General features: G+C 64.1%; 50 protein-coding genes (1 of these 50 running past the window's edge). 31 read left to right on the top strand and 19 right to left on the bottom strand.

Going from position 1 to position 57,671, the window contains the following annotated elements:
• Both ACLL97_RS17410 and ACLL97_RS17405 read left to right on the top strand, forming a co-directional pair.
• Positions 1 to 400: the end of an AAA family ATPase gene (locus ACLL97_RS17410; RefSeq protein WP_411281748.1), read on the top strand. Its footprint begins 2,081 nt before the window's first position; the window shows 400 of its 2,481 coding nt (coding positions 2,082–2,481); its start codon lies off the left edge, out of view; the stop codon is at positions 398 to 400.
• Entirely contained in the window at positions 397 to 1,374 is a 978-nt protein-coding gene (locus ACLL97_RS17405) for a GNAT family N-acetyltransferase (protein WP_411281747.1), read from the top strand. The genes ACLL97_RS17410 and ACLL97_RS17405 overlap by 4 nt, the downstream gene beginning before the upstream one ends.
• Before the next feature lie 10 nt (positions 1,375 to 1,384).
• Here the strand turns inward: ACLL97_RS17405 and ACLL97_RS17400 are convergent, their stop codons facing one another.
• Entirely contained in the window at positions 1,385 to 1,555 is a 171-nt protein-coding gene (locus tag ACLL97_RS17400) for a hypothetical protein (protein ID WP_411281746.1), read from the bottom strand.
• Positions 1,556 to 1,932: 377 nt separating this feature from the next.
• Between ACLL97_RS17400 and ACLL97_RS17395 the strand changes: the two genes are divergently transcribed.
• The 5 genes from ACLL97_RS17395 (at position 1,933) to ACLL97_RS17375 (ending at position 6,819) form a co-directional block, all read left to right on the top strand.
• Entirely contained in the window at positions 1,933 to 2,346 is a 414-nt protein-coding gene (locus tag ACLL97_RS17395; RefSeq protein WP_411281745.1) for a 6-carboxytetrahydropterin synthase, read from the top strand.
• Positions 2,347 to 2,407: 61 nt separating this feature from the next.
• The gene (gene folE / locus ACLL97_RS17390) at positions 2,408 to 2,995 is read left to right on the top strand and encodes a GTP cyclohydrolase I FolE (RefSeq protein ID WP_411281778.1); all 588 of its coding nucleotides are present in this window, start codon (positions 2,408 to 2,410) and stop codon (positions 2,993 to 2,995) included.
• A gap of 10 nt (positions 2,996 to 3,005) precedes the next feature.
• Positions 3,006 to 3,746: an SDR family oxidoreductase gene (locus ACLL97_RS17385; protein ID WP_411281744.1), complete on the top strand. Its 741-nt coding sequence runs from the start codon at positions 3,006 to 3,008 to the stop codon at positions 3,744 to 3,746.
• A 98-nt stretch (positions 3,747 to 3,844) separates the two neighbouring features.
• Positions 3,845 to 6,139, top strand: a complete 2,295-nt coding sequence (locus ACLL97_RS17380; protein WP_411281743.1) for a prolyl oligopeptidase family serine peptidase — start codon at positions 3,845 to 3,847, stop codon at positions 6,137 to 6,139.
• Positions 6,140 to 6,159: 20 nt separating this feature from the next.
• Complete coding sequence (locus ACLL97_RS17375; protein ID WP_411281742.1) at positions 6,160 to 6,819, top strand: hypothetical protein; 660 nt, start codon at positions 6,160 to 6,162, stop codon at positions 6,817 to 6,819.
• A gap of 3 nt (positions 6,820 to 6,822) precedes the next feature.
• Here the strand turns inward: ACLL97_RS17375 and ACLL97_RS17370 are convergent, their stop codons facing one another.
• The 4 genes from ACLL97_RS17370 to ACLL97_RS17355 all read right to left on the bottom strand — a co-directional run bounded on the left by ACLL97_RS17370 (position 6,823) and on the right by ACLL97_RS17355 (position 10,932).
• Positions 6,823 to 8,703 (bottom strand): AMP-dependent synthetase/ligase, encoded by a 1,881-nt coding sequence (locus tag ACLL97_RS17370; protein ID WP_411281741.1) that lies wholly within the window; start codon positions 8,701 to 8,703, stop codon positions 6,823 to 6,825.
• 114 nt (positions 8,704 to 8,817) lie between these two features.
• Complete coding sequence (locus ACLL97_RS17365; protein WP_411281740.1) at positions 8,818 to 9,663, bottom strand: hypothetical protein; 846 nt, start codon at positions 9,661 to 9,663, stop codon at positions 8,818 to 8,820.
• The gene (locus tag ACLL97_RS17360; RefSeq protein WP_411281739.1) at positions 9,660 to 10,427 is read right to left on the bottom strand and encodes a ParA family protein; all 768 of its coding nucleotides are present in this window, start codon (positions 10,425 to 10,427) and stop codon (positions 9,660 to 9,662) included. Before ACLL97_RS17360 ends, ACLL97_RS17365 begins: the two co-directional genes overlap by 4 nt.
• A gap of 1 nt (position 10,428) precedes the next feature.
• Positions 10,429 to 10,932 carry a tetratricopeptide repeat protein gene (locus ACLL97_RS17355; RefSeq protein ID WP_411281738.1) on the bottom strand — a complete coding sequence of 168 codons (504 nt, stop codon included), beginning with the start codon at positions 10,930 to 10,932 and terminating at the stop codon, positions 10,429 to 10,431.
• A 178-nt stretch (positions 10,933 to 11,110) separates the two neighbouring features.
• Here ACLL97_RS17355 and ACLL97_RS17350 point away from each other — a divergent pair, with 178 nt between their 5' ends.
• On the top strand, positions 11,111 to 11,644 hold the full coding sequence (locus tag ACLL97_RS17350; RefSeq protein WP_411281737.1) for a phosphoribosyltransferase: 534 nt from the start codon (positions 11,111 to 11,113) through the stop codon (positions 11,642 to 11,644).
• A gap of 12 nt (positions 11,645 to 11,656) precedes the next feature.
• On the opposite strand, the gene ACLL97_RS17345 is transcribed toward ACLL97_RS17350, so the two are convergent.
• Both ACLL97_RS17345 and ligA read right to left on the bottom strand, forming a co-directional pair.
• Positions 11,657 to 12,202, bottom strand: coding sequence for a hypothetical protein (locus ACLL97_RS17345; protein WP_411281736.1), 546 nt, complete (start codon positions 12,200 to 12,202; stop codon positions 11,657 to 11,659).
• A gap of 77 nt (positions 12,203 to 12,279) precedes the next feature.
• Positions 12,280 to 14,304 (bottom strand): NAD-dependent DNA ligase LigA, encoded by a 2,025-nt coding sequence (ligA, locus tag ACLL97_RS17340; RefSeq protein ID WP_411281735.1) that lies wholly within the window; start codon positions 14,302 to 14,304, stop codon positions 12,280 to 12,282.
• A 114-nt stretch (positions 14,305 to 14,418) separates the two neighbouring features.
• Here ligA and ACLL97_RS17335 point away from each other — a divergent pair, with 114 nt between their 5' ends.
• A complete protein-coding gene (locus tag ACLL97_RS17335) occupies positions 14,419 to 14,727 on the top strand; it encodes a YtxH domain-containing protein (RefSeq protein WP_411281734.1) in 309 nt (102 codons plus the stop codon).
• Between the two features lie 13 nt (positions 14,728 to 14,740).
• On the opposite strand, the gene ACLL97_RS17330 is transcribed toward ACLL97_RS17335, so the two are convergent.
• On the bottom strand, positions 14,741 to 15,565 hold the full coding sequence (locus tag ACLL97_RS17330; protein WP_411281733.1) for a hypothetical protein: 825 nt from the start codon (positions 15,563 to 15,565) through the stop codon (positions 14,741 to 14,743).
• 9 nt (positions 15,566 to 15,574) lie between these two features.
• On the opposite strand from ACLL97_RS17330, the gene ACLL97_RS17325 reads away from it, so the two are divergent.
• The 6 genes from ACLL97_RS17325 to ACLL97_RS17300 all read left to right on the top strand — a co-directional run bounded on the left by ACLL97_RS17325 (position 15,575) and on the right by ACLL97_RS17300 (position 25,077).
• Positions 15,575 to 16,903: a thymidine phosphorylase gene (locus ACLL97_RS17325; RefSeq protein WP_411281732.1), complete on the top strand. Its 1,329-nt coding sequence runs from the start codon at positions 15,575 to 15,577 to the stop codon at positions 16,901 to 16,903.
• A 106-nt stretch (positions 16,904 to 17,009) separates the two neighbouring features.
• On the top strand, positions 17,010 to 17,255 hold the full coding sequence (locus ACLL97_RS17320; protein ID WP_411281731.1) for a hypothetical protein: 246 nt from the start codon (positions 17,010 to 17,012) through the stop codon (positions 17,253 to 17,255).
• Positions 17,256 to 17,571: 316 nt separating this feature from the next.
• Positions 17,572 to 20,550, top strand: coding sequence for a TonB-dependent receptor domain-containing protein (locus ACLL97_RS17315; protein ID WP_411281730.1), 2,979 nt, complete (start codon positions 17,572 to 17,574; stop codon positions 20,548 to 20,550).
• 11 nt (positions 20,551 to 20,561) lie between these two features.
• A complete protein-coding gene (locus ACLL97_RS17310) occupies positions 20,562 to 21,866 on the top strand; it encodes a RagB/SusD family nutrient uptake outer membrane protein (RefSeq protein WP_411281729.1) in 1,305 nt (434 codons plus the stop codon).
• The gene (locus ACLL97_RS17305; protein WP_411281728.1) at positions 21,863 to 23,140 is read left to right on the top strand and encodes an amidohydrolase family protein; all 1,278 of its coding nucleotides are present in this window, start codon (positions 21,863 to 21,865) and stop codon (positions 23,138 to 23,140) included. Before ACLL97_RS17310 ends, ACLL97_RS17305 begins: the two co-directional genes overlap by 4 nt.
• Positions 23,137 to 25,077 (top strand): pyrroloquinoline quinone-dependent dehydrogenase, encoded by a 1,941-nt coding sequence (locus tag ACLL97_RS17300; protein ID WP_411281727.1) that lies wholly within the window; start codon positions 23,137 to 23,139, stop codon positions 25,075 to 25,077. Before ACLL97_RS17305 ends, ACLL97_RS17300 begins: the two co-directional genes overlap by 4 nt.
• Positions 25,078 to 25,105: 28 nt before the next feature.
• Here the strand turns inward: ACLL97_RS17300 and ACLL97_RS17295 are convergent, their stop codons facing one another.
• Both ACLL97_RS17295 and ACLL97_RS17290 read right to left on the bottom strand, forming a co-directional pair.
• The gene (locus tag ACLL97_RS17295; RefSeq protein ID WP_411281726.1) at positions 25,106 to 26,731 is read right to left on the bottom strand and encodes a GMC oxidoreductase; all 1,626 of its coding nucleotides are present in this window, start codon (positions 26,729 to 26,731) and stop codon (positions 25,106 to 25,108) included.
• A complete protein-coding gene (locus tag ACLL97_RS17290) occupies positions 26,728 to 27,321 on the bottom strand; it encodes a hypothetical protein (RefSeq protein WP_411281725.1) in 594 nt (197 codons plus the stop codon). Before ACLL97_RS17290 ends, ACLL97_RS17295 begins: the two co-directional genes overlap by 4 nt.
• Before the next feature lie 288 nt (positions 27,322 to 27,609).
• Between ACLL97_RS17290 and ACLL97_RS17285 the strand changes: the two genes are divergently transcribed.
• A complete protein-coding gene (locus ACLL97_RS17285; RefSeq protein WP_411281724.1) occupies positions 27,610 to 29,070 on the top strand; it encodes a cytochrome c peroxidase in 1,461 nt (486 codons plus the stop codon).
• Between the two features lie 87 nt (positions 29,071 to 29,157).
• Here ACLL97_RS17285 and ACLL97_RS17280 read toward each other — a convergent pair whose 3' ends face one another.
• The 5 genes from ACLL97_RS17280 to ACLL97_RS17260 all read right to left on the bottom strand — a co-directional run bounded on the left by ACLL97_RS17280 (position 29,158) and on the right by ACLL97_RS17260 (position 35,102).
• Complete coding sequence (locus ACLL97_RS17280) at positions 29,158 to 29,628, bottom strand: hypothetical protein (protein WP_411281723.1); 471 nt, start codon at positions 29,626 to 29,628, stop codon at positions 29,158 to 29,160.
• Between the two features lie 1,093 nt (positions 29,629 to 30,721).
• Positions 30,722 to 32,686, bottom strand: a complete 1,965-nt coding sequence (gyrB, locus tag ACLL97_RS17275) for a DNA topoisomerase (ATP-hydrolyzing) subunit B (RefSeq protein ID WP_411281722.1) — start codon at positions 32,684 to 32,686, stop codon at positions 30,722 to 30,724.
• A gap of 151 nt (positions 32,687 to 32,837) precedes the next feature.
• Positions 32,838 to 33,152: a DUF721 domain-containing protein gene (locus tag ACLL97_RS17270; protein WP_411281721.1), complete on the bottom strand. Its 315-nt coding sequence runs from the start codon at positions 33,150 to 33,152 to the stop codon at positions 32,838 to 32,840.
• A complete protein-coding gene (recF, locus tag ACLL97_RS17265; protein ID WP_411281720.1) occupies positions 33,149 to 34,309 on the bottom strand; it encodes a DNA replication/repair protein RecF in 1,161 nt (386 codons plus the stop codon). The genes ACLL97_RS17270 and recF overlap by 4 nt, the downstream gene beginning before the upstream one ends.
• A 13-nt stretch (positions 34,310 to 34,322) precedes the next feature.
• Positions 34,323 to 35,102, bottom strand: a complete 780-nt coding sequence (locus tag ACLL97_RS17260) for an enoyl-CoA hydratase/isomerase family protein (protein ID WP_411281719.1) — start codon at positions 35,100 to 35,102, stop codon at positions 34,323 to 34,325.
• A gap of 91 nt (positions 35,103 to 35,193) precedes the next feature.
• Here ACLL97_RS17260 and mtnA point away from each other — a divergent pair, with 91 nt between their 5' ends.
• The 7 genes from mtnA (at position 35,194) to ACLL97_RS17225 (ending at position 44,813) form a co-directional block, all read left to right on the top strand.
• Entirely contained in the window at positions 35,194 to 36,204 is a 1,011-nt protein-coding gene (gene mtnA, locus ACLL97_RS17255; protein WP_411281718.1) for an S-methyl-5-thioribose-1-phosphate isomerase, read from the top strand.
• The gene (gene glpK / locus ACLL97_RS17250; protein ID WP_411281717.1) at positions 36,201 to 37,682 is read left to right on the top strand and encodes a glycerol kinase GlpK; all 1,482 of its coding nucleotides are present in this window, start codon (positions 36,201 to 36,203) and stop codon (positions 37,680 to 37,682) included. Before mtnA ends, glpK begins: the two co-directional genes overlap by 4 nt.
• Positions 37,683 to 37,791: 109 nt before the next feature.
• Positions 37,792 to 38,247 (top strand): cytochrome c maturation protein CcmE, encoded by a 456-nt coding sequence (locus ACLL97_RS17245; RefSeq protein WP_411281716.1) that lies wholly within the window; start codon positions 37,792 to 37,794, stop codon positions 38,245 to 38,247.
• A 33-nt stretch (positions 38,248 to 38,280) separates the two neighbouring features.
• Complete coding sequence (locus ACLL97_RS17240) at positions 38,281 to 40,317, top strand: heme lyase CcmF/NrfE family subunit (RefSeq protein WP_411281715.1); 2,037 nt, start codon at positions 38,281 to 38,283, stop codon at positions 40,315 to 40,317.
• A complete protein-coding gene (locus ACLL97_RS17235; RefSeq protein WP_411281777.1) occupies positions 40,317 to 40,979 on the top strand; it encodes a cytochrome c-type biogenesis protein CcmH in 663 nt (220 codons plus the stop codon). Before ACLL97_RS17240 ends, ACLL97_RS17235 begins: the two co-directional genes overlap by 1 nt.
• Positions 40,979 to 41,602, top strand: a complete 624-nt coding sequence (locus ACLL97_RS17230; protein ID WP_411281714.1) for a zinc ribbon domain-containing protein — start codon at positions 40,979 to 40,981, stop codon at positions 41,600 to 41,602. Before ACLL97_RS17235 ends, ACLL97_RS17230 begins: the two co-directional genes overlap by 1 nt.
• Positions 41,603 to 41,852: 250 nt before the next feature.
• A complete protein-coding gene (locus ACLL97_RS17225) occupies positions 41,853 to 44,813 on the top strand; it encodes a DNA/RNA non-specific endonuclease (protein WP_411281713.1) in 2,961 nt (986 codons plus the stop codon).
• Here ACLL97_RS17225 and ACLL97_RS17220 read toward each other — a convergent pair.
• From ACLL97_RS17220 to ACLL97_RS17210, 3 genes are all read right to left on the bottom strand, one after another.
• Positions 44,779 to 45,603 carry an A/G-specific adenine glycosylase gene (locus tag ACLL97_RS17220; RefSeq protein WP_411281712.1) on the bottom strand — a complete coding sequence of 275 codons (825 nt, stop codon included), beginning with the start codon at positions 45,601 to 45,603 and terminating at the stop codon, positions 44,779 to 44,781. The two genes, ACLL97_RS17225 and ACLL97_RS17220, sit on opposite strands and share 35 nt — an antisense overlap.
• Positions 45,604 to 45,858: 255 nt before the next feature.
• Positions 45,859 to 47,589 (bottom strand): putative ABC transporter permease subunit, encoded by a 1,731-nt coding sequence (locus ACLL97_RS17215; RefSeq protein ID WP_411281711.1) that lies wholly within the window; start codon positions 47,587 to 47,589, stop codon positions 45,859 to 45,861.
• Positions 47,582 to 48,337: an ABC transporter ATP-binding protein gene (locus tag ACLL97_RS17210; protein ID WP_411281710.1), complete on the bottom strand. Its 756-nt coding sequence runs from the start codon at positions 48,335 to 48,337 to the stop codon at positions 47,582 to 47,584. The genes ACLL97_RS17215 and ACLL97_RS17210 overlap by 8 nt, the downstream gene beginning before the upstream one ends.
• A 144-nt stretch (positions 48,338 to 48,481) precedes the next feature.
• Between ACLL97_RS17210 and uvrA the strand changes: the two genes are divergently transcribed.
• The 8 genes from uvrA (at position 48,482) to ACLL97_RS17170 (ending at position 57,457) form a co-directional block, all read left to right on the top strand.
• Positions 48,482 to 51,388 carry an excinuclease ABC subunit UvrA gene (gene uvrA / locus ACLL97_RS17205; RefSeq protein ID WP_411281709.1) on the top strand — a complete coding sequence of 969 codons (2,907 nt, stop codon included), beginning with the start codon at positions 48,482 to 48,484 and terminating at the stop codon, positions 51,386 to 51,388.
• A gap of 25 nt (positions 51,389 to 51,413) precedes the next feature.
• Entirely contained in the window at positions 51,414 to 52,082 is a 669-nt protein-coding gene (gene sdaAB / locus ACLL97_RS17200; RefSeq protein WP_411281708.1) for an L-serine ammonia-lyase, iron-sulfur-dependent subunit beta, read from the top strand.
• Positions 52,082 to 52,966 (top strand): L-serine ammonia-lyase, iron-sulfur-dependent, subunit alpha, encoded by an 885-nt coding sequence (sdaAA, locus tag ACLL97_RS17195; protein ID WP_411281707.1) that lies wholly within the window; start codon positions 52,082 to 52,084, stop codon positions 52,964 to 52,966. Before sdaAB ends, sdaAA begins: the two co-directional genes overlap by 1 nt.
• A 10-nt stretch (positions 52,967 to 52,976) precedes the next feature.
• Positions 52,977 to 53,924: a hypothetical protein gene (locus ACLL97_RS17190; RefSeq protein ID WP_411281706.1), complete on the top strand. Its 948-nt coding sequence runs from the start codon at positions 52,977 to 52,979 to the stop codon at positions 53,922 to 53,924.
• 130 nt (positions 53,925 to 54,054) lie between these two features.
• On the top strand, positions 54,055 to 54,459 hold the full coding sequence (locus ACLL97_RS17185) for a YbjN domain-containing protein (RefSeq protein WP_411281705.1): 405 nt from the start codon (positions 54,055 to 54,057) through the stop codon (positions 54,457 to 54,459).
• Positions 54,460 to 54,462: 3 nt separating this feature from the next.
• Positions 54,463 to 55,374 carry a PspA/IM30 family protein gene (locus ACLL97_RS17180; RefSeq protein WP_411281704.1) on the top strand — a complete coding sequence of 304 codons (912 nt, stop codon included), beginning with the start codon at positions 54,463 to 54,465 and terminating at the stop codon, positions 55,372 to 55,374.
• Positions 55,375 to 55,462: 88 nt separating this feature from the next.
• Complete coding sequence (locus ACLL97_RS17175; RefSeq protein ID WP_411281703.1) at positions 55,463 to 56,539, top strand: DUF1611 domain-containing protein; 1,077 nt, start codon at positions 55,463 to 55,465, stop codon at positions 56,537 to 56,539.
• A gap of 102 nt (positions 56,540 to 56,641) precedes the next feature.
• Positions 56,642 to 57,457 carry a hypothetical protein gene (locus ACLL97_RS17170; RefSeq protein ID WP_411281702.1) on the top strand — a complete coding sequence of 272 codons (816 nt, stop codon included), beginning with the start codon at positions 56,642 to 56,644 and terminating at the stop codon, positions 57,455 to 57,457.
• On the opposite strand, the gene ACLL97_RS17165 is transcribed toward ACLL97_RS17170, so the two are convergent.
• On the bottom strand, positions 57,354 to 57,671 hold a 318-nt coding region (locus ACLL97_RS17165; RefSeq protein WP_411281701.1), incomplete at its 5' end, for a hypothetical protein. The genes ACLL97_RS17170 and ACLL97_RS17165 overlap by 104 nt on opposite strands.

Below are 57,671 nucleotides of genomic sequence, written 5' to 3'. Positions count from 1 at the left end.
GGAAGACGAGATTCCGAAACCCGTGATATCCGGCGGCGAGGAGGACTTGTGCAACCTTGTTCTGAGACTGGCGATTTCCCAGATGATCGCCGAACGGGCAGGACAGGCATTCTCCTTGCTGATTCTTGACGAAGTCTTCGGGTCACTCGACGAAGGTCGTCGAGCGAACGTGGTCGATCTTCTTCGCAACCTTCATGGCCGATTCGAGCAGGTCATCGTGATCACGCACATTGAGCAAGTTCAGGAGGGTTTGGATCGCGTGCTCATGGTCGAGTACGACGATGCACGAGGGTGCAGCGTGGTCCGCGCCAGCTCGCGTGCGATCAATGCCGACCCGTCGGAACAGGACGCGTTCTCACGGGCCGACACCAGTGACGCGCGTTCGCTGGCGCCGTCATGACCGCATCGCCGCGCAGCTGGCGTAACTCCCGTCCGCTGGAAGGGCCCATCGTCGCCACCGTCGACGACATTTCGCAGTTGAACGAGGTATTCGCCGAGGCCTTCACCGAGCGCTATCGAAAGGATGGCATGGCGGGCGTGCGTGTACCGCCACTCAATCCGTCGATCTGGCGCTACGCCATCGAGGACGCCGGCGACGGGGCGCTGTGCTGGCGCGATGAACGCGGGCGTATCGCGGCGTTCAACATGGTGCATCACTCCGGCACCGAAGGCTGGATGGGGCCGCTTTGTGTTCGCCCCGACAGCCAAGGCGCGGGACTTGGAAAGATCATCGTGCAGAGCGGGATGCGCTGGTTGCGCCAACAGTCCGTGAAAGTGATCGGACTCGAAACGATGCCGCGCACGATGGACAATATCGGGTTCTACTCGAATCTCGGCTTCGTGCCCGGCCATCTCACCGTCACGCTCACGCTCGACGCGGCACTGGGCGAGCAGGCGCCGCAGTTGCTGTCACGGTTGTCGTCCCACGAGCAGGAAGCCGCGATCAGCGCGTGTCGGGCGCTCACGATGCGGGTGCTGCCCGGGTACGACTTCACTCGCGAACTCGAGCTCACCGACCGCCTTACGCTGGGAGACACCATTCTGCTGGGGCCGCTGGACGCCCCCACCGGTTTCGCTGTCTGTCATACCGCGCCACTGGTGGAGGGGCGGACGCGGGACGAACTGCGCGTCCTCAAGCTCGTGCTGGCCCGCCGGAGCAGCTTGCCGCAGATGCTGGGCAGCCTCGCCGATTTGGCGCGCCGCACGGGCACCCGGCGCGTCGCGATTCGCCTGCAGGGCGACTATCCAGATGCGTATCGTACGCTGGTCGCGCTCGGCGCACGGGTGCGCTGGACGGACCTGCGGATGAGCGCCTACGGCTGGAACGAAGTGCCGCCCCTCGAGGGCATGGTGCTCTCGAACTGGGAGATCTAAGCCGGCGCGGTTAGCGCTTCTGGTTCGGTCCCGAGGGCGTATCGCGCACGACCAGGCGCCAGATAATGAGAAAAACGCCTCCAGTGAGCATCAGGTGGATCCATCCGGGGGCATCGGTCGTATACGTAACACCGCCCCACGCGACGAGCATCACGATTCCGGCAAGCATGTAGAAGTCCATGTCGTAATCTCGCATTGCGCGCGCCGTGGCGCACCATGTACACTATCGGCGTGAAGTTCGACCCCTCCGGTGTCGATACTCGACCAGTGTGCGGGGCGGAGAGAATTACCTCTTGAGCCGATAAGTCCTAAGGAAAGGTCCGACAGACTGCGTTCACGTCACGCCCCAGTGCGGGGAAGGCGACCGCGTGGTGAGGACCTTATCAGTATTCTTTGGGCTTCAAGATCTCCTCTTCGTTCCGTATCTTTTGCGAAAGCCCCGCCACTCGGCGGGGCTTTCGTGTTTTCGGCGAGGACCCCGCCCTTGCCTTGCCGGCGTGCACCGACGGTACGAGTTTGCGGAGGGAACCGCTCCCCCTTTCGGACTGTTCGTCCCATATGTCTATCGTTACCGCAACGCGGCTGCTGCGTTTCAACGCCGCCCACCGCGTTCACAATCCCGAGCTCTCCGACGAGGAGAATTCCCGCCTGTTCGGTAAGTGCAACAACCCGAACTGGCACGGCCACAACTACACGCTCGAAGTCTCGGTGAAGGGACCGATCGACGAGCGCACCGGTTATGTGATCGACCTCGGGATGCTGCGCGACACGGTGGAACGGCACGTGGTGAGCGTCACCGATCACCGCAATTTCAATATCGACGTGCCGTACATGCAGGGGGTGAACCCGACCACCGAGAATGTCGTCGTGGGCATGTGGCGCGTGCTGGAGCCGGTCGTGGCGCCGGGAAAGCTGGTGCGGCTACGGCTCTGGGAAACCGAAAATAACTATGTCGACTACGAGGGGGAGTAAACACGTGATCCGACCGACGATGGCGGCGCGCGCGAGCATGGCGACGGTCGATCCCGACGACATGGAGACAGACAGCGCGACGCAGGTGGAATTCGAGGGACTCATCCGGCGTCAGCTCGAGATGCTGGGCGAAGACCCCGATCGTGATGGGCTGCTGAAAACGCCAAGCCGCGTCGCGAAGTCGATGGCGTGGCTCACTCGCGGCTACGATCTCGATGCGCGACAGGTCATCGGCGATGCGATGTTCGCAGAGAATCACGAGAACATGGTGATGGTGCGCGACATCGAGATGTATTCGATGTGCGAACACCACATGCTCCCGTTCTTCGGAAAGGTGCACGTGGCGTACATTCCGAATGGCAAGATCGTCGGCCTGTCCAAGCTCCCTCGCGTAGTCGAAGTGTTCGCGCGCCGGCTGCAAGTGCAGGAGCGACTCGGCGAGCAGATCGCCAATGCGCTCGATGAAGTCCTGCAGCCCAAGGGGGTCGGTGTCGTGATCGAAGCCGTGCACCTGTGCATGATGATGCGTGGCGTCGAGAAGCAGAGTTCACGCACCATCACGTCGTCCCTTCGTGGCCTGTTTCGCGATGACTCCAAAACGCGCAGTGAGTTCCTGCGTCTGGCACACGGCCCCTCGGCGTCGTACTGAGCGTGTTGCGGTGACCGCGAGCGCGTCGGCCACGCTTCCGGTGCTCCACGGCGTGTCGGTCGTGGTCACCGGCGCGTCGCGCGGCATCGGCCGCGCGGTCGCCGTCGCCCTCGCGGCGGCGGGTGCGCAACCGTTTCTGATTTCCCGTTCGGCCAGTGATCTCGCGCGTGTGGCGACTGAGATCGGCGGTGGCGCGGTTGCGGTGCCGTGCGACGTCACGAACACCGACGACGTGGCGCAGGCCGTGCAGACCATTTGCGAGCACCGCGCTGATGGACCGTCGATTCTCGTGAATAACGCTGGGGTCTTTCCACTCGGCCCCATCGAGCGCACCGACCCAGCGCGCTTCGAGCAGACTCTTCAGGCGAACCTGCTGGCGCCGTTTCGCTTCCTGCATGCGTTCGTCCCGCTGATGCGGGCGGCCGGCCATGGCCACGTGATTACGATCGGGTCGGTCGCCGATCGCAGCATTTTCAGTGGAAACGGCGCCTATTCTGCCAGCAAGTTCGGCGCACGGGCGCTCCACGAAGTGTTGCGCGAAGAACTCCGTGGGAGCGGAGTCCGCGCGACGCTCATCGCGCCGTCGGCGACCGATACGCCCATCTGGGATCCCATCGATCCCGACAACACGCCCGGATTCCCGCCGAGGGCCGCGATGTTGCGTCCTGAAGACGTGGCCGACGCCGTGCTTTGGGCCGTTACCCGCCGTGCCCACGTGAACGTCGACGAGCTGCGGATCAGTCGGGCGTAGCGTTCGTAGCCTCGCCGGACGCCCGATTGGCGTGCAGCTTTGAGACAGCCGACGGCCGCGAGGGCCCTTGGCGCCTACCGCGCCCATCCGGACCGACCATGCGCCGCCCCTTCTATCGCCCGCCGCCTGCCGCGGTGCTGGCACTGAGCCTCGCCGCCAGTACGTTTTTGGCCCCACCCGCCGAGGCGCAGTCCGGGTCGGCGAACACGTTGCCCGCTCCTGCCGGGTCGCTGACGCCCAACGACCTGCTCGACGTTCGAACCGTTTCAGCGGGCGACTACTCTCCTGACGGAACGTGGCTCGTGGTGCGGATTGCGACGCGTCGGGACGGCCTTGGATTCGTCGCCGCCCGCGATGGAGATCCCAGCTATACCCGGCCAGCGCCTGCACGATTGCTCCTCCTCAACACCGAAACGGGCGACACCACGCCGATCGTGAGCGCACCGCGGACCATCGGTGCACTCGCTTGGTCGCGGTCCGGCGATCGGCTCGCCATCGCGACTCGTGACACCCTGCCGCAGCTGTTGATCTGGGACGTCGCCTCTCGAAAGCTGCGCGCCCAATCGCTCGCGGGCGCTCGGTTGGCGGACAACACCGATCTCTCGTGGACGGAAGACGGCCGGCTCCTACTGGCGATCCGAGAGCGGCAGTGGATCGGGGAAGTGCGTGCACGCTTCGACTCGCTCGTGAACGGGCCGGTCTCGGTTCAGGTGGGCACCGAGCCGTTTCTGGCGTGGGATGCGCTGCGCCGTCTCGGAAACCGGGCGATCGTGGTCGCGCTGACGCCGACGTCGGCGAAACTCGACACGGTCATACCGGCCACACAGCTCTCCGCCTGGGTGGTGTCGCCAAGCGGGCAGTTGGTCAGCTGGCGCGAAGATCGTAATGCGAAGACCAACTATGAGGGCGGCCCTGCAAGCGAGTCTCGATGGCTCGCGCGGCGCGGCCGCGACAGCGCGCGTGTGATCATCGCCTCGTTGCGTGGGGTGACGCTCTCGAACGCCGCCGATGGCGATCATTACGCGTATGCGCGCGATGGAGCCGTGTACGTCGCGAGCATCACCGACACGACCTCGCGACGATTGATCGGTGCGCCACCGCGCGCCAAGGGTGATACGGTGCGTGGTCCGCGCGACTCAGGGCGCGACTCCGTTGCCCGCGCCGCCGAAGAGCGGTTCACGCTCGTGAACATCTCGCCGACGGGAGATGCAGTGCTCGTGTCCTCGCGCACCGGCTGGCATCTGGTACGTGTTTCCGACGCGACCCGCCGCACGATCGTGGCGATTGCCGACACCATTCGCGGTCCGCGCGTGCTCCTCGCTGACTGGAGTGCTGATGGTCGAACCGTGTTGCTCGGCATGGCGTCGCGCACGGATTGGAACCGCGCCCTGCTGCGCGTGGACGTCGCTACCGGCGCCGTCGACACGCTGGTGCGCGATGGCCGGTTGTACGGCCAGCCACGCGTGAGCCCGAACGGCGCCAGGCTCGCCGTCACAATCGGCGCGAACGGAAGACCGGCGGATCTCTGGATCGCCGACGCCGCGTTCACGGCACCGCGGCTGGTCGTGGCGTCCAATCCGCAGCTCGCGTCGCGCGCGTTGCCCACCACCAAGCTGGTGCCGTACCTCGACGCCGACGGCCGGTCTCAGTTTGGTGTGCTGACGCTGCCCTCGGCTGCGACGGGCCACTTGCCGACCGTCTTCAGCGTCTACGAAGACTTCTTCGACGACAGCTTCGACGCTACCACGATGTATCTCGCCAGCCGTGGATACGCGGTCATGAAACCGTCCGTCACCTTCGAGACGGGATACCCGGGGGAAGCCTGGCTCAAGGGCGTCACCGCGTCGGCGAACAAGCTGATCGAGATGGGGATCGCCGACAGCAGTAAGCTTGGCGTGCACGGAACCAGCTACGGCGGATACGCGACGAACTTGCTGATCACGCAGACGAACCGCTTCAAGGCCGCCATCAATATTTCCGGCAAGGTCGATCTCGTGTCGTTCTACACCGACTCGCCCCGACTCGGTGTGCGCAATGTGAACGCCGCCGAAAAGACGCAAGATCGCATCGGCGCGACGATGTGGGAGCAGCCGCAGAAGTACGTGCAGCACAGTGCGGTGATGTTTGCCGATCGGATCAAGACGCCACTGTTGCTGGTTACCGGCGGCGAAGATCACAACGTGCCGGCGATCAACACCCGCGAGATGTATTTCGCCTTACGCCGCCTGGGAAGAACGGTGGAGTGGGTGAACTACACCAACGGCGGACACGGTATTCCGATGACGAATGCCGGCGAGTTCGTGGATTGGCACAATCGGCTAACCGGCTGGTATGATCGCTACCTGAAACCGGCGTCCGCGAGACCGGCCTCGCAACAGGAGCTGCTGAAGTAACGAGCGGCTATCATTCAGCCATGCAACGTGACCTGCTTGACGCGCTCCGCTGTCCCGGCACCCACGACGAGAGCTGGCTGGTGGCCGTGGTACTGCAGGCCCGCGGCTCTCGCCTGCTCGTGGCCGAACTCGCCTGTCCCGTGTGCGGCGCCGAGTTTCGCATCGACAACGGGATCGCGTACTTCGACGGGATCGCGCCGGTCACGCCGCGCCCACCGGCGATGCCATTGACGCCGTTCACGCGCGACAGGGTGCTTCGTGTGGCAGCGTTGATGGGTGTGGCCGAGAGTCAGCTGCCGATCGCGCTCGTGGGTCGCTACGCGGCCGCCAGCGACGTGCTCGCGTCGTTCGTGTCAGCGCCGCAGCTGTTGGTCAACAGTGATGCGGTGCTGGTGTCCGCCCCCGGCGCGTCATGCATCGTGGTTGCTGATCGCCTGCCACTCGGCGTGGAAACGCTGGCCGCCATCGCGGTGGATGAGGCGCACGCCAATCCCGCGTTGCTGGAGAGTGCCGCCCGGGCCCTGCGGCTCGGGGGGCGCCTGGTCGCGCCGGTTCACGCGCCGATCCCCTCCGGCATGCGCGAGCTCGCGCGTGATGCCACGGAATGGGTGGCCGAAACGACAGCGCGCGCCAGCGGGCTGGTTGAACTCCGCCGCCGCGCGCCTGAATCGGTACCGTAACAACTACTCCTCGTACAAGCTGTCGATGAGTGGCTTGTAGGTCTGGTCGATCACGCGACGCTTGACCTTCAGCGTCGGCGTGAGTTCGCCGCGTTCGACACTGAAGTCATGCTCGAGCAACGCGATCTTCTTCGGCGACTCGTAACTCGCCAGTCCGGCCAGCTGCGTCTTCACTTCCTTCTCCATCTTGGCGTTGATCGTCGGCATTGCCACCAACTCGGCGCGGCTCGTCCAGACGATGTTCTGCGAGGCGGCCCACTTCTCGAGCTGATCCCAGTTCGGCACCACGAGCACCACGGGGAACTTGCGCTTGTCTCCCAGCATCACCGCCTGCGACACGTACTTGTTGGTCCGCAACATGTTCTCGATTGGCTGCGGGGCAATGTTCTTGCCGCCTGCCGTCACAATGATGTCCTTCTTGCGATCGGTGATACGCAGGTAGCCGTCGACCAATTCACCGATGTCCCCGGTATGAAACCATCCCTCTTCGTCGATGGCGTCCTTCGTGGCGTCGGGCTGATTGTAGTAGCCCCGCATGATGTGTGGTCCGCGTGACAGAATCTCGCCATCGGCCGCGATCATCACTTCCACCCCGGGAATCGGTCGGCCCACGCTGCCCAGCCGGTAATGTTCGAACGTATTCGTCGAAATGACCGGAGACGTTTCGGTGAGGCCGTAGCCTTCGAGGATGATCAGTCCCGCGGAGTAGAAGAACTTCGCGATGTCGGGCGAAAGCGGTGCGCCACCCGACACGAAGAAACGCAGGTTCCCGCCCGTGCGCTCCCGGAGCTTCGAGAACACCAGCTTCTGTGCGAGCGCGTATTGCAACGCGAGAAAACCGGCCGGTTCGCGCCCAGCGAGCTTTTCGTCGGCCCACTTCTCGCCGACGTTCTTCGCCCAGAAAAAGATGCGCTGCTTGATCGCACCACCGGCCACGGCGTTCTCCACCACACGCGCGTAGATCTTTTCGTACAGGCGCGGCACCGACATCATCATCGTCGGCTTCACTTCGCTCATATTCACCGGTACCGTGTCGATAGACTCGGCGTATGCGATGCGCACGCCGTTCGCGAACAGGAAGTAATCGCCGGTGCGTTCGAAAATGTGGCTGAGCGGAAGAAAGCTGAGCGCGAGATCGCTGGTGCTTACCTGCAGTGTGCTCTTCGTGGCGATGACGTTCGAGTACAGGTTGTCCTGCGTCAGCATCACGCCCTTCGGATTCCCCGTCGTGCCCGACGTGTAGATCAGCGTGACCAATTGATCGGGGGTGACGGCTAGCGCATCACGCTTGAAAGTGGTGGCGCGCTCGATGTTGTCTACGGCGGCGCCCTTCGCTTCGATCTCGGCGAGGGTGAGGTCGCAGCCGTCGACTTTCGTGGCCGCGAAGCCGATGATCCACTGAAGCCCAGGCACCTCATGGCGGATCGACGCGACCTTTTTCGCCTGATCGGCGTTCGACACGAAGATGGCGCGCGCGCCCGAGTTGTTGAGCAGATACGGCAGTTGATCGGCGGGAAGCGTGGGATAGATCGGCACATCGGTGATCGCGCTGCAGATGCAGGCGAAGTCCGCGATCAGCCACTCCGGACGGTTCTCCGAGAGAATGGATACGCGATCCTGCGCGACGATGCCCAGTTCGGCGAGGCCGAGTGCGGTGTGTCGCACCCGCGTCATGATGGTGCGGTGCGACATCGGCTCCCATACGCCGCGCACCTTCGTGCTGAGCGCATCGGTGCGGTCGAATCGCTCGACGGCATCGAAGAACAGCGCGTTGATCGTGCCGTGCGGGGGACGCGGTCCACCGGAGGCATAGCGTGACGAGGCCGGAAGACCGTTCATCGTCACGTTCAGGGCAGGATTGGAATCAGCCGCGACCGAAGTCATCGCCATCTCCGACTGGAGCGAAAGGCAGGGCAGAGGCGCATCGGCATAACGAACCGGAGCGACCGCCAGGTGGGATCAGTGAAATTGCCTCTCGGCGCCGTCTGGCGGGAGTCCTCAGGACGATCCGGACCCACGTCGAACGGGGGCGGTGAGCCGAACCGGTGAGCCCTTCAGGGGTTGGCCCTTGTATGTCACGGTGGCGCGCACCACCACCGACTCCACGGCCGCACCGACCGGAAACCGCAGCGCGCGCACGCGCACTCGCCGTCCTGCGACACCATTGTCGTCGGTGGTGTCGACGGTGCTGGCACGACCTTGGTCATCGATCAGATAGGCGTCGGCCATCGTGTCGTTGGTCGGATTGGCCGGTGACAGCAGCTGAAAGCGTACGGGCCACGAGCGAACCCCCGTGACCACGCTGGCTTGGAGATGCCGCACCGTGACGGTGAGCGCCTTGGTCGAGTTGCTGTCGAGTCCCCGACGACCGGTGTCGGGCAAGCTCGTGCCCAATATGTCGGTGAGGCTGGCGCCGTCAACTGAGTCCGGGCGGGTCACGATGCGAATGCCGCGCAACACCTGCAGCGAGCCGCCGATGCGTGCGGCAATCCGCTTGTCGCCTGCGACAAGCTTCTTCGCAACCACGATGCCGGTGGCGGAGTCGATGGCCAGCGCCGAGTCGATGTTGAAGTCGGCGTACAGGTAGCGCGGCGTCGCATCGTCGATGACATCACCACGCACGTTGAACACACGGGCACGTACCGGCGTCACGATACCATCGATGTTGCGCAGCGTATCACCGAAAACCACCGACGGCGACGGGAACGGATCGAGCTCGATCGCCGCGGCGTCGTTCGGACCGAGCCCCACTTCCGAACAGGCCGTGCCGATGCCGGTGGCGCCGATCACCGCCGATACCAGCAGCGCTCCGGCGCGACGACGCGCGCGTACCGACGGTGTCACGCGAAGCGCTCGGCGAGCCGCGTCGCGATGTTCACGTACGCCTGGCTGGCGGGATCGGCCGGATTCCGCAGCACCACCGGCTGACCGGCGGCAAATGCATCAGCGGTGGCAGGCGTGCGCGGAATTGGCGTGTCGAACACGAGATGCTGCGGCAGATGTTCACGTACGTAGTGCACGACCCGCTCCGACGCCGGATTTCCCTGTTCGAACATCGTGAGCAGAATGCCTTCGAGCGTGAGCTCGTCGTTGATGCTGATCACGTCCTGAATGGCGCGCAGAATTTGCGGTGTGGTTTGCAACGCGAGCGGCTCGCACTGCAGCGGCACGACCACGTGCTGACTCGCCGCCAGCACCCGACGGGTGATCGCACCGAGCCCCGGTGGCGTATCGACCACCACCACGTGACAGCGTTCGCGCGCCATGGCCAGCAGATCGGCCAGCACGGTGCTCTCGCCGACGCGATGTTGGAAATCCGAATGATCGGCGGACTCGCTGACGCTGCCGGCCAGGATTACGCGGAGCCACGGAAGCGCGGTGGGCAGAATTACTTCGCGCAGCGCTTTTTCGCCACGCAAATAGTCATCGAACCCGACCGTGGGGTGGCCGCGGCGCAGGCCGACACCGTAGCGGACCGCGCCCTGCGGGTCGGCGTCGATCAGCAACGTTTTCAGTCCGCGACGCGCGAAGGCGACCGCCAGGTTCACGGCGGTGGTCGTTTTGCCGACGCCACCCTTTTGGCTCACGATGGAGAGCACGCGTCCCACGTCAGCCCTCATCCATGTAGGCCGATCCGTTGTCATCGCCCGACGGCGACGACGGATCCTGATCCTGGCCAGCCGCATCGTCCGGTGCACCCTGCAACTGCGCCAGTGTGCGCTCGGCGTGCGCACGGAATCGGGCGGACGTCGGATCCTGCTCCGTACTGAATTGAAGGAACGACTCGAGATGCATGGCGGCGTGCGCCGAATCACCCCGCTTGAGCAGCAGAAACGCGAGGCCGTAATGAGCTCCCGGCGATTCGGCATCGAGCTGCAGGGCGCGACGATACGTCCGAATGGCCTCTTCGGGCTGCCCGGTCTTGGAGAACGCAATGGCGATATTCTGCAACACGCCGAGGTCATCGGGTCGCTCGCGCAAGGCGAGTCGATACGACGTCAGGGCGTTTGCATAATCGCCGCGCGACTCGAGATCGAGCGCTTCAGCCAGGAAGTCCGTGTGGCGCGGATCGCGCCCGGACGAGCCGCCCACGAGGCGGCGCCACCAAGTCATGCGCGCGCAGTAGATCAGAGAAAGAAAAAAGGAGAGCGGCGATTGATGCGCAAAGCTATCGGGAGAGCGCGTGGCCAACAAGTTGCCACAGCTGTTGCGAGGGGAATCCACGTTGCCGCACGGCACGCTGAGGGCTACACTCGGGTTACACTGCGGGATCCCCAACCGGAGTACCACGATGACCGCACCTCAGCCGTACGCGCCTGACCCGTCCAAGGGCGTGATGATCGTGGATTGGCCGCTCTTCGGAGAGCTGGCTCGTGCGCTCGCCGTGCGCGTCGCGCGCGAGTGGAGTCCGGAGCTCGTCGTCGGCATTGCCACGGCCGGCGTCGTGCCGGGGGCTGCGGTGGCGGCGATTCTCGACTTGCCGTTCCACTCGATTCTGATCTCGCGACGCTACAGCGCTTCCCCAGTGCGCGACACTCCGGCGGTGTTTGGGGCCGCGCCGAATGAGGTGCGCGGCAAGCGCGTGCTCGTCGTCGACGAAACCTGCGATTCGGGTCAGACTATGCGGCTGGCGATCGCGGCCGTCGGGAACGCCGGCGCCGCGGAGGTGCGCACCGCCGTGAGCTTCAGAACCGGCAGCTTCGCCCCGGACTACTTCGCGCTAGCCACCCAGAGTACGATCGTGTTGCCGTGGGACCGCGACATTCTGATCGACGGTGAACTCCGGCCAAACCCCAAGTACGCCGGGTTGATCTCCGAGGTCTGATGGGGAAAGCGATTAGGCGCTGGTGGCGGCCCGCTCGTAGGGGATGCCGCGTTCCATCGCTTCCCAGACGTAGTTGAGCACGTCGACCGAACCCAGCAGAAAACGGCATCGGCCATCGCGGGCTGACTCTGGAGTCACTTCGAGCACGGAAATTGGCGCATCGGCCAGCCGTCCGAAGAAGCCCGCGAACAGTCCCGTCGACACCGGGCAGCCGCTCGCGTCATCGGCCGCCTCGCCCCAGTTACTGCCGTCGAGCACCATGACCGCTTCGCTGAGGGACGAGAGCTGGACGAGCCCCCAGCCGATCTCGAAGAAGTATTCCCGAAGCAGGATTGGGAAACGGCTGTCGAGCAGGTCATCGGGACCGTGTTCGCTGCGATCCGCCAGCCACGCCGAGAAGTGGTCGAACAGGGCCTGTCCGGCGGCATAGCCCGCGTCACGGACGGCATCGACCGGGACGGCCGGAGACGCCTGTTGCGTAGACCGGCGGAGCCCGTCGAAGAATTCGACGGGGACCGTCACGGTACGGGTGGTCAGGAAAGGAAGCGAAGTGCTCATGTTCCCGTGACGCTCGCCCACTGACGCGGTCACGTCAAGCGGGGAGGGCGTGATGGACGATGCCCGGAGTGTGTCGGTCATCGTCCGGTTCGCCGGATCAGCTCGGTTTCGTCGATAACTTCGATACCCAGCTCGAGCGCCTTGTCCAGCTTGCTGCCTGCCTCCTCGCCGGCCACCACGAACGTGGTCTTCTTGGAGACGCTGCTCGTGACCCGTGCGCCGGACGCCTCGACCAGCGCAGCCGCGTCGCTCCGGGAAAGCGTGGGCAGGGATCCGGTGAGCACCACAGTTGCCCCGGTGAGGGGGCCGTCCGCTTGCACCGCGTTCGGCTCGTCGAAGCGGATGCGATGCTCGCGCAGCCGCTCCACGAGTGCGCGCGAGCTGGGGTCGGCGAAATACGACGACACCGACGTTGCGATGATGTCGCCGATACCGCGCACGGCGCCTAATTGCACCGGCGTGGCGGCGATGATCGCGTCAATCCTGCCGAACCGCTTCGCCAGCAACTGCGCCGCCTGCGCGCCGACATGACGGATGCCTAGCCCGAAGAGCAATCGCGACAGCGGTTGCTGCTTCGCGGCCGCGATAGCGGCCACCAAATTCTCGGCGCTCTTGGTGCCGAAGCGTTCGAGCGATACCAGTTGCTCAAGGGTAAGGGCGAACAGATCCGAGAAGTCGGCGATGAAGCCGGCTTCGATCAGCTGCTCAATGCGCGCGTACGAGAGTCCGTCGATGTCGAGGGCGTCTTTACTCGCGAAGTGCACGAGCCCTTCGAGCTGACGTCCCGGGCAGGCGACATTCGGACAGTACGTCGCCACATCATCGCCATACCGATGGGTGGGAGAATGACAGCGCGGGCAGTGCGACGGCACTGCCCACACCTGCTCGCTGCCGTCGCGACGCTCGGGCAGCGGCCCAAGCACGTACGGAATCACATCGCCGGCGCGCACGACCTGCACCCAGTCCCCGTTGCGAAGATCCTTCTTCGCGATCTGATCAGCGTTGTGCAGCGAGGCATAGGTAACCGTCGCCCCACCGACATCGACCGGCTCGAGCACCGCGAATGGCGTGAGCACGCCGGTACGTCCTACGCTGACCTCGATGCGGATCAACTTCGTCACCGCCATGTCGGGTGCGAACTTGCGGGCAATGGCCCAGCGCGGCGTGCGGTCGTTCCGCACACCGAGCTCGTCCTGCAACGACATGTCGTTCACCTTCACCACTCCACCATCGATCGCGAAGCCGAGGCTCGCCCGCGTCTCGTGTTCGACGGTGTGCGCCCACGCCGAGACGTCGGCCATTGTGCGGCATCGCTCGCGGTGTGGCGCCACGGGTATTCCCCACGCGCTCAATTGTTCGAGCAGGTCCCACTGACTGCGGGCTGGCGCATTGCCGTCGGGAAGCACGGCGGCGTAGCCGAAAAAGCGTAACGGACGCTGCGCCGTGATCGATGGATCGAGCTGGCGCAGCGCACCGGCGGCCGCATTCCGCGGATTCACGAACACCGGTTCGCCGGCGGCCACACGTGCTTCGTTCATGGCCTCGAACCCTGCGAACGGCATGTACACCTCGCCGCGAATTTCCACTAGGGCCGGATGACCATCGCCGAGCAGCCTCAGCGGCACGCCGCGGATGGTGCGGATGTTCACCGTGACATCCTCGCCGTCGGTGCCATCCCCACGGGTCGTCCCCGTTGCCAGCACGCCGTCGCGATAGGTGAGCGCGATCGCCGCTCCGTCAATCTTGAGCTCGACTGTATACCCACTCGTGTGCACCGATGCACCAACGACGCGCTCGATCGACTGCTCGAAGGCCAGCAGCTCGCCGTCGTCGAACGCATTGTCCAGCGACAGCATCCGCACCAGATGCCGATGGGTCTGGAACGCGCTTTGCACTGGCGCACCCACGCGGAGCGTGGGAGAATCTTCAGAACGCAGTGTGGGGTACTCGTACTCGATGGCCTGCAGCTCGCGGAACAGCCGGTCATACTCGGCATCCGAGCGAGCGGGACGGTCGAGCACGTAGTAGTCATGTTGCGCGCGGGCCAGCAGTTCGCGCAATTCCGCAGCGCGCTGCACGGTGGGGGATGGAACGACGCTCATGTGCGGAATGTATCTCTGAGGGAGAGATGCGTCATCCGCCGAACCGGCCGCGGTGGTGTATCGGTCGGAACGGATACCACTGAATCATTCACGCGCTCTGGCGCGGGAGGTTGCATGTTCGACAGCAATAAGCGGGATCGTGATGCTCGCATGGACGGCCGTGCACTCGGGCTTGGACTTCTCATCGGCGCCGCGATCGGTGCCGGCGCTGCATTGTTGATGGCGCCGGCTACTGGTGAACAGACCCGTCGACAGCTGCGTCGCAATGCACGCCGAATGGCGGAGCAGGGCGGGGACACCCTCTCGACGTGGTGGGACGATGCCGACGAGTCGGCGCGTCGTATGGCGCGGCGTGGGATGAAGCAGGGGCGCAAGGCGGCCGTGCGTGTCCGCGAGCGGGCCCGCGAAGTTGCGCCTTGGTAAGCGCGCCGGGCGCCTACCGGAGCGTTCTGAGCTCCTCGTTGGCACTCTTTCGATACTGATCGTCGTTCGCGTCCTGGAACGGAGTGCGTAGGGCAGCCTGATAGGCGGCACGTGCTTCGTTCCGACGCCCGGCGTCTCGATAGACCCGCGCCAGATCCAAGTGGTGCACCAATCGATTCGGCTCGGCGGCGACGGCGAGCTCCATATAGCGAATTGCCTCCGCCCAGCTGGCGCTGCCCAGCACCTGTCCGCCGAGAAATGCTTTCGCGACCGCTCTCGAGAAACCGCTCAGTCGCATCACTTCGGCGTTCCAGACACCAAGCACGTGCAGCGCACCCGCATGGTTGGGGTGAAGCTGTAACGCCTTGAATGCTTCATCTCGCACTTCGAGGGCATACTTCACGCGCTCGCGGGGACTTGCCGCCAGCGCGGTGCGACCGACCGCCCGCGCCAGCTGAAAATGCCCTTCAGCGTCTCTGCTGTTCGCCGCAACGGCCCGTCGCGCGTAGTCCGTGGCCCGCTCGTATAACGCGGTGCGGGTCTCGGCGTTCTTCTCGAATTCACCAAGATCCACCGCTTCTCGCGCGGCCTTCCACAACGCCACGTATGATGTAGGCTCCGCTTTCACCGCGCGTTCGAAGTTGCCGAGCGCGGCGGACGACCGACGCGCGGTACTCTCGCGATCTCCCGCAGTGAGCAGGTCACTCACGCTTTGCGCGGCGAGAGCGCAAGGTGCCAGTGGCAGCCCCGGCAGCACAACCGCTGCCGCCCCGACGGTGAAACTGATTGCCCATCGACGTGCGATGCGGACGGCGAGGATGTAGGTTGGCTGCATCATGAGGACTCAATGTTGGCACGCGCGCTGATCGAGCGAAAGCGCGACGGCGGTCGAATTACTCCCGCCGAGTGGCGCACGCTCATGTCGCAGTACGCGACAGACGAAGTTCCGGACTACCAGATGGCTGCGCTGGCGATGGCCATCTACTTCAACGGGCTCGATCGCGACGAGATCGGCGCGCTCACCGACGCCATGTTGCACAGCGGCGCCGTGCTCGACCTCGACCATCTTACGATGGCGCGCGTCGACAAGCATTCCACCGGCGGCGTCGGCGACAAAGTGTCGCTGGTGCTGGCACCACTCGTGGCATGCCTTGGTGTCGCCGTTCCCATGATGTCCGGTCGCGGACTCGGGCACACGGGCGGTACCCTCGACAAGCTCGAATCGATCCCCGGTTTTCGTACCGATCTTTCGCTGGCGCGCGCCACGGCGCAGCTGGAGCGCATCGGCTGCGCGTTGATCGGACAGACGAACGAGATCGCGCCCGCCGACCGCCGGTTGTATGCCCTGCGCGACGCGACCGCGACGGTGGAGAGCATTCCGCTGATTTCGGCGAGCATTATGTCGAAGAAGCTGGCCGAAAGCCTCACGGGGCTTGTACTTGATGTGAAGCGCGGCTCCGGCGCCTTTCTCCCGGAACTCGATCGTGGACTGGCCCTGGCCCGCACGATGATCGAGCTCGGCGCCGACCATGGCTGCCCCGTGGTGGCGCTTCTCACTGCCATGGACCGGCCGCTTGGACGCGCCTGTGGCAATGCGCTCGAAGTCGAGGAGTCGATCATGGCCCTTCGTGGCGAGGGCCCGCCCGACCTCATGAAGGTGACCTACGCCCTCGGCGCGGAGATGTTGGTGCTGGCTGGTGTGGCCACCGACCGCGACGACGCCCTCCGTCGCATGGCGGTCGCCATCTCCAGCGGCCGGGCGGCGGCCAAGTTCCAAGAGATCATCGCGGCCCAAGGGGGTGACCCACGGGTGGTCGACGATCCGTCGATCCTGCCGCAGGCGGCCGAATGCGAGCTGTACCTGGCCCCTCGTGACGGCGTGATCGCGCAGGTGGAGCCGAAGGCTATCGGCCGTGGCATCACCGCGCTGGGGGGCCAGCGGACCAAGGTGGAAGACGGCGTGGATCCCAGTGTGGGCTTCGTGATCACCGCCCGATCGGGTGACATCGTGCGGGCCGGTGAGCCGTTGGCAACGGTGTTTGCCAGAGACCGGAACGGGGTGCAGGCCGGACTCGCGGCCCTGCGCACGGCAATTACGATTGGCGACGATGCTGATCCCCCGCTGCCGCTGATCTCACATCGCGTCACCGAGGCGGGGGTGGAAGTCTATGATTAGGTCGGGAGGGGCACTCCCTGTTCTCCGTCGCTGTAAATAGTTTCCATCGTGGCCGTGAACCGACGGCCGGTTGATCACCGACGCCCAGCGTCCCCGTCGCCATCCCATGATCGCTCCGAAGACGAACAGACTGCTCAGTCTCGTGGCCGCCGCCGTCGTGCTGCCCCTGCTCGGACTCTACGGGCTGCTGATGTATATCGCGACCCCGAGTCCAACTGGTGGCATGGAGCCAACAGTCACCACGATCTGCTACATCGCGTTCACGTTCATTTTCACGGCGCTGATCGTCGTCGCGCTGAACTTCTCGACGCAGCTTTCGCGTGAAGCGAAGGGTGTGTACCTCACGCCGTAATTCAGGCGCGGCTCGATAGTGCGAACAGCGCGGGATCGTCATGATCCCGCGCTTTTTATTAGTATGCAGCGCAGTAGAACGCAGTCGGAGTACGCGAACCGCGATTGCGGTCGCCTTGGTCTCTTGTCGGCGCCTCGCTCAAAACCATGCGAGCGGCAGCACTTTTTCACGGCTGGGCCCAGTTCAGGGTATCGGGGCTACACGTCAACTCCGAACAGCGTGCGGAAACCTTGTGTATGTCTGTTGGGGCATGTAGCATGGCGATTCGCATTCCCGAATCCGGGATCCCATCTACGTTTTGCCGGAGATTTGCCCGATGCTGACTCGTCGCTTCGTGGCGGCGCTCTGCCTGGCAGTTAGCCCAACCGCCATGCACGCGCTCCCCGCCCCAGGAAGTGGTCCGCCGACTGAGTACGTCGACCGCGAGCGTCTCCGTAGCACCGTCGTCACGAGCCCGTCGCAACAGAGCGGCGCGGTGCGTGGGCACGTCGTGGTTGTGGGCACCGGCACACCCGTTGGGAGCGTACAGATCCAACTGGGCACACGGGGCGCGCAGACGAACGATGTCGGTGCGTTCGCGTTTCCCAACGTGGATGCGGGGACCTACACTCTTCAAGTGCGCATGATCGGCTTTGAGCGTGTGACCCGATCGGTCACGGTGACACGCGGGCAGACGGTTGAGGTCACCATTGAGCTGAAACGCATGGCGCTCAGCCTCGATCAGGTGGTGGTCACGGGTACCGTTGGCTCGGCGCGGCGTCGTGAAATCGGCAATTCCATTTCCCAAATCGACGTCACGTCGCTGCCGGAAGTTCCGACCTCCGTCGACAATTTGCTGCAAGGCAAGGCGACCGGGTTGACGGTCACAGCGAACAGCGGCGGCGTGGGTGGTGGCGCCTCGATTCGCCTGCGCGGCAACGTGTCCGCCACGCAAAACAACCAGCCGCTGATCTACATCGACGGCGTGCGCGTGAAGAACGATGGCTTTCCCAAGAACACCTTCCCCACCGGCTACTCCGGGAACAGCGATAACACGGTGTACAGCCCGCTGAACGATATCGATCCCGGCGACATTGAGCGTGTCGAGGTGATCAAGGGCCCGGCGGCCACCACCTTGTACGGCACCGAAGCGGCGTCCGGCGTCATCCAGATTTTTACCAAGCGCGGACAGACACGCGGTCGGCGCTGGACGCTGCAGACCGACCAGTCGGCGAGCACGACGCCAAAGTATGGCCCGACGCAGGGATTTGAGGGCAACCCGCTCGTCATTCCGGCTTCGGAAATCAATCCGTTCGGCACGGTCGACTTACTCTATCTTGATCCGTGGCTGCGCACCGGCTACAAGAACAAGTACTCGCTCGCTCTCGATGGCGGCCGCGATGACGTCAAGTACTTCATCTCGGCAAGCTCGTCCCGTGAAACTGGCGTGCTGCCGCTGGACAAGGCCGATCAGACGACCATTCGTGGAAACCTTACGGTAACGCCGCGCAAGGACGTCACGCTGGAGTGGAACTCTTCGTTCAGCACCAACTCCATGACGAAGACGCCGGCCGGCGGCACCGCGGCTGGCCTCACCCTCAACGCCTCGCGTCGGAACCGCAACTACTTCGGCTCGGCAGATCCGGCGCAGATCGGTCGCGTGCTCGATTTCCAACTCGATAGTCGTGTTGATCATTTCATCACGGGCGGCCAGGTGCAGTACCAGCCGAACGAGAACTTCACGACACGACTGATTCTCGGGTACGACCTCGCCACGCAGGAAACACGCAACTATATGCCGTTCGGCTTCGCCACGGTGCCGAAGGGGCAGATCAGCAACGGTGTCTATACAAGCCGGACGGGCACGTTCGACTATGCCGCGACCTATTCGCACAATCTGTTCGGAAAGCTGCGGACGAGTCTCTCGGCGGGGGCACAGGCCGTGTCCGCAGATCAGGTGAACGTGGTGGCCGGGTCCAGGGACTTCCCGGGACCTGGAGAGCAGACCGTCTCCAATGGTGCCGTATTCTTGGGCATCGAAGACCGCATTCGCGTGACCAACGGTGGGCTTTTCGTCCAGAACGTGTTCGACTTGAAGAATCGCTACTTCCTCACGCTGGGCGTGCGCTTTGATGGCAACAGCGCGTTTGGTAAGTCGTTGGGTCTGCAGAGCTATCCGAAAGTGAGCGGTTCGTACGTGCTCTCCGATGAATCGTTCTGGCCGGAACGCTTTGGCACAATGAAGTTGCGGGCGGCCTACGGTCAGAGCGGTCGCGCCCCAGGCGCCTTCGACGCCCTGCGGACATGGACGTCGTACAGCTGGGGCGGTACGTCGGCGTTCGTTCCGCGCAACTTGGGCAATCCGAACCTGGGCCCCGAGCGCACCACCGAAATCGAGGGTGGGTTTGAAAGCGCCACGTTCGACGGCCGACTCACCGTCGACGTGACGACCTATCGTCGTCAGACCCGAGACGCACTCTTTGCCGTGAGTCAGTCGCCGTCAGAAGGCGGGTGGAACAGCCAGCTCGAGAACGTCGGCCGCCTGCAGAGCAATGGCGTGGAGATTGGTGTCAATGCCACGCTGCTGCAAGGCAAGCGTTTGGGCTGGGATGCAGGCTTCACGTATTCTACCAATTACAGCAAGGTCTTGAGTCTTGGCGGCGCCGCGCCGTTCACGCTCGGCAACTTTGGCTGGATTCAGGAAGGAAAGCCTGTGCCGAACATCCAAGGATTCTGCGTAAGCAATCCGAACGAGTTCGCGGCACCCGTGCGTAAGGCCAACTGCGACATTGGCCCCAATACCCCGACCCATACCATTGGTGGGAATACGAGCTTTACGCTGCCGTGGGCGCTTACGCTGTCGGCGCGCGGTGAGTATCAGGGTGGCCACTTCGCCTACAGCCTGCTGGATGGTGAGGCCATCGTGCGCGGCATCCGCTGGCCGTCGTGTTTCAACGCCTATGCGCAGCTGGATGCCGGCAATCTCGCGGCGGTACCGGCGGGCATTCGCGGCCGATGCATTTCGTCGCTGGCCATTCGGGACTACGCCATTTTCCCGCTCGATTTCTTCCGGTTGCGCGACATCACGCTGCGTCGCTCATTCGCGCTGCACGTTGGTGGGGTGACCAGTGCGCTGGTGTCGCTGTCCGGCCAGAACGTGCTGTGGTGGAAGAAGGCGAAGAACTCCGCCATCGATGCCGAGACGTCGGGAGGTTTCACCACCGGAAACACCGGCATGACGCAGCAGGTTCGCAGCGTCGGCGGAAGCATTCCGATTCCGCGCACGTTCCTGATGTCCGTCCGCCTGACGTTTTAACTGGAGATCCCATGACCACGACCTATACAGTACGAACGGCCGGACGTGTGGCTCAACGCGGCCTTGCACTCGTCGCCGTCCTCGGCGGCCTCTCCGCCTGCGATCTCAGCGTCAGTAATCCTGGGCCAACGCAGGATGCCTTTCTCGCGGACTCGCTGTCGTTGACGGCACAGGTGGCCGGTGTTGGCTACACGCTCGGCGATGGCATGAACTATGTCGTGCTCCACAGTGCCGTCGCAACGCGCGAACTCTTTCCGACCGGCCAGAGCGGCCAGTTCGGCGTCGAGCCGCGCAACTGGGTGGGCCAACTCGTGACCGAGGAGCAGGGCACCCCGTGGAATCTCGTGTCGCGTGCGCGCTGGCTCGGCGACCAGGCGGTGGCGCGGCTGCAGACGGTGCTGGGCCCGACGGCCTTCGCCAAGCACCCGCAAGCGGCGCAGGCGCTCATTTGGCGCGGCTTCACCTATCGTGTGCTTGGCGAGGCGATGTGCGTGAGCATCATCAATGGCGGCCCGGCCACGCCGGCTCGTGACAATCTTGTCCGCGCGGAGTCGACCTTCACGGCCGCGATCACGGTGGCCACGGCGGCGAACAACACCACGTTGATCAACGCCGCCTACGCCGGACGCGCGCAGGTTCGCGTCGCACTTGCCGACTGGGCTGGTGCGGTGTCCGACGCGGGACGCGTGCCCACCAGCTTCTCGTACAAGATGCCGTACTACGCCAACGTCGACGAGTTCGGCTACAACCGCACCATGTGGTCATCAACCGCGCAGTCGTTCTACAAGGCGACGTCGGCGTGGAACACGTGGTATGCACAGTATTTCGATGAGACGAGAGATCCCCGCGTGCCCTACACGCTGACCGCGCTCAAGGGCTCCGGCGCCTTCCCACCGGTGGGCGCGGTGAACTGGTGGCCACAGGCGAAGTACGTCACGAATACCGCCGGCGTGAATCTCACCTCGGGGCGCGAAGCGCGGCTGATCGAGGCCGAGGCGGCGCTCCGCAGTGGGAACGTCGTCGGCGCGATGACCCTCATCGATGCGAATCGCGCGAGTGCTGGTGCATCGGTGGCAGCACGTCCGGCGACACTCGCCGACGCGTGGACGCTGCTCAAGCGCGAGCGCGGCATTGAACTGTGGCTCGAGGGGCGACGCCTCGCCGACCTGCGCCGATGGGCCGCTACCAGCACCCCGGGCTCGCTGGATCCGAAGGAAGTCCCCGGCGCGGCGTCGTACCTTGAGGCGCAGAGCTCGTGCTTTCCCGTTTCGCGGCAAGAAATCGATACCAACAAAAACAACGTAGGTACTCCATGAACCGTCGCCAGCTTTGTTGGCGCCGAGTGGGTATGGGTAGCGTACTGGCGTTGCTAGCCAGTGCGCTGCCGGTGCTCGCGCAGGCGCCCGATGCCAGCGTGCTGGTCGTGCGTGCGGCTGCCATCATCGATGGCACCGGTGCCGTCCGTACAAACACGGACGTCGTCGTTCGTGGTGGGCGGATCATCGAACTACGTACGGCCCGCGGTCGGGCGGATATCGATCTTGGCACACGCGTCCTGGCGCCAGGATTGATCGACACCCACGTGCACATGGGTTGGTACATCAACGAGAAGAAGCGACTGCATCGCGCGGACGACGGCGATAGTGAGCCGACGGCCACGCTCAATGTCATGGGCAATGCACAGCGCATGTTGCAGGCGGGCTTCACGACGGTGCAGAGCGTGGGTGGCATGGAGGACAAAGCCGTTCGCGATGCCATCAATCGTGGGGTGATTGCGGGTCCGCGCGTGCTCACCTCGCTCGGTTCGCTCAACGAGAACGCTGGGTCGCCAGATTCCGTCCGCGCCACGGTGCGCCGGTTTCACGACCGCGGTGCCGACGTGATCAAGATTTTCGCCTCGAAGAGCATTCGGGACGGCGGCGTGCAGACCATGACACAGGAGCAGCTCGACGCGGCCTGTGGAGAGGCCAAACGTTTGGGCTTGCGCTCGATTGTGCACGCGCACGCGGCATCCGCCGCGAAGGCAGCGGTTCGGGCGGGATGCACGCAGGTAGACCATGGCGTGCTGGTGGACGAGGAAGCACTGCAGATGATGGCGAAGGCGGGGACGTTCTTCGAGCCGCAGTGCGAGCTGGTCTCGCGCAACTATCTCGACCATAAGGAATGGTTCCGTGGTATCGGCAACTACAACGACGAAGGATTTGAAGCGACCGAGCGCTCGCTGGCGTTGCGCAGGGATCTCGTCAAAAAGTACCTCGCCGTCCCGGGATTGAAGGTCGTCTATGGCACCGACGCAGTCGCTGGCGCCCACGGAGACAACGCTCGCGACATGAGCTGCCGCGTGACGCAGAACCGTGAGAAGGCGGTCAATGTCATCACCTCCGCCACCTCGATGTCGGCAGCATCGCTCGGGCTGGGAAGCACCATCGGAAAGATCGCGGTTGGATACGAGGCGGACCTCGTGGCGTTTGATGGCGATCCGCGCACCGATACCTCCGCCTTCGAGCGCGTGTCATTCGTGATGAAGCATGGCGTCGTCTATCGTTATCCGCCGGCAATCGCCGGGCCGTCGCGCAGGTATCCACAATGATCGGTCGTGTTGCCTCCCTGACGATTTTGTCGTTGGCGTGCGTCATGCGCGCCGGCGCACAACGGGTGGATTGGCCAACCACCAGCGGCGACGCGGGCGCGATGCGCTACTCGGCGCTCGCCGACATCAATCGCGAGAACGTCAGCCGACTGAAGGTCGCGTGGCGCTGGAATACGGGCGAACGCAGTATTCCCGCCTCGGCCGGTCAGAAGCCTGCGCGCCCCGGTTTGTTCCAGGCATCTCCGGTCGTCATCGGCGACACCTTGTACGTCTCGACTGGATACGCCGCGGTGGCTGCGCTCAACGCCAAGACCGGCGTCCAACTGTGGAAGTTCGATCCGGAGATCTGGCGCGCCGGACAGCCGTCGAACGGGACGGGCTTGGTGCACCGGGGTGTCGCTACGTGGTCATCGCGCCGCGAGCGACGCATTTTCATCAATGCGCGCTGGAAGCTGATTGCGATTGATGCGAAGACCGGAAAGCCGATTCCGTCGTTCGGCAACAACGGAGAGGTGGACCTCACGGCAACGCTCCGTCGCCCGGTGAACAAGCTGCAGTACACGAACACCTCGCCGCCGATGGTGTGGGGCAACCTGGTGGTCGTTGGGAACGGCGTGGGCGATCGGATCCGGTATCGCAACGATCCGCCGGGGGATGTGCAGGCGTTCGACGTCAGGACCGGCAAGCGGGTGTGGAGCTTTCACACCATTCCCGATTCGGCCGAGTTTGGCTGGAAGACGTGGGAAGATGGCTCGTATAAGTACATGGGCCACACCAACGTGTGGTCACCGATGAGCCTCGATGTCGCACGTGGGCTGCTTTTTCTTCCGGTGTCGACGCCTACCAACGACTGGTATGGTGGCGACCGCAAAGGCGACAATCTGTTTGCCGAGTCGGTAGTCGCGTTGGATATGCGCACGGGGAAGCGGGTGTGGCACTATCAGCTCGTGCATCACGGACTGTGGGACTACGATCTACCCGCGCCGCCGGTACTGGCCACGATTACCTGGAATGGACGTCCGCGTGATGTCGTCGCGGTTCCGTCAAAGACGGCCTGGATCTACGTGTTCGATCGGGTTACCGGCAAGCCGATCTGGCCGATCGTGGAGCGACCGGTGCCGGCGAGTGATGTGCCGGGCGAACGCGCGTCCCCGACGCAACCGATGCCCACGAACCCGGCCCCGTTCACAAGGCAAACGGTGACCGAGAACGACCTCATCGACTTTACGCCGGAACTGAAGCGCCGCGCACTCGAGGTGTTCAGGAAGTACCGCAGTGGTCCCATCTTCACACCACCGTCTGAACAGGGTACGATCACGATGCCGGGCTCGATCGGCGGTGCCGGCTGGGGGAGCACGGCGTACGATCCGGTCACGCATACTCTATTTGTGAAGGGTACGAATAATCCGGTGCTCTACCGAATCCAAAAAGGTGTTCCCAACGACACCATCGGGTATGACTACACCGTGGATCTGACGGGAAGCGGGTTGGGTGTGACCGCCGATCCGGACTCCGGCATGGCAGATCACACGCCGCCGCAGCAGTTGCCGCTGATCAAGCCGCCCTATGGCAACATGACGGCGATCAACTTGGATAGCGGCAAGCAACTGTGGCAGGTGCCGCTGGGCGACACGCCGGCCATCCGCGATCATCCGTTGCTCAAGGGTGTCGCACTCCCCCCGCTCGGTGTGGCCGGCGCCGTAGGCGGCACGGTCACGCGAGGTGGGCTCATTTTCGCCACGGGTGGCGGCGCAGTGCTGTACGCGCTTGATACTCGCGATGGAACGGTGCGCTGGCAATACGATCTGCCGGCGGGGCGCGGCTACTCGAATCCTGTTTCGTATCGTGGCGCCAACGGCGTGCAATACATCGTCATGGCAACTGGCGGCGGCGACAACTCCGAGCTGGTGGCCTTTTCTCTCGACGGCGCACACTGAGGTGCGTCGCGTCGGAGGAGATAGCGCGTTAGCGCGCCATCTCCTCCGCGGAGCGGAGCGCCAGCGCACAGAAGGTCAGCGTGGCATTCGCGCAGGATGCGCTCACACACGTCGGTGCCCCCACCACGAACAGGTTGTCGTGATCGTGTGTTCGACCCCACGAATCCACCACCGACGTGGTCGGGTCGGTGCCCATGCGACAGCCGCCTGCGGGATGATCCTGCCACGCGCTGCCTTCGCCTGACGCTCCAGTCAATACGGTACCGCCCCCAGCGCGGGCCATTTTCGCGAAGAGAGTACGCAGCGTCTCATTCGAGTAGCCGCGGAGCGCGGCCGACTCAGGGGCATCGCGGAATGCCAACTTCGGCAGCGGGTCTCCCCACGCATTTTTTCGCGTCGCATCGAGCGTGAGCTCGCTGGACCGGTCGGGAATCACGTCGTAATACGAGCGCACGCGCGCGACACCAGTTTTCGTGCGCTCTCGCCAATCTTTCATGATGGCGTCGCCGAGCAGCGGCCTGCCGGCGTCGTCACGAAGCCTTGGCTCGCGGCCGACTGACGACTCCCACACCCGCAGGTCGTGGCGCAGGTACTTCTCGCCCTCTGGGGCGCGCATGAACTGCTTACTCAAGAGCGAATGGTGCGCGCTCATGCCTGGATACAGCCGCATGGGCAGCGCAAGGTAGGCCTGCTGGCTCCGGTGTCCGGCGAGATACTTGCCGACCGTGCCGGATCGGTTGGCCAATCCATCCGGTGCGCGACTGCTGCGGGAGAGCAACAGCAGATGCGCGCTCCACGCGTATCCTGCGGCAACCACGAACTGTTTCGCGCGGAACTCGACTGCCGTGCCGGCGCCGCTGCCGCTGCCCGTGCCCGCACCGCGCTGCATTGCCTCCGCCGCGACGATGCGCGACGATTGCTCCGCGAGCACAAGGCGCCGTACGATGGTGCGGGGATACAGGGTAATGCGGTTGGCTTTGCGCAGACGATCCCACGTAACGTCCGGCGAGTACTTCGCGCCGGTGGGGCAAATGGGTGAGCAGGTATCGTTTCGGCAGCACTCGCTGCGCCCATCGTACGGGCGTGAATTCTTGGCGGCTGGCTGACTCCACATCACGATACCAGCCTGTGTGGTCCACTCTTTGAGCAAACCGAGGTTGTAGGTCAGCGGAAGTGCGGGCATCGGGAACGGCTTGCCGCGCGGGTCCATCGCCGGCGGCCCTTGCTCCCCCGCAACACCGATGATCTCTTCCGCTTCCTGATAGTACGGATCGAGCTCGTCGTAGGAGATTGGCCAATCCGTGCCCACGCCAAAAAGTGACCGGGACCGAAAATCCTCCGGTGACCAGCGTGGTGTCACCCCACCCCAGTGCATCGCGAGTCCGCCAACCTGCATCGACCGCGACTGCAGCGGACCCTCGATTTCGTAGCCATCGAGGTGATCATTGGGCCACGGGCTCTCGCCGTACGCCTTGAATCTCTCGCGCAGCGCGTACCGTTTGGCCAGCGGTGGCGCTTCATCGCCCGCCTCGACCACGACAATCTTGCCTCTTGTGCGGCGCGCCAGCTTCTGCGCGACCATGGCGGCACTGATCCCTGAGCCGATGATGCACACGTCGCATTCGATCACCAGACGCTTCGTCGCGCTTCTCATGTGCGGCTGCTCCTTGCGAGCGGCAATGGCTTTCGGGACGACATCGCCAGCGGACGACAATTCTCGCGCAGGATCTGTGCGTCGTAGCACAGGTCGGTCGCGGCGTCGCTGCCGTAGAAGTGCGCCAGAAGTGCGAGTGCCACGTGGGGGCACCGGCCGATGGGAGGGATGCGGTCCTCCTTGAAGGCCTCGAGTTCCACCCGTATGAGCGCCTGGCGTTGCGCAATGGTCAGCGAGGCGAACGGCCGTGAGTGCATGCGCGCTCCGGACCGATCCAGTGCGTCCAGCTGAGTGGCCCACCGCGTGGCCGGCGTGGGGCCGGTCGATGATAGTTTGGACGTCCCGTATCCGTGCACCAGCTCCACGCCCTCGCGATACCCGGCAATCCATCGCTGAAATCCGTCAACGCTCGCCGCCATGCGCGCGCGGCCGAGCTCCGCCGGAAGCACCGCCTCGCCCAGTGCAAGCAACGTCTGTGGACGTCCCACGAGATCATCCACCGCGGCGGCATGCGCGAGCTGAACGAACGACGCCGTCGGCAGCGCGCTGGCGAGTGCGGCGAGAAACGTTCGTCTGGAAACACCGCGCATGGTTGTCACTCCGAGAGACCGAAGGGTCGAACGACCGCCGAATGGGCAATGTGCAGGTGCGAGTGAGCAACGGCAAGCGTTCCAAGAACCAGCGGGCTCCCACGTCTCGGGTCCCTCACGCCCTGAGTCAGGCGCGGTCGATGGAGCGAACAGCGAGGGATCGTCATGATCCCGCGCTATTGCGAAGGGTGCCAGGCGCTCACACGTAGGGTCACGACGTGCGATCCGTGTTCAGGATCACAACAGTCGATTACGTGTACACGATTTTCACGCTCGAGGATGCTCTCCATGCGCGATGCCATGCGCGATGCCATGCGTCACATCACATTGTTCACGCTCGCCACCGTCGCGCTTGCGCTGAGCGCGTGCACTGGAGATGCGCCGACCAGTCCGGCCGCAAGTGACAGCCCCACGGTCACGCCGACCACAGACGCCGTGACGGTCGTGTCGGCGAACGGCACTCAGGCGGCGATGGTCGGGGTGCCGTTCACGTACGATGCCACCAAGGCCGGTACGGTGTTCAGCGATCCGCGGAAATCGGGGCTCACGTACAGTGTGTCGTTCACACCCGCCGTGACGGGAATGACGGCGGCCAACGGCTACATCACCGGGACGGCCAGCACTCCCGGTGTCTACACGGTGACGATCACGGCGCGCGACAACAGCGGCAGCAGCGCATCGCACAGCTTCGCCATCGTGGTGTTCGCCGGTGATCTCACCGCGCCCACGTTGGCGGCCACCGCACTCCTCTATTCCGATGCCAGCAGCCCGTTGCCACGTCATTTCGCGCAGGCTGCCCCGAACGCGGGCAGTCCGATCGGTGCCGACAATACGCCGGCGTCCAACATCACCACCAACGCCGGTGCCACGCTGGGCCGCGTGTTGTTCTACGACCGCCGACTGTCGGTGAACGACCGGGTGTCGTGCAGCTCGTGCCACCAACAGCAGTTCGCATTCTCCGATACCGCTCGCTTGAGCCGCGGGTTCGCCGGCGGCGCGACCAATCGTCACAGCATGGGCCTCGCCAACGCACGCTTCTACGCGAACGCCCGGTTCTTCTGGGATGAGCGTGCGGCGTCGCTCGAAGCGCAGGTGCTGCAGCCCATTCAGGACGGTACCGAGATGGGGATGACGTTGCCGAACATGTTGTCCAAGCTGTCCGCCACGACATACTACCCGGCGTTGTTCAGCGCCGCCTTCGGATCGGCCGAGATCACGAGCGACCGCGTCGGTCTCGCTCTTTCGCAGTTCGTGCGTTCGCTGGTGTCGGTGAACTCGAAGTTTGATCGTTCGTTCGGCGCGAATGGTGCGCCGAATTTCGCGGCCACCTTCACGGCGCAGGAGCTCGCCGGACAGGATCTCTTCAACGGTCGCGCTGGGTGCGCGCGCTGTCACGGCACGAACGCGCACATCAGCGACAACACGCACAACACTGGTCTCGACGCCACGATCACCGATGTCGGCGCCGGCAACGGCCGCTTCAAAGCGCCATCGCTGCGCAACATCGCCGTGCGGCCGCCGTACATGCATGACGGTCGCTTTCAGACGCTCGAGCAGGTGATCGCGTTCTACGACTCCGGTGTGCAGAACAATCCGGGGCTCGACCCCCGCCTGCGCACACCGGGCGGACCGCCGCTTCGCCTCGTTCTCTCGGCGGCCGAACGGACGTCACTCGTAACCTTCCTCAGAACGTTGACCGACAGCACGTTTCTGACGGATGTCAGGTTTTCGAATCCGTTTGGTCGGTAAAACAACAGGGAGTCGCGAGTGATGGGTAAACGTTCGGAGTCCTGAGTGTTTACTCACAACTCGAAACTTCCACTCACGATCTGCGACTTAGTACCAGTAAGTCGGTCCGCACTTCGACGCGGGCGTTGATCGACTGAACGTCTTGTCTCCAATCCTCCGAAGCGTCGTCAATCGCGCACCACTCGAGTCCACTTGGACAGCGAACAGGCGTTGCGCGTCCAACGAAAGCGTCACGAATTGTCCATCCGCTCGGGTACGCTCCTCAACAACGCCTGTCCCGATATGCCTGTCCAGCACAAGCGAGCCGTCCACGAAGCCGGCAAACCACACGTCGTCCGTCGTGACGAGCAAGGGCTTTCGCGAGCGAATGATGGGATCTGGAGTCAGTTTGTCCAGCGCGCTGACCAGTGCCTCACGCGCTGAGGCGTTGCCCAATTCGTCAGCCGCAGACTCCATGAGCAGTCGACGGGCACCACTGGTGAGAGTGTCGACGGGCGAGGAGAAGCGTCGCGATGAACTCGACGACTTCGTCATCAAGGTGAGCAGGGAGTCCAGCATGACGACCGAGTCGCCGCACACTGCAAACGCTCTGGGGAATGGGGTCGACGGGATGCCGACTTGCTGAGTCGACTGCGGCGTGACCGCAACGCGTATGCGCTTCAATCCATCGACACGTTGGATGGGCTCCGGTTGCCGATCAAGCGGTCCGCTCAGGATCGTCAACACCTCACGCGAGATGTCTACACCGTTTTCACTATCGTCCTTGTTCGTTGAGCTGACGGCAACGAACATTCCATTCTGGAGTCGACCGATAAGTCGTAACATGCCGACGCTTGGCCACGCCGAGAGAGCCGTCGCAGCAACTACGCGGAGGTTTTCGTCAAAGATGGTGAGCCTTCTGACCTGCGGATCCCAGACGGCGATTGAGTCGCCGCCGAGTGGAAAGAGCGCCGACACCGACAGAAACTCGCCTGGTCCGCGTCCTGCGCCGCCCGCTTGCGCAACAACCCGACCGACGCTGTCACGGGTACGCAGCTGAAGGGAACTCGCATCGAGAGCAACGGTTCGTCCTCGGCCGATGGAAACTCCTTGGAGCGGACTATCCTCGGTGCCATCGGCAGAACGTTCAAGCGGTGATTCCATGATCAGCTGATCGGCACTTGGCGGTACTTCAGCGCGCGTTGTGTCGGGCTTTCCACACGCCGCCGACATCGCTAACGCGATGACGGCGGCGGAAGCAGTAAATCTTCGAGCTTTCAGACGCAATGTTCGACCGTGAAATACGACGTACTTGTCGTCGTGGACCCGTCGGGGCGTATGCAGACGGTGGCTACGCTGAATCGCGTCCTTGCGCCTGTCGCCTGAAGAACGGGCGGGCCGGGATCGATCGTGTTAATGAAGTATGTCGTCGAACTCGACGACGATCCCGTGCATATCGTCCCGTCGTCCTCACAAGGATCGCCACACGGTAGGATTTGTGCAGCAATCGATGCGGGCAACAGAGCGGTTGCAACAGCTGCGGCGATAAAACGATTCTTCATAGAAGCGCCCTTAGCTCAAGCATTCGGCGCACCTCAACCCAAAACCCGACACTCGCGTGAGTGTCGGGTTTTGCGTCCAAGTCCCGAGTCAACGGTTTCGTATCGCCAGCCTAGACGTCGAGATTCGTCACGAATCTCGCATTCGCTTCGATGAACAACCGGCGCGGTTCGACTTCGTCGCCCATGAGCGTTTGGAACGTCTGGTCGGCCAGCACGGCGTCTTCCATGGTCACGCGAAACATCGTGCGCGTTTCCGGATCCATCGTCGTCTTCCACAGCTGGTCGGGGTTCATTTCGCCGAGACCCTTGTAGCGCTGGATGTTCACGTTGCCGCGCCCTTCCGGACCACCGAGCCGCTCCACGTAACCGTCGCGCTCCTTCTCGGTGTAGGCGTAGTACTCTTCCTTGCCCTTGGCCACGCGATACAGGGGCGGTTGGGCGATGTACATGTACCCGGCGTCGATCAGCTCCGGCATCTGACGGAAGAAGAACGTGAGCAGCAGCGTGCGAATATGCGCGCCGTCCACGTCGGCGTCGGTCATGATGATGATCTTGTGGTAGCGCGTCTTCGCGAGGTCGAACTCTTCCTTGATACCCGTGCCGCTCGCCGTGATGATCGTCCGGATTTCCTCGTTGTTCAGCACCTTGTCGAAGCGCGCCTTTTCCACGTTGATGATTTTACCGCGCAGTGGCAAAATCGCCTGGAAGTCGCGCTTGCGTCCCTGCTTGGCCGACCCGCCGGCCGAGTCACCTTCCACGAGATAAATCTCGCAGAGGGCAGGGTCGGAGAGTGAGCAGTCGGCCAGCTTGCCCGGCAGGTTGGCCACGTCGAGCGCCGACTTCTTGCGCGTGAGGTCGCGCGCCTTGCGTGCCGCCTCACGCGCCCGCGCCGCCGACATCGCCTTGTCGATAATGATGTTGGCCGACTTCGGATGCTCGTCGAGGTACTGCGTAAGGAGTTCGTTCATCACGCTGCGCACCGCGCCTTCCACTTCCGAATTGCCCAGCTTGGTCTTGGTCTGGCCTTCGAACTGTGGCTCCAGCACCTTCACCGACAGCACCGCCGTGAGGCCTTCACGCACGTCGTCGCCGGACAAGCGCGTTTCCTTGTCTTTCTTGTTGAGCGTCGACTTTTCCTGGATGTACTTGTTGATGACCAACGTCAACGCGCTCTTGAAGCCGGTCAGGTGCGTACCGCCTTCGTGCGTGTTGATGTTGTTCACGAACGAGAACACGTTTTCGGCGTAGCTGTCGTTGTACTGCAGCGCCATCTCGATGCCGATGTCGTCGCGCATCGTGTCGATGTAGACCACGTCCTGATGCAACGGCTTCTTGTTGCCGATCAGATACGTCACGAACTCCTTCAGGCCGCCGCGCGCGAAAAATACTTCCTCTCGCGCCAAACCATCCTTCATCTCGTCCGGGCGCTCGTCGCGCAGCGTGATCTGAATGCCCTTGTTCAGATACGCGAGCTCGCGGAGACGACTGGCGAGTGTGACCCACTCGTAGCGCAGCGTTTCCTGAAAGATCTCCGCATCGGGCTGGAACCAGACGCGTGTGCCCGTTTCCTTCGCCGCCACGCTGCGCATTACCTTGAGCTTCGTCTGCGTGATACCACGCGCGAAGTCCATGTAATGCTCCTTGCCGTCGCGCTTGATCCACACCTTGAGCTGCTTCGACAAGGCATTGACCACCGACACGCCGACACCGTGAAGGCCACCCGACACTTTGTAGGTGTCCTTGTCGAACTTGCCGCCCGCATGCAGCACGGTCATGGCAAGCTCAACGCCCGGCATCTTCTCGATGGGGTGCATATCCACGGGAATACCACGACCGTTGTCTTCGACGGTGATGGAGTCGTCGGCGTGAATCGTGACGAACACACGGTCGGCATGGCCGGCCAACGCTTCGTCGATCGAGTTGTCCACCACTTCGTACACGAGGTGGTGCAGGCCGCGCGCCGACGTAGACCCGATATACATGCCGGGGCGCTTGCGGACCGCTTCGAGCCCCTTGAGAACGGTGATGCTGTTCGCGCCGTACCCGTTCTCGGGCTGTTCGCTGCTATTCGCCATGAGGTGGGGATATCCCGAAGAAATGAACTGCGGCGGCCTTTCCACTGGCCTGCAAACACAACCCCTCAATATACCTGATCCCGCCTCGGCAAGCAACTTGGCGAAGATATCGCAAGTCGTTATGAATGAACGGCTTGCGATGGAAGCGGACTCATCGGTGCAGCATCCACCGCAGTCGGGTTACCGGCGGTCGTGACGGGTCCCGGTTCAGCGACCGCAACAGTTCGGGCTCCAGGAACGTCAACTCCTGCATCCACGCGTGCGTCTTCACCATCACCACCAACGTTCCGTCCTGCTGCAGCAGCAGCGGCTCGGTTACCGTCGCGATCTGCGTACCCACCAGCGACGACCACTCCGGAATCACCGCCGCCTGCGCCACCCGATCGGTCAGCCCCGCATGCTGCAACACCGACGCGAGGACATCGCCGAGCTTGGTAGGCACGCGCTTCTTCGGATCGGAGCTCATGCGTGCCTCGCGGCGTGCCGCACCAACGGCTGCAGCAGGCCGTCGCACATCGACCGCTGCTCAAGGCGGGTGAACGCCGCCGGAATGTCTTCCACACGTGGCACCGCCAACAACACCTGCGAGGCACCGGCGTCTTCAAGCAGCGCCAGCACACGCCCCGCGCGCCCGAGGTCGAGTTCGGCGAACGGATCATCCAGCAGCAACAGCGGCGGATAGCCCACCGCATCGCGCAGCGTGGCCAGCTCCAGTAGGCGCAGCGCGATCGCCGCACTTCGCTGTTGCCCCGCCGATCCGAAGGTGCGCAGCTCGCGGCCACCCAACAGCAGCTGCAGATCATCACGATGCGGCCCCACCAGCGTGATGCCACGACGCAGCTCCTGCGCGCGCTGCTGCGCATACGCCCGCCGGTAGGCATCGGCCTGCGCCTCGGCATTGGTCAGCTGTTCGTCCGATGTTTCGCCGCCGGTCGCCGCGTACTTCATCACCACGGTCTGACGCTCGCCGATCGCGGCCGACAGCTGCGTGAATCGCTCCGTATGATCGCGGACGAAGGCATGCCGTGTGGCGGCCACGAACCCCCCGTGCTCCGCCATGGCCGGCTCCCACACACTCACCCGCGCCTCGTGCTCGCCACGACGTGCCCCGTCACGCTGGGCCGTACGAAGGGCGGCGTTACGTCGCATCAGACCACCGCGGTACAACTGCAGGGCCTGCAAATAGGCCCGCGACGAGAGCGCGAGCATCACATCGAGGTAGTGGCGACGCTCACTCGGCCCACCAGCCACCAATGCCACATCGGCCGGTGAGAATTCCACCGATGGTACCGCGCCGAGCGCACTGGTGAGTCGCGGTTGCTCCACACCGTCGAGCGTGGCGCGTTTGCGTCTCGTCGTGCGCTCGAAGCCGACCGTCACCACATTGAAGGCCGACGGCGACGTCAGATGAGCGCGCACGTGAAACGCCGGCGCGCCGAAGCGCACCACATCGGCATCCCGCGCCCCACGAAAGGAGCGCAGCAGGGCGAGATACGCGACCGCTTCAAGCAGGTTGGTTTTGCCGTGCCCGTTCTCGCCAATCACCACCAGCCCGGTCGAGGGAATCTCGAGGTCGAGCTGCGTGAAGTTGCGGTAATCCTTGGCGATCAGTCGGGCGAGCACGTCGGCGGCGCGATCAACGCCCGGTGAATTGAGGAGGGCGCTTCTCGAGGAATGCGCGCATCCCTTCCTTCATGTCGACGGTGCTCGACAGTAATCCGAAGAAGTCGGACTCGATGGTGCATCCCTCTTCGAGCGGCAGATCCTGGCCACGGTTTACCGCTTCGATGCATCCGGCGATCGCCAGTGGCGCGTTGGCCAGCATCGTGGTGAGCATCGCACGCACCGTGGTGATCAGCTCGTCGGTCGTCGTGACCTGATCCACCAGACCGAGCCGGTGCGCCTCGGCGGCATCGATCATGTCACCGGTGAGCAGCAGGCGGAGCGCCGCCCCACGGCCAATCAGACGGGGCAGTCGCTGGGTGCCGCCGTATCCGGGCACGATGCCAAGCTTCGCTTCGGGTTGCCCCAGCTTGGCTTTGTCGCTCGCGACGCGCATATGACATGCCATAGCCAGCTCGCAACCGCCACCGAGTGCAAAGCCGTTGACCGCCGCGATGGTGGGCTTTGGGCTCGTCTCGAAGCGACGGAAGATGACCTGGCCCGCCCGGGCGCGACGTTGGGCTTCCAACGGCGATTGGCTTTCTAGCTCCGAAATATCCGCGCCCGCCACGAACGCCCGGCCGGCGCCGGTGAGCAACACCGCGCCCACGTCGTCGCGCGCGTTGGCTTCATCGATAGCGAGGCCGAGTTCAGCGATCGTGGCATCGTTGAGGGCATTCAGCTTGTCCGGACGGTTGACCGTGATCGTAGCGATCCGATCGGAGACGTCGAAGGTCAGGAACTGATAGGACATGGCGTACGGGGGCGCGACGGGGGGGAAGGCGGCGAACGCGAAATCTACACGGGACGCTGCCGTCGACGCTCCGGTCTGCTACGTTTGGCCCGTGCTTCCCCTTCTCGTCGTCGGATGGTCTCCTGACCATCGCGCCCTCCGCATTCTCGATCAACGGCACCTCCCTGGCGCCGAAGTGATTCGGGACCTCGTCACGCTGGACGAGGTGATCGATGCGATCCGCACCCTGGCGGTGCGCGGCGCACCCGCGATCGGTGTGGCGGCGGCAATCGGTCTGGTGGTGGCCCTCGAACACGAGAGCAACGGCGGTGCTCTTCGCGCGCGGGAGCTCTTGGCGCGCTACGCCGAACGACTCATCGCGGCGCGCCCTACCGCCGTGAATCTCTCGTGGGCCGTGCGGCGCGTACTGGCCGCCGCGGCGGCCGAGGGCGATGACACGCTGCTGGCCGTATTGCGGGCCGAGGCCGAAGCGATCCGCGCCGAGGACGTCGCCATGTGCGACGCGATCGGTCGATTCGGTCTGGCGATTCTTCCCGACGGGGCGCGGGTGCTCACCCACTGCAACGCCGGCTCGCTGGCCACCGCCGGCATCGGAACCGCCTTGGCGCCGGTATACCTGGCGCATCGTGAGGGGCGCCGGGTGCACGTGTACGCCAATGAAACGCGCCCGCTTCGTCAGGGTGCCCGACTGACGGCGTGGGAACTGCAACGCGCCGGTATTCCGGTCACCGTGCTTCCCGATGGGGCGGCGGCTTCGTTGCTGCGGAGCGGCGCTGTCGACCTGGTCATCGTCGGCGCCGACCGGATCACGGCCAACGGCGATGTCGCCAATAAGGTCGGTACCTACGGTGTGGCGCTCGCCGCGCGAGCCCATGGCATTCCGTTTTACGTGGCCGCACCGTGGAGTACGATCGATCCGGCCACGCGAACCGGCGCCGACATCGAGATCGAACATCGACCCGCCGATGAGCTGGGCGACCTTCCCGTTGGTGCGCGGGTATGGAACCCCGCGTTCGACGTCACGCCGCACGAGCTGGTCAGCGGATACCTCACCGATCGCGGCTTTGTAAAGCCGCCCTTTTCCGGAGTCACCGCCGTATGACGTGCGTTCTCGCCATCGATCAGGGTACCACCGGCACGACCTGTCTTGTGATCGGACACAACGGACAAATCCTCGGGCGTGCGTACCGCGAAATCACGCAACACTATCCGACGCCGGGGTGGGTGGAACACGACGCGCACGAGATTCTCGACCGCAGCGTCGCGGCCGCCCGTGAGGCGATCGCCGTTGCCGGAGTGGTCCCCATCGCCATCGGCATCACGAATCAGCGCGAAACGATCGTCGTCTGGGAGCGCGCCACGGGACGCGCCGTGCATCGGGCCATCGTGTGGCAGGATCGTCGCACTGCCGATCGCTGTCTCGAGCTGGCTCCGCAGGCGAAGATGATCGCCGACAAAACGGGACTCGTCACCGACCCGTACTTCAGCGCCACCAAGCTCGAATGGGTACTGCGGCAACCGGGACTGCGCGAGCGCGCGGCGCGCGGTGAACTCGCCGCGGGTACGATCGACAGCTGGTTGGTGTGGCATCTCACCGGCGGCGCCTCGCATGTGACCGATCATACGAATGCATCGCGCACGATGCTGTACGATCTGAATACGCATGCGTGGTCGCCCGAGCTGTGCGCCTTGTTTGACGTCCCCGCCGACATGCTACCGCAGATCGTGCCTTCGAGCGGCCTGCTTGGCACCGCCATTTCATCGGTGCTTGGTCACGAGATTCCCATCATGGGCATCGCGGGCGATCAGCAGGCGGCCCTCTTCGGACAGGGCGGCTGGCACACCGGCAGTGGCAAGAATACATACGGCACCGGCGCCTTCCTCCTGCTCAACACGGGCAGGGTGCGTCCGCAGAGCGCCACCGGTCTGCTGACCACGATTGCCTGTGATGAGCGCGGCGCGCCGGTGTACGCGCTCGAGGCCTCCATTTTCATTGCCGGCGCTGCGGTGCAGTGGCTTCGCGACGGACTGGGTATCATTGCGACCAGCAGCGAGACCGAGGGGCTGGCGCGCTCGCTGGCGAGCAATGACGGGGTGTACTTCGTGCCGGCACTGGTAGGACTGGGCGCTCCCGACTGGGAGCCCAATGCCCGAGGCACGATCGTCGGGCTCACGCGCGGGACCACCCGCGCGCACTTCGCCCGCGCCGCACTCGAGGCGATGGCCTACGCCACCAACGATGTACTGGGTGATATGCGTACTCAGGGTGGTGTGCCGTTCGATCGGCTGCGGGTGGACGGCGGCGCCACCGCCAACAACTGGCTCATGCAGTTCCAGGCCGACGTGCTTGGAGTGCCGGTGGAGCGCCCGGACGTCGTGGAAACCACGGCTATGGGCGCGGCGGGGCTGGCCGGTTTGGCCGCGGGGCTCTGGGCGAACGGTGACGAGTTTCTGGCCGGGCGGCGTTTTACGCGGTTCACCCCATCCGGTGACGCAACAGCGACCGCCGGATACACGGGATGGCGGCGCGCGGTCCGCGGGGCACTGGCGTGGGCCCGCGATACCGATCGGGCACCTTGACGTTCCCTCCACCATTCACTGGATGGGTGACACCTCACCATATGGGTGACGCCTGACCGTCCCACCGCTATCTTGTAGATACACCATCCGGACGACGAGGACGGGTCCCGTGAAAGCTCGAAATAAATTCTTGTTTGGCGGCGTGCTGGTCTTGGGCACCGCCGGCTACCTGATGGCCAGCTCGATCGACGAGACGGCCACCTACTACCTCACGCCGGGTGAGCTGGCGAGCAAAGTGTCGGAAAACCCGCGCTTCGTGAATACCGGCGTCAAGGTCGGGGCCCGCGTGGTCAGCGGCACCATCGTGCGTGAGCCGTCGGGCCGCTCGCTCACCTTCAAGATGACCGACGGCACCAAGACGTACGACGTACAGTACCGTGGCATTGCGCCTGACACGTTCACCGATGGGGTCGATGTCGTGGTCGAAGGCCGACTCGACGCCAGCGGTACCTTCCAGGCCACCACGCTGTTGGCCAAGTGCGCGTCGCGCTATGAGAACGCTCCCGAGAAGTACAAAGACACGCCCGGCTACAAGCAGGGCATGCCGGCAACCCCGCGCGCCTAGCTGTTGCGCGCCTGCGCGAAAGCGCGAGGCAACATGATTCTCGTAGGTGAGCTGTCGCTCTGGGTCGCCCTGCTGATGGCGGCCTGGACGACCACCGTGTCGTTCTCCGGGGGCCTGCAGGGGCGCCCCGATTTAGTAAAGAGTGGTGAGCGGGCGCTCTACGCGACGTTCGGATTCACCCTGATCGCGTCCATCGGACTCTGGACTGCGCTCTTCCTGCACGACTTCTCGATCAAGTTCGTAGCCTCGTATACGAGCTCAAACCTTCCCAAGATCTATACGTTCACCGCCTTCTGGGCGGGACAGTCCGGATCGATGCTCTTCTGGGCGCTGATCCTGACCACGTATTCGGCGATCGCGGTTTTCACGAACCGAAAAGCGAATCGCGCCATGATGCCGTACGTCACCGGCACGCTAGGCATCATTTGCCTGTTCTTCCTGATGACGATGTGCTTCGGTGCCAATCCGTACGAACGGCTTGATTGGGTTCCGCCCGAAGGCCGCGGCATGAATCCACAGCTGCAGAATCCGGGTATGGCGATCCATCCCCCGATGCTCTATCTGGGATTGGTTGGTACGGCGATCCCATTCGCATTCGCTATCGGCGCACTCGTCACTCGACAGCTCGACGCGCAGTGGCTGGGTGCGGTCCGTCGCTGGGCGCTGTTGTCCTGGTTCTTTCTGACCATCGGCATCGTGCTCGGGATGTGGTGGGCGTACGTGGAACTCGGCTGGGCCGGCTACTGGGCCTGGGACGCCGTCGAGAACTCGTCGTTTTTGCCGTGGCTCACGATCACCGCGTTCCTGCACAGCATCATGATTCAGGAAAAGCGCGGGATGCTGCGCAAGTGGAATGTGACGCTGGTGGCGATGTCGTTCCTGCTCACGATCCTCGGCACGTTCATCACGCGCAGCGGCATTATCGAGAGCGTCCACGCGTTTGCGCAGTCACCGGTGGGCGACTGGTTCCTGGGCTTTCTCATCGTGGCGGCGGTCGCCACGGCATACTTGGTGTCCACGCGCCTGAACGATTTGCAGGCGAACGCCGAGCTCGAAAGTATGGTGAGCCGCGAGGCGGCGTTTCTGTACAACAACCTGGTGCTCATCGGCATCTGTTTCGCCACGCTCTGGGGCGTGTTGTTCCCGATCCTCAGCGAGTGGGTCAAGGGCGACAAGATCACGGTCGGGCCGCCGTTCTTCAACGCGGTGAACGGCCCACTCGGGTTGCTGCTGTTGGCGCTCACCGGCATCGGACCACTCATTGCCTGGCGGCGTGCCTCCACGTCGAATCTCAAGCGCCAGTTCACCTGGCCGGTGATTTCCGGCGTCGTCACGTTCACGGTGCTGTTCGCCATGGGCATGCGACAGATGTATGCGCTGGTGTCATACCTGCTGGCTGGTTTCGTGATCGGTACGATCGTACAGGAGTTCGTGAAGGGCATCGGCGCCCGTCGCCGGATGTACGGTGAGGGGCTGTTCAGCGCCTCCATGCGACTGGTGGGCCGCAACCGTCGTCGGTATGGCGGCTACATCGTGCACTTCGGTGTCGTCATTTTGTTCTGCGCGTTCGCCGGGCTGATGTTCAAGAAGGATCTCACCGCCACGCTCAAAGCCGGCGAGTCGGTGAAGGCGAAGGATGCCTATGGCAGCGAGTGGGTGTTCACGAGCCAGGGCATCTCATCGTTTGAACAGCTCAATCGTCGGGTCGTGGCGGCGTCGTTCAACGTGACGCGCGACGGCAAGAACATGGGCATTCTGTCGAGCGAAAAACGGCAGCACGTGAACGCGGCCGGCGAGCCGACCTTTGAACCGTCCACCGAAGTGGGCATTCTCGAATCGCCGAAGCAGGATGTCTATCTCGTGTTCACCGGCGCGGTCGACCGCGAAACGGCGGCGATTCACATCAACTTCAACCCGCTCGTGTGGTGGGTGTGGTTTGGCGGCATCATCATGGCGTTCGGTGGGCTGATCGTGATGTGGCCGCAGGCGGTGCGCGCTGAGCGTGAAGGTGGCTACGTGGCGGAGCTACCGTCGGAGTCGACCATGACCCTGGTCGGGGCGGGCGCGTGATGATGTCAGAGAAGTCGCCGCCTGATATGCTGTCCTCGAGCCGCCGACTGTTCCTCTCCCGTGCAGGTGCGGTCGCAGTGGTGGCGGCGGGATCGCTGTTGCTGACGCGCACGGGCTGGGCACAGGACGCCGCGACTCCGCAGGCGGCGACGGCGCCCGGCGGCGAGGAGATGACGTCGGATTCGTACAAGCCGGTGGTTCGACCGGCGAAGCCGAATGCGGTGAAGCAGATGGACGAGAAACAGCTCGAAGCGTTCGAGCGCAATCTCGCCTGTCCATGTCCGTGTACGCTCGACATCTACACCTGCCGGACCACGGACTTCAACTGCGGGATCTCGCCGGCCGTGCACGGCGACATTCAGCGACTGGTTGACGGTGGGTACAGTGCCGACGAAATCATGGCGGCGATGACGCAGACGTACGGCGATTTCATTCTGATGCAGCCTCGCAAGCAGGGGTTCAACCTGCTGGCGTGGTTTGCGCCGTTCGCGGCAATCGCCCTCGGTGCGGTCGCGATTGGCGCGTTGCTGCGTGGCTGGCGTCGAAACGCCGACGTGGCCGCGGCGAAGCGTGCCTCGCAACCAGTGAAGCTTGACACCTCGGTCGATGCCACCCCCGATGAATTGGAGCGCCTCCAGGCCGCACTGCGGGAGGAGCGCTGATGACGCTCGTGGCCATGCCGGAAGGTGCCGTTCCGCTGGTATTGGGCACGGTGCTGGCGCTCGGCGCGCTCACGTTGGTGCTCTCGCCGCTCCTGAGCGGCGAGGCTGAAGTGCGGGCGGACGATGACAAGCGGGCGGCCACGGAAGCCGCGCGAGTGAAACGCGCGCGCGCCAAGCGGTCCGGTCGCGATGACGAGCAGCTTGACGGTGCCGTGGCCGCGCTTCGCGAAATCGAATTCGACCGCGAGACGGGAAAGCTGTCGGACAGCGACTACGCGGAGCTCAAAACGCGCTACACTCGCGAAGCGTTGGCTGAGTTACGCGCGTCCGATGCGCGCGAGGCGTCGGCGGCTGGAGAAGCCGCCGGAGCCGTCTTTCGGCCGGTCGCGGCGGCGGTGCTGAGCTCGGCCGACGCCGCCGATCCGGTGGAAGCGGCGATTCGTCGGGCGCGCGACAATCAGCGCTCCTGCGGCGTCTGTGGGCCGCGTCCGGAGCCCGATGCGACCTACTGCTCGAGTTGCGGACGCTATCTCCCCGGCGCCTGCGCCAGCTGCGGCACCAGTGTCGACTTGGTGGGGTCGCGATTCTGCAGTGGGTGTGGTGATCAGCTGGCGGCGGCGTGACCGAAGCGGCCTGGCGCTTGGCGTCAGAGCGTACGTGACCACGGCAAATACGTCGTCACTTTTTGGTCGCATGAAGCGTTGTTTATGTTATCATGGCAACATGTAAGTTTATGCTTTCTATGCGTTTGACGCGCTCAGCGACGTGACGGGTAACATCACCGTCACGTCGCTTTTTTCTTCCTTTCGAAGAAACTGTTGCACAGCTACCATATGGCTCTACTTCTACATTCGCACTTCCTCACCGGTACACATGCGCTCTCGCCTTTCCCGCGCCGCGCTGTTCGCGCTGGCCTATGTAGCGTCGGCGTGTTCCAGCGCTGACGTCGTTACGCCCGACACGGCGGCGCCTGTCGCGCCGCGCTTCTCGGTGACCGCCACGCGACCGGCGGTCGTGATCAGCCAGATCTATGGCGGCGGCGGTAATTCCGGCGCGACGTATCGGAACGACTTTATCGAGCTGCACAACGCGGGCACGACGTCGGTGAGCGTTGCTGGGTGGAGTGTGCAGTACGCGTCGTCGAGCGGGACCACGTGGGGCGTGACCGCGTTGACCGGCACGATCCCGGCGGGCGGCTACTTCTTGGTGCAGCAAGCGGCGGGCACCGGTGGTACGATCAACTTGCCGACGCCGAATGCGACGGGACTCATCGCGATGAGCGGTACGGCTGGAAAGGTCATTCTCGCATCCAGCCTCACCGCACAGTCCGGCACCTGTCCGGACGGCGCCGACGTGGTGGATCGAGTCGGCTATGGCGCCTCCAGCTGCCCGGCAGGCGACAATACGCCGGCGCCGTCGAATACATTGGCCGTTTTGCGCGGTGCCAACGGCTGCGCCTGGACACGCAACAACGCCGTCGACTTTGCAACCGGCACGCCCGCCCCGCGCAACAGCGCGACCGCGGCCGTCACCTGCAGCGCCGGCCCCGTAGTCGGCCCGATCGCCACGATCGTGGTCACGCCAGCGACCACCTCCGTCCCCATCGGTGGTACGCGAACCTTTACCGTGGTGGCCACCGACGCGAACAATCTGGTCGTTTCCAATCCCGCGATCACCTGGAGCACCAGCGCGCCGTTGGTCGCCAGCATCGGCCCCACCGGGGTGGCCACGGCGCTCGACATCGGCTCCACGACAATCTCGGCCACGGCCGCAAATGGCGTGCTGGGAACCGCCGCGCTCACGGTGACCGAAGCGGCGTCGCTGCCATCCGTGCGTATCAGCGAGATCCACTACGACAACGCCGGTACCGACGTCGGCGAAGCCATCGAAATCGAAGCACCGGCCAGTACTGATCTGACCGGCTGGCAGCTGCTGTTGTACAACGGCAATGGCGGTGCGGTTTACAACACGCGTGTGCTGAGTGGTGTGGTGGCCTCGACCTGCACCGGCCGTGGCGTGTTGTATTTCGAGTACCCGCAAGACGGTATTCAGAACGGGTCGCCGGATGGCGTCGCGCTCGTGAATGCACAAGGTACAGTGGTCGAATTCCTGTCGTACGAAGGCGTGTTCACGGCCACCGACGGTGCGGCTGCGGGTACCATCTCGACTAACATCGTCGCCTCGGAAGATCCGGCACCGGGCAGTGGGAACTCCTTGCAGCGCTCATTCGCCAACACGTGGAGTGTGGCCGTCGAGAATTTCGGCGGATGCAACGGACGTACGCCAGGCGTGCTGCGCACGACGTTCGGCTTCTCCGGTCGCACCCCGTCGGACCCAGCGCTCCCGGTCGGATTTCAGGATCAGATCTTCGCCAACGCGTCGCGCCTTGGTGTGGCCGTGCCCGGCACGATCCTCTGGAGTAGCGTCACGCCGGCCATCGCCAGCATCGATGCCAGCGGTGTGATCACCGGTCTGGCGGCGGGTACCGCCGTACTCCGCGCCACGACCGCCGATGGACTGTCGAGCGGCACGTACGCGCTGCCGATCGATGTGGCCACGGCCGGCAACACGGCGGCCTACGGAAACAACACGGAGTTCGGTACTCCGTTTGATGGCACGCCGGCCGATGATTTCATCATCGAGCGACCGCAGTATGCCGCGTCATACAGCAAGGCGCGCAACACGCCCAACTGGGTGGCCTACAACCTCGAAGCGACGCACATCGGCTCGTTCGATCGCTGCGACTGCTTCACCTACGATCCTGCGCTACCGGCCGACTATCCGCGCTACACCACCGCCGACTATACCGGTGCCGGCGCGATAGCGGGCTATGGCATCGATCGCGGTCACCTCGCGCGGTCGTTCGACCGGACCACCGGCGCCCTCGACAACGCTCGTACCTTCTACTTCAGCAACATCATCCCACAGGCCGCTGACAACAATCAGGGTCCGTGGGCGGCGTTGGAGAACGATCTCGGCGCGCGGGCGCAGAACAGCAACAAGGAAGTGTTCATCGTAGCCGGTGTCGCCGGCAACAAAGGCACGGTGAAGAACGAAGGCAAGATCGTGATCCCCGAGTTCGTCTGGAAAGTCGCGGTGATTCTGCCTCGTAATCAGGGACTCGCCAATGTCACGTCGCTCGACGCAGCGGAAATCGTGGCCGTGGTGATGCCCAACGTGGCGGGTATCCGCAACGTCGCGTGGACGACGTACAAGACCACGGTCGACTCCGTCGAAGCACTGAGCGGCTACGATCTCTTGAGCCTGCTGCGCAACGACATCGAGATCGCACTCGAGAGCAACACGAAGCCGCCGGTCGCTGCGGTGAACGGACCGTTCAATTCCCTCGAAGACGAATCGGTCGCCATGTCGGCGTCGGCGTCCACCGATCCGGATGGCGATGCGCTGACCTTCGCCTGGAGCTTCGGTGACGGCGCGACGGCCACGGGTGTGACTACGTCGCATGTGTATACCACGTCGGGCACGTTCACGGTACGTCTGATCGCCACCGACATTCGCGGTCTTGCCGACACAGTGACGACCACGGCCACGGTGCTCTCACCGGCGCAGGCGCTCGACGTCACGACCACCATGGTCGATGCACTGGCCGGCACCGGTCGCGTGAACCAGGGCGTGTTGAACTCGCTCAAGGCGAAACTCAATGCGGCCGCGAATTCCATCCGCCGGGGCAACGCCACCGCCGCGATGAATCAGCTCGAGGCACTGATCAACGAACTCGACGCGCTCGTGCGCAGCCGTGGGCTCACCGAACTTCAGGTCGCACCAATCCGCACCATGCTTACTCGCGTGATCCGCTCGTTGTCGATTTCTTAATCGGCGCTTTCGTACGGACACTGCGCCGCTTGCCCTTCGGGGGAAGCGGCGCAGTGGCGTTTTGGCCCTCGCCGTGCGCGGCCTCGCGTTCGGCCGCCACCAACAACGGGAACGTCGCGCAGCCCGCCTGTACGGGGCATATCCCGCAGCGCGGCACGCGAGCGGTGCACACCAGTGCCCCAAGTTCCATCAATGCCTGATTGTGCGTCCACGTGGTCTTACCGGTGCGCGGTAGCAGCTCCTCGGCGATCAGCCACAACTGCTTCAGTCCCGGTCCCGATTTTGGATGCAGGTGCGGCGCGAACACGCGCTGCAGCACCCGGGCCACGTTGGTGTCCACCAGCGCCGCACGCTTCTCGTAGGCGAAGGACGCGACTGCGCCCGCCGTGTAGGCCCCCACACCGGGCAACTCGCGCAGCGCGATCGGTTCACTCGGAATAACGCCATCCTGCTCGGACGTGACCTGCTTCGCCAGCGCATGCAGGTTCCGCGCGCGCGCGTAGTAGCCGAGACCCTCCCACGCGTCCATGACTTTCTTCGGACGCGCGTCGGCCAGCGTATACAGATCGGGGAATCGGTCGAGGAATCGCCGGTAGAAATCGAGCACCCGCGACACCTGCGTCTGCTGAAGCATCAGCTCGGACACGAGGATCCGGTACGGATCCCGTGTCTGTCGCCATGGTAGGTCACGGGAGTGCTTCTTGAACCAGGCGTGCAGCCGACGACGAAAAACCGTGGCGGCTTCGGGTGCGACTGTGAGGTCGATCGGGGCAGGGCGTCGTTTGGCCATCGCGCAAGAACTTAGCGATTGGGCACCCCCAAAAACAAAACCGATCGGCGCCTGTTGAACGATCGATAACGGCTGACACACGGGAAAGAACGGAGTTCGCGGAACCGCCTTGATACGCAAACAGCGATGATGAACATTGTTTCATCGCGTCGTTCGCGGATCAGTGCCCTTCCGTGCGATCCGCCGTTTCCGTGTTCCAGCGGTTGCAGTAGTCTCGGATCAGATGGACCGAGGGTCGCCGAACAACCACGTCGCCTAGGCCCGTTCGATCGCGTCCAGCCGACGTCGGGCCATCATCAGCGGGGCGGCGGTCGCCGCGATGCAGGCCGTGGCCGCGACGGCGAACGGTAGTATCATGTCCGCGGGTGTGCGCGCCCATCCAAAATGCGCCGCCACCACGAACCGCGCCGCCGGACGACCAGTGAGGTAGGCGATCGCGCCGATCAACACGATGGCCGTCATCATGAATAGCAGTCCGCCGAAGGACGTCGGAATCTGCGCCGCATTTTCGGTGTCGAACTGCGGATAGAACGTGCCGTAGCTCAACGCCAATGCCGTGAGCGGGAACACCAGCGCCGTAATCGCGGTCAGTGATACGATATGCACAAACGGTCGCACGCCGAGCATCAGGTTGGTGCATCCCACGAGCACCAGCGCCAGGAACAGCAGTGGTACTGCGCCTACCCAGAACTTTGCCCACAGCAGATCCGACATGCGGAGCGGGCTCGAACGCAGCAGCCAGAGCGCGCGCCCTTCGAGACTGACACTCGGGAACACGAATCGCGCGGCGATCGACGCGAGCACAAACCCGGCCAGCGCCAGATTCAAGAAGGGAATCACGTTGCGCAGAAGTTCCGTCATGCCAGCGCCGGACAACGGCAAGTATCGAACATTCGCCACGTACACGACCAACAACACGGCGAGCATCACCAGCTGCGACCACTGTGTGCTGTCGCGCATGAATACGCGGAGCTCCTTGAGCACCAACTCGCGCCGCGTGGTCCCGAGAAACGACAGCATCCGGTCCAGCAGCGGACGCCCGATGCGCTGACGTGCGCGTTGATTGGCGCCTTCCTGGGCCATGCTGTACGCGCGATGCCACCCACGGGCGTGCAGCGTCTGCCCGACCAGCATCAATACGCACGCGACGCTCCATAGGCGCAGCATCGGGGACCACACACTTCGGCCGTCGAGGAACTTCACGATCGATTCGGCAACCCACTCACTCGGCAGCCACGGAGACGACGGCGTATCGAGCGCGGCGATGAACTGCACGAAGGTCTGAAAGCCTTCCGGTCGCGCCAGCTGTTCTGGCCGTGCGGCGCGGAAGAGCAACACGAGGCCGCACACGGCCATCGCGGTGATGACACTGAGCAGATCGCGGGTGCGGCGCGCCGGGAACAGGTTGACCAAGAGCAGCGTGACGGTCGATCCCGCCGCCGCAGGGATGAGCAGGAATGGCGCCAGCACGGAGAGCGCGAAGGGGATGAACGACGCGTTCGCCTTGTACGCCACGCCGTAGGCCGCCACGAGCGGGATCAGCAGCAGGGCCACCATCCAGCTCGAATGCAGCGCGGTTTCCAGCAGGCGCGCGCGATACAAGGCGCCGGCGCGAATCGGCGCAGCCGCGAGTTGATCCAAATCGCGCGCGAGAAAAAAGTTCGACAGGGCGGCAATCGTGTTCGACAACATGAGGATCGAGCCGAACGACAACAGGATCATGGACAGCAGCTTCGCAGCCAACAGCGCGCCGATGTCTTCGGCTCCGCGGAAGTAGCGCAGCAATTTGAGCGAAATCGCGAAGGCGGCGAGCCAGAAGAGCGCGCCGAGTGCGCTCACCACGAGCAGGCGACGGAAGTCGCCCTTCTCGTGGCGACCCATGCGGTGCCGTGCCATCTGCCACTTGGGCGCCAGCAGTTGCCACGCCGTGGTGACCGGCAACGGCGCAAGGGCCAGCGGTGCCACTGGCACTATCACCTCAGGCATCCAGCACCTCGATCAGCTCACGGGCCACATGATCGCCAGTGAGTCGCAAAAAGATGTCTTCGAGCGCATCATCGTGGCCCGACGTGCGCCGCAACTCCTCCATGGTGCCGCAGGCCACCAGCTCTCCACGCTGCATGATGCCGATGCGGTCGCACATGCCTTCGGCGATCTCCAGCGTGTGCGTGGACATCATGACCGTGTGTCCTCGGCGCGTGTATTCACGGAATAGGTCCTTGAGAATTTTCGACGATTTGGGATCAAGCCCCACCATCGGTTCGTCTACCACGATCACCGCCGGCCGGTGCACGAAGGCGCTGGCGATGATCAGCTTTTGGCGCATGCCGTGGCTGTAGCTCTCCACCAGTTCATCGCGCCACGCCTCGAGATCGAAGAGGGCCAATAGCTCCTGTCCCCGCTTCTCGACCGCTGGGCCCTGCTCACCGTACAGGCCCGCGCTAAAGCGCAGGAACTCGATGCCGGTAAGCTTCTCGTAGATGAACGGCCGGTCGGGGATGAACCCCAGCGCCCGTTTGGCCGCCAGTGGGTTCACGCGGAGGTCGTGGCCCGCGATCCGGATCGTGCCAGCGGTGGGCTGCAGGATTCCGGCGATCATGCGCATGGTGGTCGTCTTGCCGGCCCCGTTCGGTCCCAGAAACCCGAAGAGTTCTCCAGCTGGCACCACCAAGTCCAGGGAGCGGACGGCCGTGAACGACCCATAACGCTTGCCGAGCGAATTGATCTCGATCATGCCCGCAGGACGACCGAGCGGCACCCCGACGCAACTTCTTCGCGGTGGCGCGCGTTCCGGACCACTCCAGCGTTTCGGCACTGGCTCCGATTCGCACGGTGGCGGGGTTGTCTTGCCCGTCTGGTCCTCGCACCTTCAGTGACTATGCCCGAACCGGTCCGTCCCTCCGATGCGCTCGTGGTGCGTGGTGCCCGCGAGCATAACCTGCGCAACATCAGCGTCACCATACCGCGCGACAAGCTGACGGTCGTGACCGGCTTGTCGGGCTCGGGGAAATCGTCGCTCGCATTCGATACGATCTACGCCGAAGGGCAACGACGATATGTCGAATCGCTCTCGGCGTATGCACGACAGTTCCTGGGCCTCATGGAGAAGCCCGACGTCGACGCCATCGAGGGGCTTTCGCCCGCCATCTCGATCGAGCAGAAGTCGGCCGGCCATAATCCGCGTTCCACCGTGGGTACGGTCACCGAAGTATACGACTATCTGCGTTTGCTCTACGCCCGCACCGGTACGCCGCATTGTCCGAATTGCGGACGTGCGGTGCAGCGACAGAGCCCGACGCAGATCGCCGAGATGGTACTCGCCTGGCCGGACGGCACGCGTCTCGAAATCCGCGCGCCGCTGGTGCAGCAGCGAAAGGGTGAGTTCAAAGACCTGTTCGAAGACGCGCGGAAGCAGGGATTCGTACGGGCGGTGGTCGATGGTGAACTCATCGAGCTCGCCGATCCGCCCAAGCTCAACCGCCGTCTGAATCACTCGGTGTCCGTGGTCGTTGATCGCCTGGTGGTTCGCACTGAAGATCGTGGTCGCATCACCGACTCGGTGGAAACGGCACTGCGACTGGCCGAAGGCCTGGCCGAAGTCGTGCGCTACGACGGCTCGGAGCCAGTCACCGAGATGTTTTCGGAACGCTACGGCTGCGCCGCTTGCGGGATCTCCATGCCCGAGCTCGAGCCGCGTCACTTCTCGTTCAACTCGCCTTTCGGTGCGTGCGAGATGTGCAGCGGATTGGGCACCACGCGCACCGTGAGCGAAGATCTCATCCTTGGCGATCCGAGCATCTCGATTCTCGAAGGCGTCGTGCTTCCGTGGGGCGAACCCGACGGCTACATGCGCAAGGTGATTCTTCCCGGACTCGCCAAGCAGTTGGGCTTCGATCTCAACAAGCCGTGGGGGCAGATCCCGGCGAAGGTGCGTCAGCAACTGCTGCACGGTGTTGGTGACGCGCCGCCACGTGCACGCCAGGCGGTCAAGAAAGCGGTAAAGGGCACGGCCGCCAAAACGGCCGCCAAAACCGCCGCCAAGGCCGCCGCCGAGAGTACCTGGGAAGGTATCGTCGCGCAGGTGCAGCGCCGCTACGACGAGAGCAGCTCCGATGGTGTGCGGCTCGATCTCGAATCGTTCATGGTGGCCGGACCGTGTTCGGCATGCGCAGGCCGTCGGCTGCGCCCCGAGTCGCTGGCGGTCACCGTGCATGGTCTCAACATCGGTCAGGTTGTTGAGCGCAGCGTGGTGGATTCGCTCGCGTTCTTCGAGACGGTGCCCGTGCGCAGCGCCGGACATCCCGGCCTCGATCCCGGCATTGCTGGTCCGATCCTCAAGGAAGTACGCGAGCGGCTGCGCTTTCTGGTGGATGTCGGTCTCGATTATCTCACGCTCAATCGCAGCGCGGAATCGCTGTCCGGCGGCGAAGCACAACGTATCCGGTTGGCCACGCAGATCGGTTCGCGCCTCGTCGGCGTGTTGTACATCCTCGACGAGCCCAGCATCGGCCTGCACCAGCGCGACAACGGTCGTTTGCTCTCCACGCTCAAACAGCTGCGAGACCTCGGCAATACGGTCATCGTGGTCGAACACGACGAAGAGACGATCCGTGATGCCGACTACCTGATCGATCTCGGTCCCGGCGCCGGCAAGCACGGCGGTGAAGTCATCGCGGCCGGATCCGTTGAGGACGTGATGAATACACCGGCGTCGATCACGGGGCAGTATCTGCGCGGCACGCGCCGCATCGATGTGCCGCTGCATCGTCGACCGCGTGATGTGGCGCGTATGCTTACGGTGCATGGTGCACGCGAACACAATTTGCGCGATGTCACGGCCGAGTTTCCACTCGGACTGTTTGTCGCGGTGACAGGCGTATCTGGCTCGGGCAAGTCCACGCTCGTGACCGATATTCTGCAGCGCACCCTGTCGCGTCACTTCTTCAGGGCGCGCGTTCTACCGGGCGCGCACACGCGTATTACCGGTTTGGAGCATCTCGACAAGATTATCGACATCGACCAAAGTCCGATCGGTCGCACGCCGCGCTCCAATCCGGCCACGTATACGGGCATCTTCACACCCGTGCGTGAGCTGTTCGCTGAGCTACCCGAATCGAAGATCCGCGGGTACGGCCCCGGTCGCTTCTCGTTCAACGTCAAGGGCGGACGGTGCGAGAGCTGTCAGGGTGACGGGCTCGTGAAGATCGAGATGCACTTCTTGCCCGATGTGTTCGTGTCCTGCGATGTCTGCAAGGGAAAGCGATTTAATCGTGAGACGCTCGAGGTGCACTTCCGCGGACGCAGCATCGCCGAGATTCTCGATCTCACGGTTGAGGAAGCGTGCGCGGTGTTCGAGAATCAGCCACGCATTCTGCAGAAGCTCGAGACCCTGCGCGACGTGGGCTTGGGATACATCCATCTGGGACAGAGCGCCACTACGCTCTCTGGCGGTGAGGCCCAGCGCGTGAAGCTGGCCACCGAGCTCTCGAAACGTGATACAGGTCGCACCCTGTACATACTCGACGAGCCGACCACGGGCTTACACTTCGAAGATGTGCGGGTGCTGCTGGGTGTGCTACATAAGCTCGTTGAGCGCGGGAACACGGTGCTGGTGATCGAGCACAATCTCGATGTGATCAAGACCGCCGACTGGATCGTGGATCTCGGGCCTGAGGGCGGCGTGCGCGGCGGTTCTATCGTGGCCCAAGGCACGCCGGAAGCGGTCGCACGGGTGAAGGAGAGTCATACGGGGACATATCTCGCGCCGATGCTCACGGGCCAATAGCACCACCGGCAGGTACATTCCTCCCATGGTCTCTCTTCTCGACATCATCGGTCCCGTCATGGTGGGACCGAGCAGCTCACATACGGCTGGCGCCTGTCGCCTCGGTCTCCTCGCGCGCTGCCTGGTTGGCGCAACACCTGAAAAGGCGCGCATTGAACTGCACGGCTCGTTTGCCCGAACCGGTGAGGGACACGGCACCGACAAGGCCATCGTTGGCGGCTTGATGGGGTTCCGTCCCGACGATGAGCGCTTGCGCACGGCGCTCGACATCATGGAGCACGAAGGACTCGACTACCACTTCGAGAAGACATCGCTGGGCGATGATGCCCACCCCAACACCGTACGCATCACGCTCGAGCGCGGCGATCGCACGGCGCAGATGGTTGGTGCGTCGCTCGGTGCCGGCCGCGTGCTTGTCACCGAGATCGACGGCTATCCGGTGGACATTCCCGGAAACCTCCACACCATCGTGCTGGTGGCCGAAGATGTGAAGGGATCCGTGGCGCGCATCGCCGGCATTCTTGCTGAGGCCAACTGCAACATTGCCACGCTCAAGCTCTCGCGGAAGGAACGCGGCGGCGACGCGTTCATGGTCATCGAAGTGGATGAGCCGCCCGACGAATCTGTGCGTGATGCTATCCGTGCGCTCGGCTGGGTAAAGTGGGCGTTCCGTCTCGACAAGGTGAGTGCCTGATGTATCGAGCGCTGGCTGATGCCATTCGCGACGCGGAAGCGCGCGGTGTGACACTCTCGCAGGTCGCCCTCGAAGCGGAAGCGAAAGACCAGGGGCGCACGGTGGAGAGTATTCGTGATGCGCTGCGGCGGGCGCTGGTCGTGATGCGTGAGGCCATCGATCGCGGCATGATCGGTGATCTCAAGTCGTCGTCAGGTCTGGTGGGTGGTGATGCCGCCAAGCTTCGCACGGGTCCCGATGGTCCCCTCGCCGACACTCCCTTCCGCGATGTGCTGGCGCGCGCCATCGCCGTGCAGGAAGTGAACGCGGCGATGGGCGTGATCGTCGCCGCTCCGACCGCTGGTGGTGCTGGTGTACTGCCAGCCGTGCTCACCGGCATCGCGAAAGCGCGCGGCATCGATGATGAGCGCGTGATTGACGCCTTGGCCACCGCAGGGCTGATCGGCGCTGTCGTGGCTGAGCGCGCCTCGTTGTCAGGGGCAGAGGGCGGCTGTCAGGCCGAAACAGGCGCGGCGGCGGGTATGGCTGCTGGCGCAGCTGTGGAGATGCTGGGTGGTTCCCCTCGACAGGTTGGGCACGCCACAGCGCTCGCGCAGCAGGGGACGCTTGGGCTCGTGTGCGACCCCCTCGGCGGGCTCGTCGAGCTCCCCTGTGTGTTTCGCAACGCCACGGGTGCGGCGATTGCCATGGCGGCCATCGAAATGGCGATGGCCGGCATTGAATTCGCGATCCCGGCCGACGAAGTCATCGACACCATGGGTGAGATCGGCAAGAACATGGACGTGCGCTATCGCGAGACGGCTGGCGGCGGACTCGCCGCTACGCCGACCGGTCGCCGTCTGGCCAAGGAACGCCTGTACGAGATCAAGCGCGCCGGTGCCTGAGTGCGCGCACGTGCGGGCCAGCGCGTCACTGCTGATGGTGTTGTTCGCGCTGTCGAGTGCGTGTGCCGGCGGCAACAGCGAGGAAAAAGCCGAGAAGTCGAAGCGAGACCGCTGGACCGTACCCGGCGAGCCGCCGCTTCGCGACCTCATGCGCACCGGTGCATTCAACGATGCCCGACTCACGGAGGCTTCCGGGGTCATTGCGAGCTCGAACGAACCTGGTGTTTTCTGGTCGCAGAACGATCGCGGCAACGACGCGGTACTGTTCGCCTACGATTCGACCGGACAGGCGCGCGGAACAGTCCGCGTGCGTGATGCCGAGAACACCGACTGGGAAGCGATTGCCATCGGGCCATGCGCGCGCGGAGCGTGTCTCTACATCGGAGACGTAGGCGATAATTATTCCGCGCGCGCCGACGTGCGGGTGTGGCGCGTTGCGGAACCGACCACACGCGAGGCGGTGACCGAATCGGCCGCGTCGCTGCGCATCGTGTATCCCGGTGGGGCACGCGACGTCGAGGCCATGTGGGTCGCTCCCGATACCAGTGTGTGGTTCGCCACCAAACGCCCCAATCCCGATGCCACGGGACGATTGCGTCGATCGTACCTCTATCGCGTGTCAGCCGCCGCCTGGTCCAGCAACGCTATTGCAACGGCTGACCTGGTCGACTCCTTGCCGATTGTGCCCGGGACGTCCGTCTCACGCGATTGGGTGACCGACGCATCTCTCTCTGCCGTTACGCCACGCGGCCGACGCCAGTTGGCAATCCTCACGTACGGCTCGGTGTACGTGTTCGACGCCGACCCAGTGACCGGTAAGCCGGGTACCCAGATCGCCCGCTGCGCCGTTCCAACAGGTGAACGGAATGCCGAGGGCATCAGCTGGCTCCCTGACGGGCGCCTCATGCTCGTGAATGAGGGGCGCGGGGCAAAACTCTATCACGGCCGCTGCCCCTGACGCTACCCCTCACGCCTGTCGTTCGGATGATGCGATGGCCATACTTCGGCGGTACAATTCGACGCATCCGACGAAACGAACTGGCTGGCGTCGCCGTACGGACCAATATCCGAACCTAAAGGAATCGAACATGGTCACGCGAGAAGATATCGAGGCATTCCTCGATCGACTGAGTGCCGACGGCGCCTCCCATCAGGAACTGGAGCCGGGGTTGTGGCTCGTGCGCCCAAGCGGCGCGCTGGAATTCGATGTGGTGATCACGCATAACCCCCCCGTCGTTTTGCTTCGGGTCAAGGTGATGCCACTCCCGCCCGAGGCGTCCGACCAGGCCGCGCTCAATCGCCGCCTGCTCGAACTCAATGCCAGCGACCTGCTGCACGGTTCGTACGGCATCGATCAGGACAACGTCGTACTGACCGAGGCCCTCGAACTCGCGCATCTCGACTTCGAGGAGTTCCTCGCGTCCTACGAAAGCATGACTCTCTCGCTCACATCGCATCTTCGTGAGCTGGCCGCTTTCCGCGAGGCTCGCTGAACCATGGGTATCTTCGACCGTCTCTCGACTCTCATCAAGTCGAATCTGAATGAGCTCATCTCCTCGGCGGAAAACCCCGAGAAGATGCTCAATCAGATCATCGTGGACATGCGCAACCAGTTGGCCAAGGCCAAGCAGCAGGTTGCCGCGTCCATCGCTGATGAAAAGCGCCTGAAGGATCAAGCGGACTCAGAGTTCAAGCTGGCCGATGAATGGGAGCGTCGCGCCATGCTCGCCGTCCAGGAAGGACGCGATGACCTCGCAAAGCAGGCGCTACTGCGTGGTCAGGAGCATCTCGAGCATGGCCAGCAGCTTGCGAGCACGTGGGAAACGCACCGCATGGAAACGGAGAAGCTCAAGCAGTCGCTCCGTGACTTGAACGACAAAATCGAAGAGGCGAAGCGCAAAAAAAATCTGCTGCTCGCGCGTCAGCGTCGGGCAGAGGCGCAAGCGCGCATTTCGCAAACGATGTCCGGACTCTCCGATAATTCGGCGTTCGATGCGTTCAATCGCATGGAAGAGAAGATCACGGCCAACGAACGGCAGTTGCAGGCCGCGCAGGAGATCGACGAGGAGTTCAGTGGCGATCGTCTGGCCGGCGAATTCAAGCAGCTCGAGCGTTCATCGAGTGGCGTTGGTGCCGATCAGCAGTTGCTGCAGCTCAAGCAGCGCATGGGCATGCTGGCCGCCGGCGCGCCCGCCGCATCGCGTCAGCTTGCCGCTGGTGCCACCGAAGCGGCGGCTGCGCCTGCTCAGCTGGCCGCCGGTCCGGATGCGGCCGCTGTGGCCGCTGCCGAAGCCAGTGCGGCGGCGACCGCCGCGGCGAAGGCGGCGGCGGCCGCACAGGCAAAGACGGGAGAGGCCGCGTTGATCGCCGAAATCGAACGCCTTGGCGGAATCCAGCCGAGATCGTGACTCAGCGGTAAATTACCAAGATCCCTTCCGGTCGCCAACGGCGGCCCCTCTCTGGGGCCGCCGTTGGCGTATTCGCCCGCCCCGAATCATGCCTCTATCGCGTCGATTTCTGATCCTCGCCGAAGGAAGCTTTGGCCCGCTCAGCTCCAAGACCGCCAACGCTTGCATCCGCTATGTGCCGGATGAAGTGGCCGCGGTGCTCGACAGTGGCACAGCCGGACGCACGGCGCAGGACGTGCTCGGCTTCGGTGGCAGCATTCCGGTCGTCGCGAACTTCGCCGCCGGTATGGCGCATCGACCCACCGCGCTGCTGATCGGTATTGCGCCCGCCGGTGGTCAGTTCCCCGACGCTTGGCGTCCTATCGTTGGCGATGCACTCCGGGCGGGACTCGATGTCTGGAGCGGCCTGCACACTCTGCTGGGCGACGACGGCGAGTTCGCGGTACTCGCCGCCGCAACAGGCTCGACGATCCGCGATCTGCGTCGTGCGCCAGAGGGACTCGATGTGGCGTCAGGCCGCGTGCGCGATCTCGACGCGACCGTCGTGCTCACCGTCGGCACCGACTGCAACATCGGGAAGATGACGGCCCAACTGCAGGTACAGTCGACGGTCCGTCAACTCGGCCACCGGGTGAACTTTGCAGCGACCGGACAAACGGGCATTCTGGTGGAGGGTCGCGGCATTGCCGTCGATGCCGTCATAGCCGACTTCATCGCTGGCGCCGCCGAGTCGCTCACGATCGAGGCGGCCGAGGGGGCGGACATCGTGTTGGTAGAGGGGCAAGGTTCCCTTATTCACCCCGCGTACTCCGGCGTGACGCTGGGGCTCATGCACGGTGCACTGCCGCACGCCATGGTGCTCTGTGCGCAGCCCTCACGAACCACGATTCATCGCAATCCGTGGGTGGAGATCCCGCCGCTGAGCGACATGATCCGCCTGTACGAAGGGGCGATGGAAGTATTGCGTCCGTCGCCCGTGATCGCGATCGCGTTGAACACGTTCGATCTCGAGGATCGCGACGCGCGCATCGCCATCGAACGCGTACGATCTGAGACCGGCCTGCCGACCACGGATCCCGTGCGCTACGAACCGCTGGTTATCGCGGAAGCGATCGCGGCGTTTCACGTGGAGCGCACATCCGGCGCCGGCGACACCGTACCGTGATATGGTACCGTGCGACGCCGTGGTCACGGCGCGCAATGAATTGATCCAGCGCGCGACAATCGGATGACATACCATCGGTGGCACGATCATATCGTGTCGCCCATGATGAAATCTCGACTGCTATCGGTGGCGCGAGCGAGCGCCGAAGTGACCGCGGGTATTCCCGGCCAATGTGCCGTGAGTGTCCGGGTGCTCGACGACGTGACCCTGCGCATTCACGCCGGCGAGCTCCTGCTGCTGCAGGCGCCCGAGGCCCTCGGGCAATCGATGCTGCTGGCGGCGCTGGCGGGCCGTGAACAGTCACCGCGGCATCGCTACGTACGTGCCGTGCGCGACGCCGTGCCGGGGCTGCGCATCCGCCGCGCCGCACTGCATCTCGATGCGGTCTGGGCAATTCTGCGTGGCTGGCAGGAAGCCATCGTCTCGACGGTCATTCCCGAGTCGGCCGGTGCAGGATCGCGCACCCTGTACCTGCTGCGCGCCTCACGCCAGCGCGCCCAAGGCGGCAGCGCACTCACCTTGCGCGAGGCGGCGGAATGGCGACGATGGGGCCGGCAAGCTCATGAACGCCGAGACGGCGTTGTGATCGCCTGTCCACCTCTGGCTAATCCGTCCATCGCCCAACAACCGGTGACGACGCCACACGATCAGGCGCGGCACGCGCTGACGGTATCGTCCGCACATGAGCCGATGGCGACGTACGATGCGCATGCGGTCGGGGGGGAGGCTCGAACCATTCGTCTCCTTGAGCTGCGAGCGGGGCGGCTGCACACGATCAGGACGCCCCGCCAGTACGTCTCGGATGCTGCTCGTCTTACGGTTGACCCAGCGCCGCACCCGTGGTCTGCGCACGGTAGTAGTGACGCTCACGCGCCGACCGCTTCCCGTCCATCTCCCACAGCGTTGCCTGAATCATGATGCCACGCATCCGGCGCGTGTGCTCCGGAGCCGGTACGGCGTATGAGCTGCCCACGTTTGCGGCCTCAGGCGCCATCGGTTCACCGACATACTGGGCCTGCCATGTGCCCAGCTTGACCGTGCCGTCGGTCTTCTGCATGACGAACACCCGACCGACCACCGGCTCACCGTTGATGATCGTCTGACCGGTCACGGGATCCACGGGCCATATGCC

The sequence above is a fragment of the Gemmatimonas sp. genome, from assembly GCF_046594945.1.
Taxonomy (GTDB): Bacteria; Gemmatimonadota; Gemmatimonadetes; order Gemmatimonadales; family Gemmatimonadaceae; genus Gemmatimonas.
This window is presented reverse-complemented; position numbering and strand designations above follow the sequence as displayed.

Excerpts from the sequence above, each read along its gene's own strand:
- sdaAB (WP_411281708.1), top strand. The coding sequence starts at position 51,414 with ATGGTCTCTCTTCTCGACATCATCGGTCCCGTCATGGTGGGACCGAGC.
- ACLL97_RS17220 (WP_411281712.1), bottom strand. The coding sequence starts at position 45,603 with ATGGCCAAACGACGCCCTGCCCCGATCGACCTCACAGTCGCACCCGAA.
- ACLL97_RS17380 (WP_411281743.1), top strand. The coding sequence starts at position 3,845 with ATGCGCCGCCCCTTCTATCGCCCGCCGCCTGCCGCGGTGCTGGCACTG.
- ACLL97_RS17405 (WP_411281747.1), top strand. The coding sequence starts at position 397 with ATGACCGCATCGCCGCGCAGCTGGCGTAACTCCCGTCCGCTGGAAGGG.
- ACLL97_RS17175 (WP_411281703.1), top strand. The coding sequence starts at position 55,463 with ATGCCTCTATCGCGTCGATTTCTGATCCTCGCCGAAGGAAGCTTTGGC.
- ACLL97_RS17315 (WP_411281730.1), top strand. The coding sequence starts at position 17,572 with ATGCTGACTCGTCGCTTCGTGGCGGCGCTCTGCCTGGCAGTTAGCCCA.
- ACLL97_RS17395 (WP_411281745.1), top strand. The coding sequence starts at position 1,933 with ATGTCTATCGTTACCGCAACGCGGCTGCTGCGTTTCAACGCCGCCCAC.
- ACLL97_RS17290 (WP_411281725.1), bottom strand. The coding sequence starts at position 27,321 with ATGCGCGGTGTTTCCAGACGAACGTTTCTCGCCGCACTCGCCAGCGCG.
- ACLL97_RS17170 (WP_411281702.1), top strand. The coding sequence starts at position 56,642 with ATGATGAAATCTCGACTGCTATCGGTGGCGCGAGCGAGCGCCGAAGTG.
- sdaAA (WP_411281707.1), top strand. The coding sequence starts at position 52,082 with ATGTATCGAGCGCTGGCTGATGCCATTCGCGACGCGGAAGCGCGCGGT.
- ACLL97_RS17370 (WP_411281741.1), bottom strand. The coding sequence starts at position 8,703 with ATGACTTCGGTCGCGGCTGATTCCAATCCTGCCCTGAACGTGACGATG.
- glpK (WP_411281717.1), top strand. The coding sequence starts at position 36,201 with ATGACGTGCGTTCTCGCCATCGATCAGGGTACCACCGGCACGACCTGT.
- ACLL97_RS17350 (WP_411281737.1), top strand. The coding sequence starts at position 11,111 with ATGACCGCACCTCAGCCGTACGCGCCTGACCCGTCCAAGGGCGTGATG.
- ACLL97_RS17185 (WP_411281705.1), top strand. The coding sequence starts at position 54,055 with ATGGTCACGCGAGAAGATATCGAGGCATTCCTCGATCGACTGAGTGCC.
- ACLL97_RS17305 (WP_411281728.1), top strand. The coding sequence starts at position 21,863 with ATGAACCGTCGCCAGCTTTGTTGGCGCCGAGTGGGTATGGGTAGCGTA.
- ACLL97_RS17180 (WP_411281704.1), top strand. The coding sequence starts at position 54,463 with ATGGGTATCTTCGACCGTCTCTCGACTCTCATCAAGTCGAATCTGAAT.
- ACLL97_RS17280 (WP_411281723.1), bottom strand. The coding sequence starts at position 29,628 with ATGCTGGACTCCCTGCTCACCTTGATGACGAAGTCGTCGAGTTCATCG.
- ACLL97_RS17300 (WP_411281727.1), top strand. The coding sequence starts at position 23,137 with ATGATCGGTCGTGTTGCCTCCCTGACGATTTTGTCGTTGGCGTGCGTC.
- ACLL97_RS17330 (WP_411281733.1), bottom strand. The coding sequence starts at position 15,565 with ATGATGCAGCCAACCTACATCCTCGCCGTCCGCATCGCACGTCGATGG.
- ACLL97_RS17355 (WP_411281738.1), bottom strand. The coding sequence starts at position 10,932 with ATGACTTGGTGGCGCCGCCTCGTGGGCGGCTCGTCCGGGCGCGATCCG.
- ACLL97_RS17320 (WP_411281731.1), top strand. The coding sequence starts at position 17,010 with ATGATCGCTCCGAAGACGAACAGACTGCTCAGTCTCGTGGCCGCCGCC.
- ACLL97_RS17270 (WP_411281721.1), bottom strand. The coding sequence starts at position 33,152 with ATGAGCTCCGATCCGAAGAAGCGCGTGCCTACCAAGCTCGGCGATGTC.
- ACLL97_RS17235 (WP_411281777.1), top strand. The coding sequence starts at position 40,317 with ATGATGTCAGAGAAGTCGCCGCCTGATATGCTGTCCTCGAGCCGCCGA.
- ACLL97_RS17240 (WP_411281715.1), top strand. The coding sequence starts at position 38,281 with ATGATTCTCGTAGGTGAGCTGTCGCTCTGGGTCGCCCTGCTGATGGCG.
- ACLL97_RS17225 (WP_411281713.1), top strand. The coding sequence starts at position 41,853 with ATGCGCTCTCGCCTTTCCCGCGCCGCGCTGTTCGCGCTGGCCTATGTA.
- ACLL97_RS17215 (WP_411281711.1), bottom strand. The coding sequence starts at position 47,589 with ATGCCTGAGGTGATAGTGCCAGTGGCACCGCTGGCCCTTGCGCCGTTG.
- ACLL97_RS17285 (WP_411281724.1), top strand. The coding sequence starts at position 27,610 with ATGCGCGATGCCATGCGCGATGCCATGCGTCACATCACATTGTTCACG.
- ligA (WP_411281735.1), bottom strand. The coding sequence starts at position 14,304 with ATGAGCGTCGTTCCATCCCCCACCGTGCAGCGCGCTGCGGAATTGCGC.
- ACLL97_RS17335 (WP_411281734.1), top strand. The coding sequence starts at position 14,419 with ATGTTCGACAGCAATAAGCGGGATCGTGATGCTCGCATGGACGGCCGT.
- ACLL97_RS17260 (WP_411281719.1), bottom strand. The coding sequence starts at position 35,102 with ATGTCCTATCAGTTCCTGACCTTCGACGTCTCCGATCGGATCGCTACG.
- ACLL97_RS17230 (WP_411281714.1), top strand. The coding sequence starts at position 40,979 with ATGACGCTCGTGGCCATGCCGGAAGGTGCCGTTCCGCTGGTATTGGGC.
- ACLL97_RS17310 (WP_411281729.1), top strand. The coding sequence starts at position 20,562 with ATGACCACGACCTATACAGTACGAACGGCCGGACGTGTGGCTCAACGC.
- ACLL97_RS17400 (WP_411281746.1), bottom strand. The coding sequence starts at position 1,555 with ATGGACTTCTACATGCTTGCCGGAATCGTGATGCTCGTCGCGTGGGGC.
- gyrB (WP_411281722.1), bottom strand. The coding sequence starts at position 32,686 with ATGGCGAATAGCAGCGAACAGCCCGAGAACGGGTACGGCGCGAACAGC.
- ACLL97_RS17210 (WP_411281710.1), bottom strand. The coding sequence starts at position 48,337 with ATGATCGAGATCAATTCGCTCGGCAAGCGTTATGGGTCGTTCACGGCC.
- folE (WP_411281778.1), top strand. The coding sequence starts at position 2,408 with ATGGAGACAGACAGCGCGACGCAGGTGGAATTCGAGGGACTCATCCGG.
- ACLL97_RS17375 (WP_411281742.1), top strand. The coding sequence starts at position 6,160 with ATGCAACGTGACCTGCTTGACGCGCTCCGCTGTCCCGGCACCCACGAC.
- ACLL97_RS17325 (WP_411281732.1), top strand. The coding sequence starts at position 15,575 with ATGTTGGCACGCGCGCTGATCGAGCGAAAGCGCGACGGCGGTCGAATT.
- uvrA (WP_411281709.1), top strand. The coding sequence starts at position 48,482 with ATGCCCGAACCGGTCCGTCCCTCCGATGCGCTCGTGGTGCGTGGTGCC.
- ACLL97_RS17295 (WP_411281726.1), bottom strand. The coding sequence starts at position 26,731 with ATGAGAAGCGCGACGAAGCGTCTGGTGATCGAATGCGACGTGTGCATC.
- ACLL97_RS17345 (WP_411281736.1), bottom strand. The coding sequence starts at position 12,202 with ATGAGCACTTCGCTTCCTTTCCTGACCACCCGTACCGTGACGGTCCCC.